Raw genomic sequence first — 57,671 nt, forward strand, 5'->3', positions numbered from 1 at the left:
CTACGCAGCTCATTGTGTGCCAAGAACTCGGGGGACAGCCCGGTACCTTCCACGTGCACGGTACCGCCGTGGAGAATGTCGAGGGAGCCGCTGGTCACGCGTAGGGTCGGCAGGGACGCATCCTGCGTATCACCCTGCACGGGCGCGTTCTGTACGGGTGCGTTCTGCGCGGGGGCGTTCTGCGCGGGGGCGTTCTGCGCGGGGGAGGCGGGCGCCGGCTGGGCCGCCACCGGCGTCAAAGCCAGCAGCGGAGACAAACCCAAAACCAGGGAAGCACCCGCAACTTTTCGGCGCGTGCCACGAGCAGGCTTAAAGAAGGAGGACATCATTATCCAATCTGAATTTTCTGCATGAAAGAGGGCGAATGAGAAAAGAAGTTGAGAGGATAAATGAGTGACAGTCCACCGCACCAAACCCGCACGAATTCACATCGTAGAGGACCCGTAGCAGCGGCATGCTGAAGTGCAATCTCAGCCTACCAACCCGCGTCTTAAACATTCAATGAAAACACGAGAAAAACATGCCGATGAGAGTTATAAGACAAAAAATTCAAAAATTACGCCCATGTTTTATACAAAGCCCAAACCCCAAAAAGACCACACAATGGAGAGACAAAAATGGAAGCATCACCAGCGCTAAAAACGGCACCCAGCAGCGCCAGTACCAGAAAACGGGCACACAAAAAGGGGCGGCGAGAGAAAAACTCTCACCGCCCCTTCTATAGCCACTATCTTCAGATACTGTTCTCAGAGACTAACCCAAGCTAAAACGTGTAGGGTCAACCGCCTGGTTCACGGCACCTGCCGAATCCTAATCATCGATATAGGGGCTGTTGGGGATGGCGTCAAGCATGTCGAGCATTGACAGGACACGAGCCAGCTCCTCGCGGGTAGCAGTCTTGGTCGGACGGAAATCCTTGCTCTTATAGTGATAGCTCGTATCGATATTCACCGACGAGTGCAGCCACACCGACTCGGTGTAGAACGGGGCACCCGGCTTCATATCCTGCGGGGTAGTGGGACGGAACCAATAAGAACGACGACCGGGGGTAAGCATAAAGTAACGGTAGAAGAACGCAGCCATCGTAGCGCGGCTAGCCACCGCCTCCGGGTGCATCTTACCGTCAGACCAGCCGGAAGTCAGACCGTTCTGATACGCCCAAATATACGCCGGGTAACGCTCATCCTTCGGGGACAAATCCGGGAAAGGAGAACGCGCAGGAAGCTTCACCTTCGGCGAGCGGGCGCCTCGGTAGATTACATCCATCAGGTCGCCGCGGGTCACCGCACGCTTAGGGTAGAAGCAACGTTCCTTATCGAGCAGCAGAACCTTTACCTTACATGACCTGTAGATATCGGGAGCGTACTCGCCATCCATATCAATATCCACAATGAACGGTGCCCACGCGAACTCCGTGTCAATCTTGGGGCGAACTTCAAGAGTGCGCAGAATGGTGTACTGCTCACGGCGCGGACGAAGAGACAGGCGAACACCATAGTCTGCATTCGGGCCACCGGTGATCTCAGGATCAATGACGTGATGCCTAATGTAGACATCATTCTCGATGCGCTTCTTCGGCTCAAGAGAGAAGAAATAGAACTGGGTGAAGCCCTTCTTCTTGGTGTAGTAGCCGACCTCAATGTACGGGGTGTACAGGCCGCTATCAATCACGGCCTGCAGGCCGGTAATCTCGTAGCTGAGGTTGAAGCCGCTAATATCAAACGACGCCTCGGTAATCTTGAACGTCAGCGGGGTGGTCTTAACGTCCAAGGTGGCAGCCTGAGCGCCCTGCTCACCGGCGTGGTGTGCGCCCAACGCGCCGGCGACTGTTAGTGCTGCCGCACCCTTAATGAGGGCGCGACGAGAGGAAAAATTAGACATATCGTTGTCCCATCGATGTGTTTCTGAGTGGTTACTTCTACGCTAGCAAACCAATAACCGTTGGGTAAGCCTCTAGTCGTTTGCTGTACGTACGTGGCGTGACGTGTTTCCATGTGTGTTGAGTTGAAAATGTGAATGTTAGTGAGTGAAATACCCGCCACCAATGGCGAGACGTTTAACACTATAAACATTTTTACTCGCAAAAAGAAGGCGGATAGCTAGACACTAACCGCCTTCTCTGCTCATCAAAAGCTACCCCTAAAATGTGGGGAAATGTGGTTTTACAAGGGGTAATACAGATTTAAGCCACTAGAAAAAATAGTTAAAAAATTTTCAATATGATGCAAAAAATAAGCGGAAACAAATAGTTGGGCAACCTACTGCTCATGCACCAGCAGCGTCAAAACACCCGCCTTACGCGCCGTCGGCAGGGTGCACTCCACCGACCAGTCCTCGCTGACCGCCTCCAAAAATTCGGCAATACCCGCCGTGGAACCATCAATAGGACGAGCTGCCAAACCCGACTGAATCAGGTAGCGTGCAAACAGGCCGCGGTAATGCTTCGCCATGTGTGAGACGACCTTACGCGACCCATCAGCCGCCACACGCTCCACACGAACCGCCAGAGTCTGCGACGGGGGAGTCACCCACGACTTCGCGTAGGCTGCAGAACGGCAATCCAGAATCAGCTGGTCCCTCGCAGTCGCTTCCAGTGTGGTACCCAGCGCACCTTTCCAGAAGGAGGCGAGCGCACCCACCGATCCCAGCTTCACGCCCATCGAGAGGCGGTAGGCGGGGATTGCGTCTTCGGGGCGCAGAATACCCCACAGTGCCGAAGAAATCAGTAGCGACCAGTGCGCGGCATCGCGTTCGGCGGGGGAGAAGCTCGCATAATCCAGCGCCTCAAAGAGCACACCCGTGTAGGTGCGGATCGCGGGCTGTGCCGGTTCGGTGAGCAGGCGCGTATTGCGTTCCACCTCTGCTTCGAGGGAAGCACCCACCTTGAGCTCCGCCAGAGCATCGGGGCCCGAGCTAACTGCCGCCAGCTCCTCCAGGACGCTCTCACGCTCGGCGGTCAGCTCAGGGAACGAGAGGTCAGCGAAGCATACGGGCGCGTTGCCGGCGGGAGCGGGAGTTTTACCTTCGGAAGGGGGAAGAAGAATCAGCATCTCTCCAGTGTACCCGCGAGACGCAGTGTAGCTACGAGGCGCAGTGTAGTTGCGAGACGTCAGCGTGCCCGCGAGGTCGCTAGTGTACCCATGTGTACCCGCGAAGCGAACCCGGGAAATAGCCACATCCAAGGGTGTGCGTATAATGGGTTGGGTGAAACGGGCCGTCTGGGCAATCGCGAGGCACACGTGCTTCGAGGAAAGTCCGGGCTCCACAGCACAGGATGGTGGATAACATCCACTCGGGGTAACCCGCAGGCCAGTGCCACAGAAAGTAAACCGCCGCGGTTCGCCGCGGTAAGGGTGAAAGGGTGGTGTAAGAGACCACCAGCGGGCGCGGTGACGTGCCCGGCTAGGTAAACCCCATTCGGAGCAAGGTCAAACAGAATACGCCATGGTAGGGTAGTGCGCCCGATCCCCGTCAGCTTCCTTTACGGAGGTGGGGTGCGTATTCGGGTAGGCTGCTTGAGACGTGCGGCAACGTACGTTCTAGATAGATGATTGCCTCAAAATGCCCCTTCGGGTGGCGTTTTAGACAGAACCCGGCTCATAGGATGACCCGTTTCACGCTATCGTTAGCCGGTGGAAAATATCACCGGCTGATGGAAAACGAAGACCGCGAATGCGCTTTTAGAGTGCATTCGCGGTCTTCGTTTTAAACTTCTCGAAAGGTCTCTGACCTTCAGAAGAGCTCGTGATTAGTGGCCGAACGGATCCGGATCCACGCCGGGCGTCCATGAGTTACCGTCGACGGTCCAGCCTTCCTTCTTCACGACCTTCTTCATCTTGCCGGTCCACTTCTTGTTCAGACGGTTCACGTACAGCTTGCCGTCCAGGTGGTCGGTTTCGTGCTGCATGCAACGTGCAAACCAGCCGGTCGCCTCAAACTGGACGGGGTTGCCGTGCTCGTCAAGACCGTTCACGGTCACCCATTCGGCACGCTTGAGGGGGAAGCCGTAACCGGGGAAGGACAGGCAGCCCTCTTCCTCCTCGTACGGGTCCGGGTCAGCGGTAGAGATCTTGCCCAGGGTCAGTACCGGGTTGATGATGCAGCCGCGCGGGGGAACGCCGTCCTCATTCTCCATCTTGTAGGTGAAGATGCGCAGGCCCACACCAATCTGAGGTGCCGCCAGGCCCACACCGTTGGATGCGTCCATGGTTTCGTACATGTCAGCCACGAGCTCCTTGAGCTCATCATTAAACTCGGTGACGGGTGCCGCGGGGCGGTGCAGAACGGGGTTGCCGTGAATAACGATGGGGCGAATAGCCACGGAATTATCCTTTGCTTGTGTTGAACGGGAACTGTTGAACGGGAACTTGCCGGGTACACCGTGTGCGGGTGAACCGGATTGAGGGTAAGCGAAAGGGTCGTTACGGATAACCATAACGACCCTTTCCATCGGGGTGATCGACGGGGGTTGAACCCGCGACCTCCTGGACCACAACCAGGCGCTCTGCCAACTGAGCTACGACCACCATGTGCTTCGCTTGGTTTCCCTTGCGATATGCAACGGATACTACTGTACAGGAGATTCAGAAACCTGCCAAGTTGAAAAGCCGTGATGCTCGTTACATTCTGCGCTTACGCCTTGGATGCCTCAGCCGCCTCGCGTGCAGCACGCTCAGCCTCCACCTCACGCGCAATCTGCGCCGAAGCAATCGCATCCGGGCCCTGCGGCACAAAAATGGCGCGACGGTAATACTTCAACTCATCAATCGAGTCCTTGATATCACCCAGTGCGCGGTGGTTACCGGTCTTCGCCGGGGCACTATGACGAGCCGCCGGGTACCAGCGCGACGCTAGCTCCTTAATGGTCGACACATCAATCACACGGTAGTGAAGGTGCGCCATGACCTCGGGCATGTAGCGCTCCAAGAAGCGCTTATCCATGCCCACCGAGTTGCCGCCCAGCTGCGCCTTGCCCGCCACCGGAACATACTTCTTGATGTAGCGAAGCACCTGCTCCTGCGCGTAATCCATCGACACACCGTGCTCAATATCGGGCAGTAGACCCGACGCCTCATGCATCGAACGCACAAAGTCATTCATGTTCTCCAGCGCACCGGCAGGAGACTCATCACCGGGCTTAATGACGAACTCAACGCCAGAACCCAGAATGTTCAAATCGGCATCCGTGACCAGAACGCCCACCTCGACGAGAGCGTCGTTCTCCACGTCCAGGCCGGTCATCTCGCAGTCAATCCATACAATACGTTCACTAGAAATACTCACTCTCCCACTCTACCCCCAAACGCTGCCGGCCTGGCGGGTAGCACGTCACAAAAGGGGTACAAGAGGGCGCAAGAAAGGTACGAGCGGATGCGCAAACGGCGGCAGCGGGGGAGAACTGCGCCACTCTGCGTGCCCTTGAGGCGTGTCCACAAGCGTCTTCGCAACAGTGATTCTCGCAAGTGCATCCAAGGGCTCCGGTATGATAAAAACCAGAACGACGATGCAGACAGAAAGGGAGTTATGCGCGCACCAAAGGAGCTAGCACACCGGCTCACCACCCCCGGTGCACACGACGCACCTCTCTCACCCAAACTCTTGGACTACGTCAATAATCACCGTCTGCGCACGCTGATTATCGGCACCATCGGCTCCATCATGGTCACCCTCGGCTCCTACGCCGTCGGCTGGCTCGCCGACAGCTCCAGCTTCTGGCGCTACGACATTATTCGAGCCATCCGATTCGAAGCCGCATGGGTCATCACCGGCATTATCATGCTCGCCCTCGGCGCCATGATTATGTGCCGTGAATGGTTGCGCATCTACCAGAAAATGGGCGACTGGAACGAACCCAGCACCATGCGTTGGATGATTGCCGTCATCACCAGCTGGTCCCTGCCGCAGATTTTCGCGTTCACCATCTACAGCCGCGACATGTTCTCCTACTACGGTCAGGGCATGGTCATGGCGCACGGCCTCAACCCGTACAAGCATGGCGTTTCCGAAATCTCGAACTTCATGCAGAACGGTGCGGACCCCATGTGGGCGGAATCCCCGCCCCCGTACGGACCGGTCTCCCTCAAATTTGAAGAGTGGATTGTGCGCCTGGCGGGGGAGAACATCGACCTCTCCCTCTTCTACTTCCGCCTACTCTCCGTGCTCGCGGTCATCGGCATCCTCTTCTACGTGGCAAAACTCGCCAAGGCACACGGCTTCAACCAGGTCCGCGCTCTCTGGCAGATTGGCCCGAACCCGCTGTTCATCGCATCGTTCATTGCCAGCGGCCACAACGACTCGCTCATGACCATGTTCATGCTCGGAGGCCTCTACTACGCCAAGCGCTACCGCGACACCTGGTGGGGCGGCCCGCTCGGCGTGACCTTCGTAGCCCTCGGCGTTGCCGTCAAGCCGCTCGCCCTCGTGGTACTGCCCTTCGTGGGTCTGCTCTGGGCTGGTAAGAACGCCTCCTGGCCGCGCAAGTTTATCTTCTGGGCATTCTCCGGCGTGCTGCTGCTCGCCGAAATGGCGCTCATGGGCTGGGTGACCGGACTGGAATTCGGTTGGATTAAGGCACTGTCCACCACCGGCGGCCAGTACATCTGGTACACCCCCTTCGGCCTGGTCATCGGCGCCGCATCCCTGTTCATTCAGGGAGACGCCTTCGAGGTCATCCGCAAGCTCATCGAGACCGTCGGCAAGGGCATCGGCATGCTCGGCGCAGTAGCCATGGCATTCGTTGGACGCGACCGCAACATCGTGCGCCACGCCGGCCTCGCAATCCTGTTCATGCTCCTGTGCAGCCCCATGATTCAGCCCTGGTACCTGCTCTGGGCAATCCCGATGCTTGCCGCAACCGGCCTGCGCTCGCACTTCCAGCTCATGTGGTACTTCATCACCACGCTGTTCTTCATGGCGTATGGTGTGAGCGACCAGCTGAACGTCTCGCCCTACCTGCGCGATTTCAACCAGGACATGGGCCGACTCATCGCGACCGTCATCTGCTTGGGATACATCATCTACCTGGTCGCCCTCGACCTGGCAACCCGCCGCCTGGTGTACGTGAGCCTGCACCCCACGCAGATTCGCCGCACCACTATCCGCCTGTGGTGGCAGCTGTTCCCCGGCGCATCAAGCCGCCGTGCACGCCGCCGCGAGGTGAAGAAGGCAGAACGGGAAGCCGCCAAGGTAGGCTCCTAGCGCGAACTCCTAGTTCGCCAGCCTGGCTTAGCTCAGTGGAACAGCCCCCGCGTGAGAGGCGCGGTGCATGAGAAGCATAAATTCTCATGTACCCTAGAGGAAGGCCTCAGTAGCTCAGAGGATAGAGCAGGAGCCTTCTAATCTCTTGGTCGGGGGTTCGATTCCCTCCTGGGGCGCCACATGTAAAAACCGCCCCGCACCCTAAACTCAGGGTGCGGGGCGGTTTTCTTTATGCTTTTTGCGTGCGTGCCGGGAAGCTACTTCTTAGTCGGGGCTACTTCTTAGTGGGGTTCGTGTCCTTGCAAGAGTTGAGGACGCGCTCCATAACCTTCTTCTCATCCGCGGTGACCCACAGCTTGTACTTCGCCTTCACGTGCACCTGGCGTGCCACGTAGGTGCAGCGGTAGGCGGTGTTGCTTGGCAGCCAGTCGGCGGCGTCCGCATCGGACTTCTGCTGGTTTGCCGGGCCGTCTGCAGCGAGCAGGTTCTCCGGGTCGTTCGCCAGCTGGCGGCGCTGCTCTGCGGTCAAATCCTGTGCGCCGGTCTGCCATGCGTTCGAGAGAGCCACCACGTGGTCAATCTGCACCGCCGAGGAGGTCTTCTTGCCGCGCTTGAACTCGATGGTCTTGCCGGTGTACGGGTCGTTCAGAGTGCCGCTGATGACGGTGCATGCGTGGGTCCTGACCTTGAAACGAACATTGGTCAGGTCGCGGCGCAGAATGTCGTCGCGAGTGTTGCACTTGTTGCCGTCAACGTCATCCCAGGCGGGACCGAACTGATCACGAGAGTAGCCGGCCTTCGACGCGCGTTCCTTCACCTGCAGGGATGCCAGCTCGCTCTTCGCGGTTGCCAGATCCGGTGCGAGCGCAGTCGCGGGATCAACCGCCTTGTACGGGTTCTTGACCTCGGCGAGGGTTTCAGTTTGAACGTTGGTCTCTTCATCATCGGTGGCGGAGGTCGTCGTGTCCGAACCGAGTAGCCCGTCTACACCGTTCTTACTCACATAGACCAGACCAATAATCAGCACAATCACGGCAAACACAGCGAGCAGACCGTAAATGAGGCGCTTCTTCTGCGGGTCCATCGAATCGGGCAGCTTGGGCAGGTTGCGCTGCAGCTGCTGAAGTTCCTGCAGGGAGGACAGGTTGTTGTTCGCGGGCTTTTTGCTCACGGGTTCTCCAAGGCGGGTAGACGGGATGCGGCTGAGTGCACCGCATCATCAAGGATAGAGGGCGCGGGATAGAAATAGTTAACTTGAGGGTAAAAATAGCCGCCCCGACGCTGAGATACCTATCACGATGCCGGATGGGGCGTAGTCGTCATATTTCTGCAGGGAATGCGTTGCCCGCAGGCGATTTTTGAAAAAACGGGGTGAAAAGTTCAAAAACTCTATCCACAGGCGGTGCCCAAAACCGCAAAACGCGAGGTTATCCACAGAAGCGGTAACCACCGGGTGCAGGAGCGGGTCAGCCCTGGCAAGGTGAAGGAACCCACCCACTAGTTTCTAAGGAGAAACCATGAGCGACACCATCCTGATCCGCGGATTCACCGCCTCCGACCCGGCACTGAGCACCCTGCCCAACGGGGTGCCCGTCGTGAACTTTCGCCTCGCCAGTACCCCTCGCTGGCAGGATGCTACCGGCACCTGGAAAGAAGGCACCACCAACTGGTACACCGTGAAAGCCTACCGTCGCCTCGCCCAGAACATTGCCACCTCCATTGAGAAGGGGCAGCCGCTGGTCGTGAGTGGCCGCCAGCGCATTAGCCGCTGGAACCGCGAAGACGGCACGCAGGGCACCACGGTAGAAGTGGATGCCTTCGGCATCGGTCACGACCTGAACTACGGTACGAGCACCTTCGCCCGCACCGTGGAGAAGCGCACGGTCAACGAAGGCTCCCTGCAGGGCGCACCTCAGCAGGGTATGCCGGGTGCGCCGCAGCAGTACGCGCCGCCGCAGGAAGCACCTCAGTACGCACCCCAGCAGAACCCGGAGGCGCCGGGCATGACCGCTCCGGGCGCTCCGGTACAGGACGGCGCATCCCAGAGCGGGGGAGCGCAGAGTGACGAACCCCCCTTCTAAAAGTGCTCCCCGGATGCTTGCATAAACGCGGGCGCATTGGGATAATGGAGCATTGTGTTGACATCGGGCACGCCCCTGCCGCAGGGGGAAGAGCGACCAACGATGTCAACCTTCGGGCACCAATCCTGTCCGAAGCATCAAGTTTTCTGTCCCGCAGTGGGGCAGAGCAATCTGAGTCTATTTGACCTGCGGCAGATGACTCTGGAGATCTACAACTATGCAGACTCTTGACTTCCTCGACAAGAAGTCCCTCCGTGACGACGTCCCCGCATTCGGCCCCGGTGACACCCTGAACGTTCACGTTAAGATCGTTGAAGGTAAGAACCACCGTATCCAGGTCTTCAAGGGCTTCGTCGTTGGCCGCCAGGGTGCAGGCGTTCGCGAGACCTTCACCGTCCGCAAGGTTTCCTTCGGCGTTGGTGTTGAGCGTACCTTCCCCGTTCACTCTCCCTCCATCGAGAAGATCGAGGTTGTGACCCGCGGTGACGTCCGTCGTGCAAAGCTGTACTACATGCGCGACCGCCACGGTAAGGCTGCTCGTATCCGCGAGAAGCGCGAGTTCTAATCTTTATAGATACAGAATTCTGTTGCAAACCGCTCCCCAACCGCATTCCGCGGGAGAGGAGCGGTTTTTGCATATTCTGAGACCCCGCTTTGACCCCGCTTTCTGAGAACCTTGCCGCTCTCAGAAAATAAAAGCCCAAGAGCGCAAACACTCTCGATACAATAGCTAGGTACCGTTTCACTCGAGCTAGGTATCTCTCAAACGAAAGGCTCACTCCAGCATGGCAGACGACAAGAACACTGCGAACACCAGCCCCTTCCCTGAGGGATACCAGCCTCAAAGCCGCCGCGAGCGCCGGGAAATGGAAGAATACTTCGCGCGCCTCGCCGCCGAAAAGGCAGCAGCTGAGAAGGCTGCTGCCGAGCAGAGTGCCGCAGAGAATGCGGGCACAGAGAAGGCGGCCCCCTGGGTGGCATCCGCGGGCGCTACTGAGGCGACCGAAAGCGATACCAAGGGTGCATCTGAGCGTGATCACGAGGTGGTAGCTAGTGCCGAGGCGAGCACCGCCTCCGCAGATGCCGCCGTTGCGACTTCTTCCGCTGCGAAGAACACTAAGCGCGAAGAAACCACCGACGAGGAGAGTGCCGCAGACGTGGAAACCACCAAGGACTTCTCCGAAATGACCCCCAAGGAACGCCGCAAGGCAAAGCGCGCCGAACAGGCAGAGCTGACCTACTCCCAGGCGCAGGAAGAAGGCCGCCTCGGCGAATGGCTCTGGGTGCAGGCACGTGAGGGCGGTACCGTCATCCTCTACGCGCTGGTCATCGCATTCCTGGTCAAGACTTTCCTGCTGCGCGGCTTCTACATTCCTTCCGGCTCCATGGAGCAGACCCTGCAGGTCAACGACCGTGTGTTCATTAACGTGGCGGGCTCCTACTTTAGCGAGCCTAAGCGCGGCGACGTCATCGTCTTCAAGGACTCTCAGGGCTGGATTCCCTCCACCCAGAAGACCAGTAGCCCGCTCAAGGACGCCCTGTCCTTCGCGGGTATTCTGCCGGATACCTCCTCGAACTTCCTGGTCAAGCGCGTTATCGGTACTCCCGGTGACGTGGTCGAGAGCGACGGCAACGGCAAAATCAAGGTCAACGGTGTAGAAATTACCGAACCGTACCTGTACCCGGGCAACCCGCCCTCGGAGATGCCCTTCAAGGTGACCGTGCCCGCCGGCAAGTACTTCGTCATGGGTGACCACCGCAGCAACTCCGCCGACTCCCGCTACCACATTAGCGACGGCACCGCGTTCATCTCCAAGGATGACGTGCAGGGTAACGTTTTCGTTGTGGCGTGGCCGCTGAACCACTTCGGTCTGCTGCAGGATCAGAGCTCGGTGTTCTCCTCGATTCCCGCACCGACCTCCACCCCGAGCGAATAAGCGAGCGTGGCAATGATGGTGAGCGCCCAGAAGAGCGCAACGAAACCCGCTCAAGCTAAGCCCGCGAAAGCAACCCCGCCCGCCGCTGACCTCGAGTATGAGCAGCAGCTCTTCGCCTCCGGTGTCCGCACGGTTGCCGGAATCGATGAGGTAGGCCGCGGCTCCATGGCGGGCCCGGTCACCGTGGGCGTCGCAATCCTCACCCCGGACGCCACCCTCGAGGTGGGCGGGCTGATCGACTCCAAGGCGCTCTCACCGGCACGCCGCGAATCCATGGTTCCCGAAATCCGCCAGTGGTGCGCCGTGGCGGTCGGGCACGTGGAACCGGCTGATATTGATCGGCTCGGCATGACCCTCTCGCTGAGGCTTGCCGCCCAGCGTGCGCTCGCCGAGCTGGCGCGCCGCGGATACCGTGCCGACGCCGCCCTGCTGGACGGTAAGCACGACTGGTTCACCCCTCCGCAGGAGGACCTGTTCAGTGCGCTGGCACCGGACCCGGCGCAGGCACACTACAACGAACTGCTCGCCCAAGCGTGGGAAGGCGCAGGCGGTGCAGATGAGCCCGCGCAGATGCCGGTGACCATGGTCATTAAGGGTGACTACAAGTGTGCCTCCATCGCCGCCGCATCGGTGGTTGCGAAGGTGGAACGTGACGAGCTGATGGTTCAGCTGGATACCCGCTACCCGGGGTACGGCTGGGCAAAGAACAAGGGCTACGGATCTGCCGCTCACCGCGAGGCGATTAGCGTGCAGGGCCCCAGCCCGCAGCATCGACTGTCATGGTCGCTTCCGGCGACCGCCGAGCAGATTGAGGCCGCTGCGGCACAGCGCGGCTAGGGCGTGTGGTATTCCTGAAAACCGCGCCTCGGAAGCCTGCGAAAGCCTAACGTGCCACCGCTGAATCAGTACTAAAAAAGTCCAGGAAAGGAAGAGTAGTGAGCGCAGAAGACCTCGAAAACTACGAGACCGACGCCCAAATGGCACTCTACCGCGAATACAAAGACGTCATGTCGCTCTTTAGCTACGCGGTAGAAACCGACCGACGCTTCTACCTGGCGAACCAGGTGGACGTCACCCCGCACGTGCAGGACGGCACCCTCTACTTTGAGGTGAGCATGAGCGACGTGTGGGTGTGGGATGTATTCCGCTCCAACCGCTTTGTGAAGAAGGTGCACGCCTACTCGGTGCGTGACGTGAACGTGGAGGAGCGCCTGCCCAACCAGGAGTTCACCGTGCCGGAAATGCCGGACTTTAACGCCTAGCGCACGCCCGATTTACCGCCTTGCCGGGGGGTAACCGCGGGTAGGCGCGCCGGTGCCGGGCGGCAGAGCTGGGTGTTGAAACCGCGTGATAAACCCGCGCGAATATGACGCGTCGAATCGGCACCCGAGCGGCATTTTTGAAAAAAATACCCCAAAATTTCAAATAACCGACTGTGGATAACCTCTAATTCCTTCTGGAAGCCGAGGTTATCCACAGTTTTTCGTTAACCGCCTTCGGGCACGCGCGCGGCGGGCACAGTAGAAGCACTACCGCTATCTACCGGGGGAGAGACCCATGACAACAGCCCGAATAACAGCCCGCGCCGCAACCCGAAGCGCACCCAACAGACCTCTGCTCCAGAGCACCCAGCCTCCGCGAACCCAGCTCCAGCGAACCCCGCCCCGCGCCCACAGCGTCGGCAGGTGGGGCGAGGAGCTGACCGCCCGCATCCTGGAAGCGAACGGCTACCGCATCCTGGAGAGGAATTGGCGACCGCCCGCCGGACTGGAACACGAACAGATCCGCGGTGAGCTCGACCTGATCGCCATTGACCCCGAGGACGAACTGGTTTTCGTTGAGGTCAAGACCCGCAGCAGCGAAGACTTCGGGCACCCGTTCGCGTCCATTGACCGCGATAAGGCGCGCCGCACGCGCTCGCTGGCGATTCTCTGGTGCAGGCTACGCGAGAACCTGGATTTTCCACGCTTTCGCATTGACGCAATTGCGGTGACCGGAACCTGCGAAACCTTCACCTTCGAGCATCTGAAGGCGGTGGCGTAATGGGATTCGCACGCACCTATTCCGTGGCGCTGGTTGGCTTGCGCGGGCATATTGTTGACGTCGAGGCTGACATCTCGCAGGGCCTGCCCGGCTTCGTTCTGCTGGGTCTGCCCGATACCGCCCTCAACGAGTCTAAAGAGCGTGTGCGCTCCGCGGCGAAGAACACCGGCATCACCCTCACTCAGCACCGGCTCACCGTGAACCTGACCCCCGCGACCCTGCCCAAACGCGGCTCGGCGTTCGACCTAGCCATTGTGGTTGCGGCGCTGCAGGCGGAGAAGAAACTGCACCCCAGCGGTGATAGCGTCTTCCTGGGCGAGCTGGGACTGGACGGAACGCTACGCCCCGTGCCGGGCATCCTGCCTGCGGTCAAAGCCGCCGTGGACGCCGGACACCACCGCGTGATTGTGCCCGCCGAAAATGCTGAGGAGGCGGCACTGATTCCCGGTGCGCAGGTGAGCGGTTTCCGCTGCCTGGCGGAGGTTTTTGCCGCTCTCGGTGCCGAGAGTCAGAAGCTGACATACCCGCCCGCCCCGCAGACGGAGGCGAGCGCGCCGGCGGCGAAACCGGCTGAAATCCCTTCGGATATGAGCGATGTTGCCGGTCAGTCGCAGGGGCGTTTCGCCCTGGAAATTGCCGCCGCGGGCGGCCACCACATGCTGTTGACCGGCCCGCCCGGTTCGGGCAAAACCATGCTGGCGGAGCGCCTGCCGAGCATCCTGCCGACCCTCGACAATGACGCCGCGATGGAGGTGACCGCGATTCGTTCCCTCTGCTCGGCGGGGGAGCACCTGAGCGAGCTGGTGCGTCAGCCGCCGTTTGAGGCGCCGCATCATAGCGCCTCCGCGCCGGCGATTCTGGGTGGCGGCAGCGGCATTCCCCGCCCCGGCTGTGTGTCTAAAGCGCACCGCGGCGTGCTCTTTCTGGACGAGGCACCCGAGTTCAAACGCACTGTGCTGGATTCGCTGCGCCAGCCCCTGGAGTCGGGGACCGTGACCCTGGATCGTTCAAGTGCGTCGGCGACCTATCCGGCGCGTTTTCAGCTGATTCTGGCGGCGAACCCGTGCCCCTGCGGCATGAATGTGGGCACCGGTACGGAGTGCACGTGTGCCCCGCGGGAGCGTCGCGCCTATTTTGGGCGGCTGTCCGGCCCGCTGGTGGACCGTATTGATGTGAATGTGACGGTTCCGAAGGTGTCGTCCACGGAGCTTGCGGGCGGTCAGGTGAACGAGAGCTCCGCGCAGATTCGCGAGCGCGTCATGGCGGCGCGGCAGGCTCAGCGGGTGCGCCTGGAGCCGTACGGGTTGAAGACGAATGCGGAGATGAACGGCAAGATTCTGCGCGGCCCGCTACGTTTGGATGCGAAGCTCACCGGCGAGCTGAACGCCGCCGTGGACCGCGGAACGCTGACGGCGCGCGGCTACGACCGAGTGTTGCGTATCGCCTGGACCCTCGCCGATTTGGAGGGCGCCGCCTACCCGAGCCGGGAGCACCTGGATGTGGCGCTTTTTCTGCGGCAGCAGGGGCAGCTGACATAGCGTGCCGGTTTATAGAAGGAATCACTCACGAGAGGAGAAGAACATCATGGGTGAGAAGAAGCTCAGAAAACGAGCTGAAGAGGCCGAATTGAAAGAAAATGGGCTGAGAGAAACAGCGCCGGAAGAGCATGTGCCGGAAGAGCGCGCGGCGGAGGATTTTGTTCAGGAGGAACTGCAGATTCGCCTGCCAGGCCGCACCCTGGATGCGCACGCCCTGGTGCGTGAGAGGGTGGCGCATATTCTGTCGCTGGGGCAGGAACCCTCGCCGAGCCCCTATAATGCGGCGCGGTTGCCGGGGTTCCTCGCTTCCTACCTGAACCCGGTGTACTTAGAAGAGATGAGCCGGGAAGAACAGCCGAGGGAGGAACAGCCGGGGGAGGAGCTACAGGGTGAGCACCCCGACCCCGCGGCGGGCACATCCTCCAGCAGTTCTGACCCCGCACCCCTGTTCAATCCCGCCCTCAGCGCGGAGCAGCTTGAGGCGGCGTGCCGCGAGTACATCCGCTGCTGCACCGCCCAGCTGATGCGCTACGCCGAACCCGCAGATGAGCTCGTGGTCGAATCCCTCACCACCCTGGGAGCGCCGCTGACCCTGCACTACCTGCTGACCGGGCACATCCCGGATGAGCACACCTGGGAGCACGGCGAACCGGATACGCAGCTCAGCGATTTTCTGCACTCGGTGGGTGCGCCCGCGGCGGGGGAGTCCGCCCTGTTTTCCAGTGCGAATGGCTACTACACGCCGGGTGAGCATCAGATGAGCCGCGATAAGTTCAGCAAGGGGCTCGCAACCCGCCGCCTGCGCTGGAACCGCCGCATGGAACGCACCCTGAACGCGGAGGCGCACATGGCGGCAACCTGCGGGGCGTGGCTGGTCACTCCCGCCGATCCGCTGTGGCCGCCGCAGCTGAACGATTTGGGGCCTGCTCGACCGTACGGGCTGTGGTGCCGAGGCGATTCGCGGCACCTGCTGGATGTGGCGTCTGCCCCGAGCGTGGCGCTGGTTGGTTCGCGTGACCCGAGCATCTACGGTACAGAGGCGACGACCCACCTTGCCGCCGAGCTGGCGCGCCGCGGGTACACTGTGATTTCTGGCGGTGCGATGGGTATTGATATTGCGGCGCATCGGGCGGCGCTGACCCAGCAGGGTAGTGACCTGCCGACCATCGCCTTCATGGCGGGTGGGCTGGACCGGCTGTACCCGGCGCAGAACTCGGATGCGCTGAACATGATTGTTGACCGCGGGCTCATCATGAGCGAGGTGAGCGTGGGCAACACCCCGACGCGTTGGCGTTTTCTGGAGCGTAACCGCCTGATTGCGGCGTTGGCGCGGCACACCATTGTGGTGGAGGCGCGCTGGCGTTCCGGTGCCCTGAATACGGCTCGTCACGCGATGGAGATTGGGCGTACCCTCTGGGCGGTTCCAGGGCAGATTAATTCGCCGAACTCGGTGGGCACGAACCGTCTGCTACGCGATGGACTAGCGCAAACACTCACCGAGGCTGCCGACATCCTCGAGTACGATGCCGCCGCGGGTTTCGAGCTGGGCACCGAGCACGAGAGCGAATGGGATCAGGTTGCTTCCTCCAGCGCGCTGGATGAGCTGACCGAACGACAGGGTAGGGTGTGGGACGATTTGAGCCCGCGCTCCTACCGCGGCGTGGATGAGATTGCCGCAGCTCTCGGGTTGAGCGCTCGCGACGTGATGGCTGACCTGTTCCACCTGGGTCGCTGCGGTCTGGCGGAGAGCAGTGGAACGAGCTGGAGGAAGGTCCGCCCGGCTGTCGCGGCGTAGAAGAGCCCCCGCTGAGCACCTCGCTGAAAACCCCGGCTGAACGCCTGTAGTGAACGCCCCTGCTGAACGCCCGTAGTGAACATCCCGGCAGTAGCGGGTTGCGGCGGCCGGTCATAACAAGGCAGCACGTGGAGAGCGTGGAACCTCTCTACAATTGGGGTAGGCTTGCGCGTACTGGCGCGGAGCCTACCCCCGCCGCGCTATCAGCAGATACGCCGGGGGCAGAAATACAACGTCGAGAAGCATCAACGCCGCCAGAGCCAGGAGCCAGAAACCCGAAAGGAGGGACGCATGACCCCCGCCCGCCAGCACGAAAACCGAGCTGAAAGCCGGGAAGAATACCGGGACGAGGCTCCCTCCACGACCCTGCCGGTGACCTACACCCGTAGCCTTGCGGACAATCATCCCGAAACCCAAGCTGAGGGTTCAGGCTCCGCCCTACCCGGCTCTGTTCTACCCGATTCTGCACTGGGTGTTTCCGGCGAGGTGTTCCGCCCCGTCCTGGACCGTTTTGAGCGTTTTCTGCGCTATGAGAAGCACCGTTCCGAAGAGACGATCCGCTCGTATATCTCCGATTTGGAGGGCTTCTTTGGCTACATGGCTCGCCGCGGCGTGCGGCATCTGGACAGCATTGATGCGTCCCTGATTCGTGAGTGGTTGGGTTCACTACATCTGCGGCAGGCGGCTCGTTCTACGGTGGCGCGCCGCGGTTCGACCCTGCGAACGTTCTTCACCTGGGCTCAGGAAGAGGAGCTGGTGCACGCCAACCCCACCCGCGGTATGCGCACCCCCAAGCGGGAGAATCACCTGCCGCCGGTGCTGAGCCGTGAGCAGATGAACCAGCTGCTGACTACCCTGCAGGAGCGTCGGGCGCAGGATCCTCGGGATGCGCGCCTGCTGCGCCTGGAAGCCGTGGTTGAGGTTCTGTACGCCTCGGGCATGCGTATTTCTGAGCTGACCGGCCTGGATTTGCAGAGCGTGGACCGGGCGAATAAGACGGTGCGCGTGCTGGGTAAGGGCAATAAGGAGCGCGTGGTGCCGCTGGGTACCCCGGCGCTTAAGGCGTTGAATCGTTGGGTGTCCTATGGTCGTCCGCAGTGGATTCCGGAGGGTGCGCAGGGCGTGACGGCGCTGTTTATTGGCCCTCGGGGCGGGCGTGCGAATACCCGCCAGATTCGTGAGGACCTGACCCGCCTGCTGCGCACGGTGGAGAACACTCAGGCGTCGGGCGCGCACGTTTTGCGTCATTCGGCGGCAACTCACCTGGTCGATGGTGGCGCCGATATTCGTTCGGTGCAGGAGCTGCTGGGTCATTCGTCGTTGGCGACCACGCAGATTTACACGCACGTGTCGATGAAGCGTCTGGCGGAGACGTACGCGCGGGCGCATCCGCGAGCATAGGGACGGCAACCCGAAAATTAGCTGTCTCTCTATTTGAACCTTGCCCGTTCGGGTTGTACGAATGGACGAGTTCAATCTAAGCTATACACTGTTCAATGTCTGCCTAAGCTCCCGGTGTACCCCAAAAATCTTGCACCGCGATGTTTAGATAAAGCGGCTGAACAAGGTAGCATAGGTAACAGACTAACCGTGGTCTCCGTCTCTATAACGGCACCGCGTACGAGTACTAAAAACCAGAAAGGTCGCACCGCATGCGCGCACTCGTTTGCCCCGGACAGGGCTCCCAGAAGAAGGGCTTCCTGAGCCCCTGGCTCGAGATTGAAGGTGTGCGTGAGCACCTGGAACGACTCTCCGAAGCGGCAGGCATCGACCTGATTCACTACGGCACCGAAGCCGAAGAAGAAACCATCAAGGACACCGCAATCGCCCAGCCCCTCATCGTGGCTGCAGGCATCGTCACCGGTCACCTCGCACTGCGCGAACTCGACGGTGAAGAGCTCATCTTCGCGGGCCACTCCGTCGGCGAAATCACCGCAGCAGCCCTCGCGGGCGTACTCAGCGACGAAGACGCAATGCGTTTCGTGCGCGTGCGCGCCAACGGCATGGCGGAGGCGGCAGCCGCCTCCCCGACCGGCATGGCTGCAGTACTCGGCGGCGTTGAAGAAAACGTCCGCGAAGCCATCGACGCAGCAGGTCTCGTCGCAGCAAACTCCAACGGCGGCGGCCAGATTGTAGCCGCAGGCCCCATCCCCGCCATCGAAGCATTCGCCGCGAACCCGCCCGCACGCGCTCGCGTCATCCCCCTGAAGGTCGCTGGCGCATTCCACACCGAGGCAATGGCACCCGCCGTGCCCGCACTGGAAGAGTTCGCCGCGTCCCTGCAGGTCTCCGACCCGACCTCCGCACTGCTGACCAACCGCGACGGTTCCGCCGTGGCATCCGGTGAAGAGTTCGTCGAGACCCTCGTCTCCCAGGTCACCAGCCCCGTCCGCTGGGACCTGTGCATGGCAACCCTGCTCGAGCGTGAGGTCGCCGGCATTATCGAGGTCGCCCCCGCAGGCACTCTGGTCGGCCTGGCAAAGCGCGCGATGCGCGGCGTGCCCGGCACCTCCATCAACACTCCCGAGGACCTCGCCTCGCTGAAGGGCTAAACACCGGGGGAGAGCACCCCGCCCTCCCCGCACTGGGAACCCTTCACACTAGACATGCACTTTAGACCTGCGAGGCACACAGTGTCTTGCGAGCATCAGCACTAAGGATTGAATACGTGACTACCCTCAAGCAGTACGAAATCAACCGCTACTCCCGCATCCTCGGTTACGGCGCAGCCCGCGGCGAGGTCATCGTCCCCAACGACGACATCGTTGAGGCAATCGACTCCTCCGACGAGTGGATCAAGCAGCGCACCGGTATCGCAACCCGCCACCGCGCCAGCGAAAACCAGTCGGTAGCAGACCTTGCCATCGGTGCCGCCAAGGATGCTCTCGAAGCATCCGGTGTAGCCGGTGAGGACATTGAGGCGGTCATCATTTCGACCATTTCGCACCCCTACGCAACCCCCTCCCTGGCAACCCTGGTCGCCGACGCAATCGGCTCCAAGTGCCCCGCATACGACATCTCCGCAGCGTGTGCAGGTTTCTGCTACGGTATCGCCCAGGCAGACGCCCTCGTCCGCGCGGGTACCGCAAAGCACGTGCTGGTCATCGGCGTTGAGAAGCTCTCCGACTTCATCGACAACACCGAACGCACCATCTCCTTCCTGCTCGGCGACGGCGCAGGCGCAGCAGTCGTAGGCGTCTCCGACGAACCCGGCATTGCCCCGACCGTATGGGGTTCGGACGGTTCCCGCTGGGGCACCGTCGGCATGACCCACTCCCTGCTGGACATCCGCAACCGCGACTTCGTCGCAAACCCCGTCGAAGAAGGCGAAAAGATTTGGCCCACCCTGCGTCAGGACGGCCCCTCCGTCTTCCGCTGGGCAGTATGGGAAATGGCGAAGGTCGCCAAGCAGGCACTCGAAACCGCCGGCATTACCCCCGACGAGCTCGGCGCGCTCATTCCGCACCAGGCAAACGCCCGCATCATTGACCAGATGGTCAAGACCCTCAAACTTCCCGACACGGTGGCAGTGGCACGCGACATCGTCGATGCCGGTAACACCTCCGCCGCATCGGTCCCCCTCGCCGCGCACCGCCTGCTCAAGGAGAACCCGGAACTCTCCGGCAAGCTCGCCCTGCAGATTGGTTTCGGTGCCGGCCTGGCATTCGCAGCTCAGGTAGTCGTCCTTCCCTAAGGAAAACCACCAGAGCCCGATGCTCCCCGCCCCTCACGACCGGCACAGCGCCGGTGCGCGAGAAAGAAAAGAAAGCGGGAAAGCATCCCCACAAACTCCGAGTTGACGCATGCGTACACCACGCAGACACGATAAACTCGGTAATGCACGCGTACCCCCACCCGGCGGGTGCGATGACCATCGAAAAAACAAAGGAGCCCCTGAATGGCTAACAAGGAAGAGATCCTCGCAGGTCTGGCAGAAATCGTTAACGAAGAGACCGGCGTTGAGGTTGAGGACGTTCAGCTGGACAAGTCCTTCACCGAGGACCTGGACATCGACTCCATCTCGATGATGACCATCGTCGTGAACGCTGAGGAGAAGTTCGAGGTGACCATCCCGGACGAAGAGGTCAAGAACCTCAAGACCGTTGGCGACGCAGTCGAGTTCATCGCGAACGCTGCCTAAGCTATAACCAATAACGAGGCGGCGCGGGCTCTCACCGGCCCGCGCCGCATCGCTATTCACTCAGCTTTCAATCCAACACACCCCGGGAACACACAGCGGAATCCACAGTGCGGACCCCGCACGGAACACGCAGTGCGGAATACGCAGCGCGCAACGACAGCGCCTCTACCGCCTGAAAACGTGCACCGCTTACCCCCGGGCCCTACAGGTTTTTATCCACACACCACCGGATAAACCACCAAATCGACCACCGAAGAGAAAGTGCCACAATGTCTCGAAAAGTGCTGGTGACCGGCCTCGGCGCGACCACCCCCATTGGCGGCGACGTCCCCACCACCTGGGAAAACGCAACCAAGGGCGTATCTGGTGTATCCACCCTCGACCACCCCTGGGTCAAGGAATACGACCTGCCCGTATACATTGCAGGCCAGCTCGCTGTGCCCGCCCTCGAATCCGGCCGCCTCACCAAGGTAGAAGCAAAGCGCCTGGATCCCTCGGGCCAGCTCGCCCTCATCGCCGCACGCGAAGCATGGGAAGACGCAGGATTCTCCGGCCCCGACGCCGAATCCGCAGAAGAAGTCGACCCCGAACGCACCGGCGTAGCCTTCGGCACCGGTATCGGCGGCGTGTGGACCCTTCTCGACGCATGGGACACCCTCCGCGAAAAGGGCCCCCGCCGCGTCCTCCCTATGACCGTTCCCATGCTCATGCCCAACGGCAACGCAGCAGCCGTCTCCATGAACCTCAAGGCACGCGCCGCAGCACAGACCGTCGTCTCCGCATGCGCATCCTCCACCGAAGCCATGCAGCTCGGTGCTGAAATGATCCGCAGCGGCAAGGCAGACGTCGTTATCGTCGGCGGTGCCGAAGCAGCAATCCACCCGCTTCCCATGGCAGCATTCGCCAAGATGCAGGCACTCTCCTCCCGCAGCGACGAACCCGAAAAGGCATCCCGCCCCTACGACGTCGACCGCGACGGCTTCGTCATGGGTGAAGGCGCAGCAGCCCTCATCCTCGAATCCGAAGAGCACGCCAAGGCACGCGGCGCACGCGTCTACGCGGAACTGGCAGGCACCGGCGTATCCGCCGACTCCTACCACATCACCGCACCGGACCCCGCAGCACTCGGCGCAACCCGCGCACTGCGCGAAGCCCTCGAAGACGGCAACATCGACCCGAAGACCGTCGTGCACATCAACGCGCACGCCACCAGCACCCCCGCCGGTGACCTGCCCGAAGCAACCGCAATGCACGAAACCTTCGGTGAGCACACCAAGAACATTGCCGTCTCCGCAACCAAGTCCATGACCGGCCACCTGCTCGGCGGCGCGGGCGCACTCGAAGCCGTACTCACCGTACTGGCTCTGCACCACCGCACCGCACCCTGCACCATCAACCTGGACAACAAGGACCCCCAGATTGACCTGGACGTGGTGACCGAGGCACGCGAGCTGCCCGCCGGTGAGATTGTGGCACTGTCGAACTCCTTCGGTTTCGGCGGCCACAACGCAGTTGTAGCATTCCGCTCCGTAGAGGGCTAAAAACTCTTCGACAGCCTCATAGGAAGGGCACGTCGGACAATGCTTGCGGGGGAGTGCCCCCTCTGCGGCGCTGGGGCGCCTTGAGGACGGAGCCCCCGCCACGCATTCCCGACCGCGCCCTCACCGATTTTGATACGTACAGGGTCGCCTGTGATAGTTAGCTATCGCGGGCGACCCTGTTTCCGTGGGTTAGTTGTTTTGAGAAGACGACCAGAACACACGAAGCGGGGGAGTGCCCCCTCTTCAGCGCCTGGGGGGCGCTTCGAGGACGGAGCCCCCGCTTCGCGTGTCCGGTACGCCCTCTAGGTCGCCTACCCCTCGGTGGGGTTTATATAGGGGTTGGTCTGTGGTTGGGATTCAGAGGTAACGCGCCAATCCCTTGGGGTAGGGAATATGGGTGGCTTGGTGCGGGGTTTCCTTCTCAGGCTAGCTTGCCTCAGTCTGGGGTGCCCCTGTTTTAGATGTTAAAAACGGGTGGCGTATTCGCTCCGGCACTGCGAATACGCCACCCAAACACACCACACTCCACAAGACAATGCAGAGCGCGCGGGATCAACCATCCCGCAAGGTTCCCGTAACCTCCATCGCGCACCACGGTAGGCGACGACAGAAGAACGGGAGCTTATGACCGTTTGACACGCACAACGCCCCCTCGTACAGGTATACAAAGGCGCACGCCATGCGATCTTCCGGAAGTTTATTCGGAAGAGCTCCCACGCCGGTTCCGTTGAGAAAAACAATTCGGTGTGGTTGCCTCCCGATGGTGAAGCACATCAACATCGTGTGCCGCATAAACCGCGCAGTTTAGTGCGCGCAGATGCTGCGTCGAAAACTATCCAAAGAATGCAGTCCACGGAGTAGTCTTCCAGCTTCAAATGGCAGAAGCTTAAGGGTTTGATGTGAGTGCTCGGATGGTCCGAATCATGTCGCTCTCAACGGAACCGGTTTATCGGTGATGGGAGCTCCTGTAGATAAGAATAACCTTAAATCACCCCTGGAGTAAACCTTAAACCAATAATTTAACCTTATTGTTATAATTCCTTGTCATAAAGGTATTGACGGGTGTTCAATGTGTTCTGGGTAACCCCTCAGAAGGTCCTCATAACTCTTTGGTCTGTTTGGTGCTCTCCACCGTTATGAAACCGTGATAAATCATCCCCGAAAACTTGAAGAATCGGGTTCCAAAACGGTCCCGCAAGTGACTACCGCGAGGGCTTGTTGAGAGGGTCTTGAAGGCGCGCTGAGAGTACAGTCATAAAACGTCATCTTGTCACGGAAGTTATCCCAGAGAAAACAAATTAAACCCCCTGCGTGCGCTGTGGCATAATCAGTATCAACATCGTGCTCCGGGGTCGGTGAAATTCCGAACCGGCGGTCACAGCCCGCGAACCACTCTCGCAGGCAGGCAAAAATCGTACGAATCTTCGCATCCGCACAGGATGCAAGACTCCGCTAGAGAAGCCCGCCCGCAAGAGAGGCCGAACCGGTGAAAATCCGGTGCCGACAGTACAGTCTGGATGGAAGGTAGCACGAGCAGAAAAAGGCAGGAGCGCACTCTGTCGAGCCGCCCGAGAAACCTTGGGACAGCTTGCATCGCGCACCCAACGCAGTTGTTTCAGAGAGCATCAGCTTTCTGTGTAGCAGGGGAGAGGCACCTTTCGTAGGTGCCGGTACGTTATTCCCCTCGATCGCAGTCTCTGATTTCAGCCACGGTTTTCAGCCACGGTTGGCTGAATCGCCGCTCCCGCCTCACCACGGATACCGGCCATCCCATAAATCGGGCACCCCATAAGATGCCCGCGGTAGCCGCCCTTTTCTGTTCCTCTCCCCGGAGCCGCCGCAGATGCGCACCCAGCGCATCCGACACACGGTCCAACTCAGAGAGGAAAGAAACAATGGACATCTTGCGGTGGCTCTTCGACGCACAAATTCACGTGGGGGATCAGTCCCTCCTCGTGCGCGAAGTTCTCGGAAACGCATTCGGCCTGGCATCGGCGCTCGGCGGAATGCGACGCAAAGTATGGGCGTGGCCCGTCGGCATTCTCGGCAACCTGCTGCTCCTCACCGTCTTCCTGGGCGCCCTCGTCGGCAGCCCGCACCCCGTCACCATGCTCGGCCAGGCAGGCCGCCAGATCATGTTTATTGCCGTGTCCATCTGGGGCTGGCATCGTTGGCGTGCAACCCGCGCCGCCGGTGGTGACGCCTCCGAAGGTGCCGCGGTGATCCCCAAGTGGGCTACCAACACCGAACGCGCAGGCCTGGTTGTCGCCATGGTCGCAGGCACCCTGCTACTCACCCCCATCTTCCGCGCCCTCGGCTCCTACGAACCCGTCTGGTCCGACGCCTGGATCTTCACCGGCTCGCTGCTCGCCACCTACGGCATGGCGCGCGGCTGGGTTGAATTCTGGCTCATCTGGGTTGCCGTCGACCTGGTCGGCGTGCCGCTGCTGTGGAGTGCAGGCTACTACGCGACCTCCTTCATGTACGTGTTCTACGGGTGCTTCACCCTGGTTGGTTTCTTCGTCTGGTGGCGCACCCGCAACCTGGAGGCGCAGAAGACCCAGGTACAGACCCAGTTCCCCGACGTGACCGTTGAAGTAACCGACGTGCAGAAGGGCCGTGCATAAATGCCGCAGAACCCCTCGCAGCAGGTGCTGGCGAGCGCGCACCTGCCCGTAACCGTCACCCCGAGCGTATCTTCGCCGCGCAACGATGTGGACTATTCTGCCGCGGAGTACGGCCACCTCGCCGGGCTGCTCGCCGCACGCACCCTCCAGCTGCCCAGCCCCGAGCAGGAGCTCAGCCACGCAGAAGCCATGACCCTGGCACTGCAGGCGGCACGCCAGGGTATTCGCGGCGCGAATCCCCTCGTCGGCGCCGTCATCACTGACGCGCACGGGCACCTGCTGCACGTGGGCTACCACCGAGGCGCAGGCACCCCGCACGCCGAAGCAGACGCCCTCGCCGCCGCCCGAGCCGCGGGAACCGACCTCACCGGCGCCCGCATGTACGTGAGCCTCGAGCCCTGCAACCACACCGGACGCACCGGCCCCTGCTCCCACGCCGTCGCCGAGGCGGGCATTAGCGAACTCTACTACGCCTACAGCGACGACACCGAAAACGCAGCCGGAGGCGCCGCCTACCTGCGCTCGCAGGGCGTCACCGTGCACGCCATGGAGGAGTTCGCGAACGCATCCTACCTGCTGAACGAGCGCTGGTTCATTGCCGCCGCCGAACGCCGCCCCTTCATTACCGCAAAGAGCGCCTCCACCCTGGACGGGTTCATTGCGGCAGCTGACGGCACGAGCAAGTGGATTACCGGCCCCGCCGCGCGCATTGACGGGCACTTGATTCGTCACCGCGCCGACGCCGTCATGATCGGTACCCGCACCACCCTCATGGACGACCCGACCCTGGACGCGCGCGACGCCAACGGGGAACGCTTCGAGAAGCAGCCGCTGCGCGTGGTCATGGGCAAAACCGAGATTACCGAGAACTACCGCGTGCGCGGCCTCAACCCGCCGGAAGGTGTGGAGTCGGACCCGCAGAACTTCCTGCAGGTCTTCACCCACGACCCGCGCGAACTGCTCGATGAGCTGTACGCTCGCGGGGTGCGGCACCTCATGATTGAGGGCGGCCCCGGCATGGTCGGCCTCTTCGCCGGTGAAGACCTCATCGATGAGATGGTCTGGTACCGCGCCCCCATGATCATGGGGCAGGGCAAGAGCGCCGTGTACCGTCTGCTTGTGGACACCCTCGCGCAGGCACCGCGCCTGCAACTGGATGATTTGGGCATGTTCCCGGCGGTGCGCGTGCTCGGCAACGACACTGCAACGCACCTGGTGCCGGCACCTCGCGGAACGGCGCAGGAACCGGGTGAGCGGCGTACCCTGCCGAAGCTGGACGCCTGCCACGCGCCCGAACCGAGATTAGATTAGCCGAGGCTGGACTAGCATCCGCTTGGGCTAGTCTCCCTTGGGCTGAGCGCGGGCGGGGGAGTAGCACCTCAAGGCCCCCGCCGGCGCCCGGCTAATTCATGCCGGCTGGTTCGCATACTGGCACAAAAGCTCCCCGTCACGGGGAATATTCGAAAAATACGTATAGTTATACCGACGAACAAACCATCGCCGCCCGTCGCCCTCAACGACGACGCCCCGGCGGACACGGCGAGAAAAGGAAAGCACACATGTTTACCGGAATCATTGGCGCCCTCGGCACCGTAGAATCCATCACCCCCATCGAAGGTAGCGACGCAGCCTACCTGACCCTCAACGCCGGTGACATTGTCGCCGACCTCGAACACGGCGGATCCCTCGCCGTCAACGGTGTATGCCTCACCGCTATCGACCTCGACCAGTTGCAGCCCGGCCAGTTCCGCGCCTACGCGATGGGTGAGACTCTGCGCCGCACCAACCTCGGCAACCTGAACCCCGGCGACACCGTCAACCTGGAGCGCTGCCTGCCCGCCGGTGGCCGCCTCGACGGTCACGTCGTGCAGGGCCACGTGGATGCGGTCGGTACCCTCGCATCCGTCACCGCGCACGAGGCGTGGAGCACCCTGCGCTTCAACCTGCCCACCGAACTGGCACCCCTGCTCGCTGAGAAGGGCTCCATCGCTGTTTCTGGCGTGTCCCTGACCGTCACCGCGGTATCTGAGCCCGGCGAAAGCCCCGCATGGTTCGAGGTCGGCCTGATCCCCGAAACCCTGAAGGCAACCAACCTCGGCGCCCTCAAGGTTGGCGACAGCGTGAACCTTGAGACCGATGCGCTCGCTAAGTACGTGCAGCGTCTGACCGCGTTCGCTGGCGTGCCGCAGACTGCTCCTGCACACTCCGGTGAGCAGGTTGCGCCGCGTCGCGCCGACGCTGCAAGCGTCCTCGACAGCGTGCAGACCGCAGTGGACGCTATCGCTGCAGGTCGCGCCGTGGTCGTCGTTGACGATGAAGACCGCGAAAACGAAGGCGACATCATCTTCGCCGCCGAGCACGCAACCCCCGAGCTGATGGGCTTCATGATCCGCTACACCTCCGGCGTGGTCTGCGCACCCCTGAGCAACAAGCGTGCCGACGAGATGAACCTGCCGCCCATGGTCACCAACAACGAAGACCCCAAGGGCACCGCATACACCGTCTCCTGCGATGCGGCATCCGGCGTGAGCACCGGTATCTCCGCGGCGGACCGCGCCCGCACCGTGCAGATCCTCGCGGATGCAGCCTCGACCCCGGCGGACATTACCCGCCCCGGCCACATCTTCCCGCTGCGCGCCGTTGACGGCGGCGTGGCGGAACGCCCCGGCCACACCGAAGCCGCAGTGGAACTCTCCCTCGCGGCGGGCCTGTCCGGCGTGGGCGTTATCGCCGAGGTCGTGCACGACGACGGCTCCATGATGCGTTTCGACGCACTGCGCGCCTTCGCCACCGAGCACAACCTGCCCATGATCTCTATCGAAGACCTCATCAAGTACGTAGCTAAGGCGTAGGAGAACGCATGAGCGAAACCCCTAACACCCAGGCAACGCCGGGCACTCCCGCAGAGCTGAGCACCCCCGCGGCTGTCACCTTGGCAGAGCCGGGCACCCCCTCAGCGGACACCTTGGTCGAGTCGGTTGAGGCGCAGGCTGAAGAGCTCAGCGCCGAATCCCTGCGCATCGCCTCCCAGCTCGCTGAAGGCTACCGAGTCAGCCCCCTCGACATGGTGCCCAACCCCAGCCCGCTGCTGGTCGAAAGCACCGAAGAGGTCGCCGTACCCACCCCGCAGGGCCTGTTCGGATTGCGTGCCTGGCGATTTGCGGACGGCGCCGAGCACATCAGCGCCCGCGCCCTCGACCGTGACGGCACCCCCGTACCCGCCGAGGACGGGGGAGCGCCCGCGGTACGCATCCACTCCGAATGCGCCACCGGCGATATCTTCGGTTCCTTCCGATGCGATTGCGGCCCCCAGCTGGAGAACGGCCTGCGCATCCTCAGCCGCACCGGCGGGTACCTCATCTACGTGCGCAACCACGAAGGACGCGGCATCGGCCTGGTGAATAAGCTCCGCGCCTATGCGCTGCAGGATGCCGGTCTCGACACCCTCGATGCGAACCTGGCGCTCGGCCTGGACGGCGACATGCGTGACTACTCGCAGGCGGCACTGATCCTGCAGGAGCTCGGCGTGCATGAGCTGAGGCTCGTGACCAATAACCCCGCCAAGCAGGAGGCGCTCGAAAGCCTCGGCCTGCAGGTTACCGAGCTCATCCCGGACGAAATTCCCGCCCGCGTTGAGAACGCCCACTACCTGCAGACCAAGCGTGAGCGTATGCGCCACGTGCTCAAAAGCGCGTAGCGGAACCCCGGCAAACAATCCCGGCACACTAAACTTTTCAAAACCCAAAACCCACAAGGAGAACACTATGAGCGGCGTAGGCGCAGCAGACACCACCCTCAACCCCGAAGATTACAAGGGCTTCAAGCTCGCAATCGTAGCGGCAAGCTGGCACACCCAGGTCATGGATGGCCTCATCGATGGCGCACAGCGTGCAGCACGCGACGCAGGTATCGAGCCGACCCTCGTGCGCGTACCCGGCACCTTCGAGTTGCCCGTCGCAGCAACCCGCCTCGCAGAGAAGTTCGACGCAATCGTCGCGCTCGGTGTGGTCATCCGCGGCGGCACCCCCCACTTCGACTACGTCTGCCAGGGCGCAACCAACGGCCTGACCGACGTGTCCGTGCTGACCGGTCGCCCCATCGGCTTCGGCGTGCTCACCTGCGACAACGAGCAGCAGGCACTCGACCGTGCAGGCCTGGAAGGGTCCAACGAAGACAAGGGCTACGAGGCGACCGCGGCGGCACTGCAGACCGCAGCAACCCTCAAGCAGTTCAGCAACTAACACGGCTGAACGGTACGCGGCTCAGTTTCACGAAGAGAACTATCGGATTTTCGCCGTGGAACTGGGCCGCAGCACCGGTTAAACTGAAACAACGCGCGGCACTAGAGCTACATCGAGTCACAGTGTGCCGAGCCCCAGCGCCAGAACGCCATGAGGTGACAGCGCACTGACGCGCTAACCTCCGGCTCGGCATACCTTGCTGACTAGGCTCAACACCCGCGCCGACATGCCCTAAGCTGGCATGCCCACACTGTCATGTCACGACTGTCATGTCACGCAACGGCAGGTCCAACCCAACACCAAGGAGTACAGCAATGCAGGATTTGGGCACCATCACCCCCAGCCTCGAAGAATTCCGCGCCCGCGCAGCCGGCACCCGCGTCATTCCCGTACACATCAAAATCCTCGCCGACTCACTCACCCCCATCGGCATCTACCGATCCCTCGTACTCCAAAACGACCAGGGCGAACCCGTCGAAGCAGCCCACGGCACCTTCCTGCTCGAATCCGCCAAAATCTCCGCAGAAGGCGAATCCGCAGCCTGGGACCGCTACTCCTTCATCGGCGCATCCTCCCGCTCGACCCTCACCACCGTTGACGGCGCAGTCCACTGGCAGGGACGCACCCCCGCCGGCGCACCCGTCGACGGCGATCCCGTAGAGGCCATCGCAAAGACCCTGCAGATGCTCTACACCGAACCCGACCCGACCCTGCCGCCGCTCACCTCCGGCCTGGTCGGATACCTCGGCTGGGACGTCGTACGCCACTGGGAGCACCTGCCCTTCCCGCCCGCCGACGACGTGAACCTGCCCGAATTCGCGCTCAACATGGTCTCCGACATGGCAATCCACGACAACAAGGACGGCACCGTCCTGCTCGTCGCCAACGCCATCAACTTCAACGGCACTAGCGAAAACGTTGACGGCGCCTACGAGGACGCCGTCGCGCGTTTGCACAGCATGCTCCGCCGCCTGCAGCGCGGCGCCACCGCAACCACCTCCACTCTCTCCGGCGTGGCGGACATTGACCGTAAGGTCCGCGAAGACGTCACCCTCACCTGGAGCGAACAGGGCTTCAAGGACGCCATCGACCGTTCCAAGAAGAACATCATCGACGGCGACGTCTTCCAGATTGTGCTCTCACGCCGATTCGAAGCCGAAACCAACGCCAAGGCACTCGACGTGTACCGTGTACTGCGCCAGTCCAACCCCTCGCCGTACATGTACCTCTTCAACTTTGAAGACAGCAACGGCACCCCCTTCCACATCGTCGGCTCCTCCCCGGAGGCGCTCGTCACCCTCAAGGACGGCATCGCCAGCACCCACCCCATCGCCGGTTCCCGCCCGCGCGGCGCAACCCGCGAAGAAGACCTCGCACTCGCCGAGGAACTGCTCGCCGACGAAAAGGAACGCTCCGAACACCTCATGCTCGTCGACCTGGCACGCAACGACCTCTCACGCATCGCCAAGCCCGGCACCGTGTCTGTCGACCAGTTCATGATCATTGAGCGTTTCAGCCACATCATGCACATTTCCTCCGCCGTCAGCGCCGAACTCGACCCGCAGTTCAGCGCCTACGACGTGCTACGCGTCGCCTTCCCGGCAGGCACCCTCTCCGGCGCGCCCAAGCCGCGCGCCATGCAGCTCATCGACGAATACGAACCCACCCGCCGCGGCGTCTACGGCGGCGTATGCGGCTACTTCGACTTCGCCGGCAACATGGACATGGCAATCGCCATCCGCACCGCCGTACTCAAGGAAGGCACCGCCTACGTACAGGCAGGTGCGGGCCTCGTCATGGACTCCAACCCGGACTCCGAAACTCTCGAAACCGTCAACAAGTCCGCCGCCCCGCTGCGCGCCGTGCTGACCGCCTCCGGCCTGGCACCCCTGGACGCAGACGCAGCCGTCAACGCCACCAAGTAACCCAAGGAGACACCATGAGCACCGTTCTCGACGAGATCATTGTCGGCGTCCGCGAAGACCTCGCCGCCCGAGTACAGCAGGTTCCCCTCGAAGAAATGAAGAAGCGCGCCCTCGCAGCCGCCCCCGCCCGCGACGCGCTCGCCTCCCTACGCGGTGAAGTACCCGGCGGCGGCAACGGCTCGACCGCACGCATTATCTCCGAGGTGAAGCGCTCCTCACCCTCCAAGGGTGCGCTCGGCGAAATCCCCGACCCCGCCGCGCTCGCCGCACGCTACGAAGCAGGTGGCGCCGCTGCAATCTCGGTACTCACCGAACAGCGCCGCTTCAACGGCTCCCTCGCCGACCTGGACGCTGTGCGCGCCGCCGTGAACATCCCCGTACTCCGCAAGGACTTCACCGTTGACGAATACCAGATCTGGGAGGCACGAGCACACGGCGCCGACCTGGTTCTGCTGATTGTTGCTGCCCTCGATGAGCAGACCCTGCGCGAGTTCCTCGAACTCACCGAATCGCTCGGCATGAACGCCCTCGTCGAAACCCACACCCCCGAAGAAATCGAGGTCGCCCAGCGCATCGGCGCCAAAATCGTCGGCATCAACGTGCGCAACCTCAAGACCCTCGAAGTCAACAACGAGCACTACGCATCCCTCGCAGCGCACCTGCCCGGCTCTGTCATCAAGGTCGCCGAATCCGGTGTCGCCAGCATCGAGGACGTACGCGCCTACGCCGGTGCCGGTGCCGATGCGGTCCTCATCGGTGAAGCACTGGTACGCTCCGGCGACCCCGAAGGTACCGTGCGTGAATTCTCCAAGGTGCCTGTGACCCGATAAAGGTTTTCTCTGGTTGTGAAGCCGGTGTCTGCTCCCTCGCAGGCACCGGCTTTTCTGTGGTCTTTTAACAAGCCACCAGGTGCCCTGTGACGTAAATCTATGGGTAGATTACAGATGGAGAGTTTGTTATACGTGCCTGGTGGGTTAGTGGCTGATATTCTATGGGGGACATTTCACTAAAGTGCAGTGCATACCCCCCGGTCCGTGACCCATGACATACTCTAAAAAGTCTGGGAGTAGCGCCGAAACACACCAACTATTTCACTCATTCATACATACGGAACACCATGGCTGAACATCATGGACGGGTCGTGCCGTCCTTCAACTTACGTGACTTTTTTTATGGCTTCCTCTCCGGTCCTGTACCGACTCTAGAAGCACTCCGAACCTCCACAAAGAGTGGAAGCGGAGACTCTCCCTCCTCTGGAGCCGACGCCAACCGACCTGAGCTACTGCCCGCTCGCCGAACCTGGATTCCAGCCCTTATCATCTGGGCTGTAGCATGTATCCTCCACCTGGGTATGTTCTCTATCGCTCTTGAACAGCACAGGACCCACCCGCTCATTGACTTCGGTCAGCACAATGACCTCCTTGGGTTCCTGAACAGGTGGGACGCTCTGTTCTACGAACGCATTTATACCGAATGGTATCCTCAGAACCTGCCGCTCCGCGCTGACGGGTCTGTGGATTACAATGCTTGGGCTTTCATGCCGTTGCAATCCCTTATTGCCGGTGGAATCGCCAATACGTTCGGTATTGAGTATCGCGTCGCAACACTTGCACTGACCCTCGCAGCGGGCTTCGCTTTGGCTTACGTACTGTATCGCCTATTCATCGGCTGCCTGAACTGGCGTGACCGCGGCGTCTTCGACACTCGTGCGTTCGTAGGGGATGAATCCCGCAACCGCTTGGCGCTATGGGCTGTTGCCGTGTACGCATTCAGCATGGCCAGCCCCGTGTTCATTACCGGTTATGCTGAGGCACTGTCCATCCTGCTCATTGCTTTGAGCGTGTGGTGTGTGCTCCGGGGACGGTATGTATTGCTTCTGCCTGTGGCGCTTCTAGCGGCTCTTTCCCGCCCTGTGGGCGTGCCCCTCGGAGCCTTTGTTGGTTTGTGGTGGCTGTGGTGTACGGTGAACGACTATCGTCGCCGTCGTATCGAGGATGCATCGCACTCTGCGCTATCGGATGCGTGGGCTGCCTTCCGCGGACGCTTTGGACAGCTCCTCAGCGCTCTGCTCGTCTGTTCCTTCGCGTTCGTACACCCCCTGCATGCCGCCCTATACACGGGTCGTATAGACGCCTACTTCGCAACAGAACTGGGCTGGTCTAAGCGTAAACCCAGTGAAGGACACCAATACATTATCCAGTGGATCAACCAGCATTATCACTACTTCGGCGGAATGATTCCTAAGATTGTTGTGGCAATCTTATTTGTGGTAGCAATGATGGGCTTCTACTACTGGATTTCCCGCAAATTCAGCCGCACTCTCATCCACCCCGCCCTTTGGCTGTGGACCGCTTGCTACATGGGATACCTCTTCGTCTTCTGGCTCCCGATTTCTTCTACGAATCGTATTCTGTTGCCACTGTTCCCGCTGGCACTGCTGGTAGCGGCATATTTGCCGAAGAGCCGATGGTACCGCCCCTCGCTAGTGGCATTTGGGATTCTGATTTCTATTCCTTGGGTCCTACTACTCTGGGGAGACCCCGCGATGATGGGCAATATTGTGCTCGTCCCCTAAATATCAAATGGTAAAAAGCCGGTGCCCGGTTCCTGCCACGCAACAGGAACCGGGCACCGGCTTTTTACTTATTAGAGAGCTTTTAGCGGCCCGTATAGTCCGCGTCCGCAATATCCTTCGGCCAGCGCGCCTTACGGAACGGCGCCCACGTGAACGCCGCCGCCACCAACAACAAACCACTCATAATGAACGCCGGAACAAAGCCCCACGCATCCGCAATCATGCCAGCCACCAGCGGACCCAAAATCATACCGAAATCGCTACACATCTGATACACCGCCAACACCTGGCCACCACTGCGACGAGTACCAATCACATCAGACACCGCAGCCTGAATCGACGGACCCATAAACGCCGCACCAATACCCAGACACGCCGTCAACGACACAAACACCCACGCCACCGGCGCGAAACCCATAAACGTCACCGCAGAACCCGCCAACAGCAGACCCGAAAACGCCATCACACGGCGACCAAAACGATCCGAAAAACGACCCGAGAACGTCTGCGTCAACGCATTACCAAACGAGTTCGTCGCCATCGCCAACGAAGCCAACAGGGTACCCGCCACCGAATTCGACATATCGCCGCCAGTCGCCAAATACGCCGCCGCCAACGGAATAATCGACGACTGCACACCAAACACCGACCAGCCAATCGCCCAGTTCGAAACCAGCGCAGAACGGTAATTCGAGAACTTCAACGCGTCACGAACCGTCATCGCCGGCAGGTCGCTCTTACCCGCAGCACCGCCGGATGCAGCAGGCTTAGCCGCTTTGCCGGATGCGCCAGCCTGAGTGTCAGCAGGGGAGGGAGCCGCCGACGGCAACACCCCGGTGCCCTTACCTTCAGCCAGCGCCGCCGCCTCCATAATCGCGTCGCGCTCCGCCTCCAGCGCCGCCTGCGAAGGCATCAAGAACCACACAATCAGGCCCGCCGCCAGCAGCGAAAAACCATACACAATAAACGGCGCACGCATACCAAAGGGCGCCAGGGCGCTCGCAATCACCGGGCCCAGCAGGTTACCCAGCAGGAACGCTGTCGCATAATAGCCCGAAATACGGCCACGCATATGCGCCGGGGACAGGCGCACCAGCAGGCCCATCGCGGAGACCGTGAACATGACCGAGCCGATACCCGCCACCGCACGCGAACCCAGCAGCACCCAATAATCCCAGGCAAACGCAATCATGAACGACGTCACCGACACAATCAGCATGCCAATCGTGTACACCGGACGCTCACCCCATCGGGTAATCATCTGACCCGCCGACGGCGCGAAAATCAGGCGCGTAATCGCCAACGCAGAAACCACCATCGTCGCCATAGTGACCGTCGCGTTAAAGTTCTGCGCATAGTTCGGCAGCACCGGCGCCACCAAACCAAAACCCACCGCAATCATGAACGAGGCAGCAATCAGAACCTTCAAGCCGGTCGGCACACGGTTCGGGTCAATCGTGCGCGGGTCAAAAACAGGCGGTGTTTTGGCAGGGTTCCTCATGTTCATCCTCGAAATCGTGCGGTGCCGTGCGGCAGCCGCGGGCCCCACCCGCAACTGTCAACCATGTGTTCGGCTAAAAAACTTAACAGTGTCCAGTCTACTCCGCCGACAGCCGGGCATGCGCGTCACCTCGACCAGCCAAACCGCCCAAACCGGTAAGCTAGTAGTGTGAATGAAACGATGATGATGATTTGCGCGATTGTGCTGGGTGTACTGGTTATCGCCGGTATACTTTTCGCCGTTCTGCGCCGACCCAAGAAGACCGCGGACCTGCAGTCTTTGCGCCAGGAGGCGGCTAAGGCCTCCGGCGGTTCGGCGGAAGAACCCGAAAGCTCGGCACCTCGCGCTATTGAACTTGATATGCCCGACCCGTCCGCGGGTCGCCTGGTGCGCCTGCGCGCCCGCCTGGCACGCTCCAACAACATGCTCGGCAAGGGCCTGCTGGCTCTGCTCTCCCGCGACCGCATCGACCAGGACGTCTGGGATGAGGTTGAGGAGACCCTGCTGCTTGCCGACCTGGGTTCCGAGCCGACTACCCGCCTGGTGGAGGCGCTGCAGCAGCGCGTGCGCGTTGAAGGTACGAGCAACCCCGCCGCCGTGAAGAAGATGCTCCGTGAGGAGCTCGTGAAGATTGTTCGCCCCGACATGGACCGCGAGCTGAAGACCGCCGGCAGTGACGGCAACCCCGGCGTGGTGCTGGTCGTTGGCGTGAACGGCGTGGGTAAGACCACGACCGTCGGCAAGATTGCGCGCGTGATGGTTGCTGACGGTCAGACCCTGCTCCTGGGCGCCGCGGATACGTTCCGTGCGGCCGCCTCCGAGCAGCTGACCACCTGGGGTGACCGCGTGGGCGTGAAGACCGTGCGTTCTGAGAAGGAAGGTGCCGACCCCGCATCCGTCGCGTTTGATGCCGTGAAGGCTGGCAAGGAGCAGGGCGTCGACACCGTGCTCGTGGACACCGCGGGCCGCCTGCAGAACAAGTCCGGTCTGATGGATCAGCTCGGCAAGATCAAGCGCGTGATCGAGAAGGAAGCGCCGGTCACCGAGGTTCTGCTCGTTATCGACGCGACCACCGGCCAGAACGGTATGGTTCAGGCGAAGGTCTTCGGCGACATCGTGGACGTCACCGGTATCGTGCTGACCAAGCTCGACGGCACCGCAAAGGGCGGCATCGTGGTCGCTATTCAGGAGGAGCTCGGCGTTCCCGTCAAGCTCATCGGCCTGGGTGAAGGCCCGGACGACCTGGCACCGTTCGACCCGGAAGCATTCGTGGACGCGCTGCTGGACTAACATCCTTATACTCCGCCGAGAAGCCACATGGGTTGTGAACACATGTGGCTTCTCGGCGGAATTGGTCTGATACATTTTGAGGACGCACAGAGAAGCCTCGAGGGAGTGTAGAAATTACACCCTCTCGAGGCTTTGTCGTTTATACGCTCACTGGTAGAACAGGACGTCGCGCTGTGATGACTTCAAAATAATGTTGAGGTACGCGCGACTTCTCTCTCAATATCTCAACTGGAATGCCTGACTCCTCGATGAGACTAATCGCATGAGGAATTAGGGACGGTTCTTCGAGAGAAGAAATAAGACCTGGTTCCTTAGCGCGCCATCCGTTACGAGAAACGGTAACCATTGCGTTTCGGTAGGCATCGTCTGAAAGGCGGCCCAGTTCTTTAGCCCTATACAGAAGAGCCTGCATACTGATGCCCCAATATTCCTTAAGCTCCTTCAGCTTCATCCAGCCTTGACCGTTCATGACTGTAGGCAATTCATCCTGAATGCATGCACTTGGTGCCAAAAATTCTGCGGCAAATGCATGAGCCTGAGCCTCAAGAACCTTATGACCAGGATCAGCATCAGCATGCATTACTAGGTGGCCTAGTTCATGGGCGGCATCAAATCGTTGACGGTAGTAATCACCCTTTGTCGGGTTCAGAACTACTACTGGAGCCTCGCTACCAAAAGTGGAGTATGCATCAATTGCTGCACTATGGAATGGTGCAAAGACAACGACGATACCATGGTTCTCCATGGCGCGGACAACATGTTGGACAGGCTTATTTCCTAAACCCCAATCTTTACGAACCTGCTCAGCTGCTAGACGAGGAATCTCAGAACCGGGAAGGTCAGAATCAGTCAAGATGCTGGGAAGTACCAGGTCCGGGAAATCGACGTACTCATTCATTGTATGTACAACATCCTGGACAACCTGCGTATACGCTTGAGCCTGGTTGCGGCTAAGCTGAGTTGTCGAGCGTAAGGACCTAAAGTGAGGTGCGCCAGAAATTAATGGGGCTTCTGAGAACTGACTTTCAAGAAAAGATGGAGCAACGCCAAGAGTTAGAGCTAGTGCGTAGACATTATCTTTAGTTGGGTTTCGGTTACCCGATTCCCAATGAGTAATAGTGACAGCGCTAACTCCAAGACTCCTAGCCAAATCGCTCTTGCGGACACCTTGAAGTTCTCGAGCTAACGTGAGCCTCCTTGGGTCAAAGGAGAGTATGGGGGAAGAATCTTGTACAGACATAATGCTTTCGCGGACAAAGAGTGTGGTGTATGAGTCATAACAGCTCCTACTCGGCTGCCTTCTTCAGCTTAACATGAGCGTCAGGAACTGCCGGGGCCTCAGGATGGGTCGTAGACTGAACTTCTTCCTGCGCGGAATCGATGGCGGCAAGGAATTTCGGCGATGCTGCATGATCGAGTACATCAATGGTCCATACCCAAGGGCTCTGGTTGCGACGTTCGACCGGAGCAGGTAGACCAAGGGCAAACTCCTTGAGTTCACCTTCGGGGGAAATATTATACGCTACTACCAAAATGGGGAGACGCAACGGCAAATCTTCGACGAGATCATCCAACCCCGGAATATCGAGAGTGTCCTGAACGTAGTGATTCGTTGCTGAAATAATTCGCTTTTTCGTACTGCTCTCCCAACGAATCTTGTCAATGCCACCGAAGCGGTTAGCGCTTTGCATTACCAGGGAGCAACAGGTGCTGACCTCCCAATAGGGCATGTTCTTGTACGAATCACTGCGGTAAAGACCACGCCGACGGCTCAACGCAGTGAGAAGCGGATATGCTTCCTGCGGAAGGTCAGTTGCCAAAGCGTTGAGATTCTTAGTGATAGGTTCATTTTGAAATGAGACAAACTTATCACCGGTAAGGGTGACACGATTAAGATTTTCAGCAACAAGCTCGTAGTGGTTCATGCCCTTGCTGGCGTTCCGTGCATGTTCAGGGTAGTCCGGGTTATTCGCCGCAAGCTGGATAATCTTTGCCGCAGTGGCCAGAGTATCCAAAACCCCGAGGTCTTTAAGCCAGTCCTCCATGACCTTCTTGTTGCTATAGGGAGAGTGGGACATTATTAACTCCTTTGAAAAATATTGTTTGAAAATTAACTAAATAATACACTGCGATTCTATCATTAACAACTGATGGGTGCTTATATGTGTCTATGGCGGGTATGGTGAAGGCGATAAAAACACTCCAAAGCCCATAATGACGATGGGCAGCACACGATGCGGGGCTCTGGGATATTCTGAATTTAGAAGATGCGTAGAAAGAAGGCGCGCCGGCCCTTCAAGCGGCACCGCGCATCGCACACCATACAACCCAGCTCACCCCGAACCTCAGCGAAGGAGCCACCATGGCAGCCACCCTCCCCGGAACCCTCCCCAGCGCTAACTACCGACCCACCTACCGCTCCAACGGTGCGTGCGATGACCTCGCCGCACTCGTTGCACCCTACAGCCTTTCGCGCGCCCAGCTGGCTGAGGCTACCGGCATTGCCGACGAGGCTGCCGTGAACAGCTGGATTGAGCAGTGCCGCCCCGGCCTCGCTGCGGATGCTCCCGTGCCCCTCGAACCCGTGCTGCGGTACCTGGACGAAAGCTACCTTCCCGACCCCGCAAACTGGCCCGGCGACAACGCCTACGACGAGTTCATTCTCGAGAACATTGCCGCACGCATGCTCGCACGCGTTGTTGCTGAAACCTTCGGCGCTGACCGTTCGGGTAACTACCGTGAACTTCTCGCACTCGTTGCAACCCTTGTGCTGATTGCCCGCTGCTGGGCTGGCACCGATGAGGCTTTCCTGACCCTGCTCAACGCCGAGCCCACCGCGGAAGAGGAAGAGTACCTGCAGGAGGCTATCGCGAACGCCCCCGAGCCCTTGCACCCCCTCCTGACCGAGCTGCTGCTGCCCGCCCTGCGTGAGGCGCGCGGCACCTTCACTGCCGCTGAGGCGCAGCTGCTCACCGGCTACGCGCTTGCCGCCGGATACTACGCGGGCGAGCATCCCTACGAGACTCTGAACGGCATCCACATTGCATTTGCCGCGGATGACCGCGCACTGCCCGATGATGAGCTGATGAGCCGTGTTGAGGACGTCCTCAAGGCTAATTTCCAGGCTGCCCAATCGGAAGCCGGCGCTACCGAGAACCCGGAGGCGCACGAGTTCACCCTGCCCGGCGACCAGGAAGGCTACGAAACCGCCGCACACCTGATTGCAGCTCTGCCCCAGGCTCATGACGTTATCGCTTTCAGCGCCCACCCCGGCGAAGGAACCAGCGCGCTCGCTGACGACTGCCGCGCCGCCTTCACCCTGTACCTGTGCTATCTGCTCCTCGGCGATGACGAGTCTTCGGAGCAACGCGCCGCTGAGCTGTACCGCGCCAGCCGTGAGAACTAGGTTTTCGCGCCCTACTTTGATTCTGTAGACACCTTGCCCGCAGACGCTAAGAAGCCACATGTGTTCGGAACACATGTGGCTTCTTGCGGTTAATGGTGGTGGTGGGTGTGGTGTGGTGGGATTATTCTCAACGGTGACTGTGCACGGCGAATTTACACAGCTACGGGCTGTTCCGCGCGAATCGCGCTGTAGGTCGCGTCGCTGACGGTCACGCCGTACTGGTTGGAGGCGAGGCGCAGAATCTCCTCGACGGTGTAGATGCGGAACACGCCGCCTCCGGTTGCCTTAGCGTATTCACGTAGCAGCTGGCGGTTCGCGAGCTGGTGTACGGGTTCGCCACCCGATGCGGCGCGTACCTGCTGACCGTTGCGTAGCCAGGTGTCGCGCACACCGCCGGTGACAAAGACGCAGTCGGTGCCCTTCACGCGGGTGGTTGCTTCGGTAACGCACTGGTTCCAGAGCGCGAAGTCGGCGTCAAAGCTGGCGTTAGCGAGTAGCGGGTGGCCTTGTGCGAGGGCTTCGCGGCACTGCTGTTCATGGCGTTCGGGGCTGGGCGCGGCACCCACGTGTCCGGTGAAGATGCGGTTCAGTCGCGGCAGGATCGTGTCGTCTTCGCGGCGTGCCACGTTGATTGATCCGGTGTCGGTGGTGGGTTCGAGAATCCGCATGATCTGTGCGATGGAGTGGTCCAGCTGGTGCGTGACGGAACGCAGCGCACTCCAGGGGGAGTTGCGTTCTTCGGGCAGGGTTTCTTTGAAGGATGCGAGCGCTGAGCGGACGCGTTCTGCGGCGGCGGGCACGGGGGATGCGCCGTCGAGTGCTGCCCAGAATTCTTTGAGCGCCTGGTGAGGGAGAAAGGCGTGTCCGCGGAGCTGGGAGTAGGCGCGGAGGATTTCGTCGCTAATGTGGGTTGGGTAGTTGTAGAGGCTTGCAAGCGCGGTGGAGTCGAAGGCGACGAGAATTCCGGGGTGAATGGAAGTCAGCGGGGCGCGGTCGAGTTCCTTGTACTCGACGAAGTCTGAGTACAAGGTGCGTGCTTGACGGGTGATTGGCATGAATCCCCTCCGGGTATCGAGTATGGTCGGTCAAATGCGAGTGCCGGAGAAGTCGAGGAGAATAATCCATTCCAGTGTATCGGCCTTCTTTGGCAGGTGATGGAGTTTCGGTATAAATATTTTGTTTATTACGTTTGTATCTAACCCGATGATGCGTTAGTGCATGTCAGAGTCATTTTCGGGTCTATGTTTTAGGTGTGAATTTCGCCGCGTATGTCTATGTTGTGAGGGTTTTTCTTTGTGGTTATGAGCAGTATAGAACAAAAATATGCATTAAGGTGCAAAATTTGTGTGGTGGCGCCCAAAATAACGTCAAAAACCCTTCCCACCTGCATATAGGATGCATGTAACACGCGGGGGACAAGGCGAGAAAGTAGATGAACATTTATTCCCTCCTGTAGACTTTAAGTGATTCAAATTTGATAAAGGAGAAGAGTAATGTCAGAGCTGACCACTCAAAATCAGGCGGAGGAGCAAGGTCCCGCTCGCACCGTCGTCGTGGCAGAAGATGAGGCATTGATTCGCCTCGACATCGTCGAAATTCTGAAGGACCAGGGTTTCGATGTTGTTGCAGAAACCGATAACGGCAAGACTGCTGTCGAGCTAGCACAGAAGCACCGCCCCGACCTCGTCCTCATGGATGTGAAGATGCCGATTATGGACGGCATCACCGCAGCTGAAGAAATCGCGAAGGAGCAGATTGCTCCCGTCGTTCTGCTGACTGCATTCAGCCAGAAGGAACTCGTTGACCGTGCCGTTGAGGCAGGCGCTATGGCGTACGTCGTCAAGCCGTTCTCCCCGAACGATCTGGTTCCCGCCATTGAGGTGGCGATTAGCCGCTACGAGCAGATTCGCGCACTCGAGAAGGAAGTGGGCACCATCCGCGACCAGTTCGAGACCCGCAAGCTCGTTGACCGCGCAAAGTCGCTGCTCATCACCAAGATGAACCTGACCGAGCCAGAAGCATTCCGCTGGATTCAGAAGACCTCCATGGACCGCCGCTTGTCCATGCGCGAAGTTTCCGACACCATCATCAAGCAGCTCTCCTAAGCACAAGACGTGCAAAGTACGTGACAGTACAGGTACGAATGCACGCTACGGCGAAGACTAGGAATCGCCGCTGAACACACACGGCTGGTGCAGTGATGAACCAGCGCCTTATCCATGACACACAAACGCCCCACCCCTCACAATGAAGCTGAGGGACGGGGCGTTCGTGTTTAACGGTTCTCGTGTTTAACGGTTCGCGTGTGTGCGTTGTAAACCGGCGCTTAGCGCGGGCGGGAACCCAACGCTACACGGAACTTAACGCAGGTAGCGGTTCAAATCGTCTTCGTCATTGTTGGGGCCGCTGATGGGGCGGTCCGTGGGGGAGCCAGCCCAGAGCATGCCGCCGGTACCGAGCATCACGCCCAGCCACCAGAAGCTACCGGGGTTGTTGATAGCGGTCACTAGGCACACCAGCATCACGCCGATTGCGATAGGCAGGACAATGCGCTTGGCGCGCACAATCTTCGGGTAACGCTTGAAATAGGGGGTGAGCTCGCGGGCCATGGTGCTCCTTCTGGTCGTACCTTCTGGTGAGTGTTAGCGGGGTGCCGTGTACCCCGTGCTTCTACGATTTTAGGCTACTTGCTGAAGTCGTAGGACGTTAGGCGGTGGGGCGGGGAATCAGCATGTTGGTGATGCGCGCGGTGCAGGTGGTGCGGCCGCGCTCATCCACAATGTCGATGGAGTGGATGCACAGGGTGCGTCCGAGCTTGACGGCGGTGCAGGTTGCGGTAACCACGCCGGAGACTGCCGGGCGCACGTGGGTTGCGTTGATGTCCACACCGACTGCTACGAGGGTTTCGCCGCCGTGCACACCCGCGGAGAGCGAGCCGAGGGTCTCGGCGAGAACCACGTTGGCACCGCCGTGTAGCAGGCCGATGGGCTGGGTGTTACCGGCGACGGGCATGGTCGCGACGGTGCGTTCTGCGGTGAGTTCCTGGAACTTAATGCCCATGGCGGGGATGAGCTCGCCTAGGCCGCGGGGGAAGTAGGGGTGCAGGTGCTCGGGGATGCCGCTTTCGGTCAGCTGCGCCTTGATTTCTTCTGCGGTGAGGGTGGTGGGCGCTGCCGCGCGGACGGGTGCGTGCTGTGTGTTGTTTTCAGTCATGACTTCCAGTGTACTCCTTGGTTTTTGTTGCTTTGGGTGGGATAGCTTTTCGCGAGTGCTTCCGGGTACGAATCAGCCCCGCCTCCTACAGGGGGAAGCGGGGCTGAAAAACGCTATGTAAGCGGATGAGGATTAGGCGGAAATAGCTTCTGCCTTTTCGATGTCCTCGTCGCGGATTTCCTTATCGGGGTTCGCTCCGATTGCCTTGGAGATACGCTCGGTCAGGGCTGCGATGGTCGCGTCACCGGTCACGTTGGTTGCGGTGCCGAAGGAGTCCTGAGCCAGGTACAGGGCAATCATCAGGGCAATCATGGAGGCATCGAAACCAAGCATGGACTGCAGCAGACCGATTGCGGTCATCACGCCACCGCCGGGAACGCCGGGAGCGGCAACCATCATCACGCCGAGCACCAGAATCATGGGGATCAGGCTACCGAAGTCGGGGTGCTGACCGGTCATGAACAGCACTGCCACCGAGCAGGAGGTAATGGTAATCATGGAGCCGGAGAGGTGGATGGTCGCGCACAGCGGAATCGCGAAGTCCACCACGCGGGGGGAGATGCCAGCCTTCTTCGCCGAACGCACGGTCACCGGGATGGTCGCAGCCGAAGACTGGGTACCGATTGCGGTGAAGTATGCCGGGAGCATGGTCTTGAGCATCTGGATGGGGTTGCGGCGGGAGACCGCGCCAGCCACCGAGTACTGCAGGGCCAGGGTGACCCAGTGCAGAATAATCACCATGACGAACACAAGACCGAAGACGGAGAGGATCTTCGCCACCTGACCGGCGAGGGTCATGTTTGCGAACACGCCCACAATGTGCACCGGCAGCAGGGGGATAATCACGTAGCCGAGCATCTTCTCAACGATGACCTGGAAGTCCTCGAAGAGGTTCAGCATCGCACGGGTCTTCAGTGCGGTAATGCCCAGGCCTAGGATGAAGGAGAGAATCAGTGCGCTCAGCACGCCCATAATCGGGGTCAGCTCGAAGGAGATGTAGCCCTTGGACAGTGCGTTCTCGGGGTTATCGAAGGAGGCGAGCTGCTGACCCTTCAGGATGATGGGGTAGAGCAGCAGTGCGCAGGTCAGTGCCAGGAAGCCAGCAAGGATGCTGGAGATGTACGCCAGACCCACGGTGATGCCGAGCATCTTGCCCGCACCCTGCGCGAGGGAACCAATGCCGGGCACGATGAAACCGATAATAATCAGCGGAATCGCGAAGCTCAGGAAGGCACTGAATACGGTCGAGAAGGAGACGAAGAGCTGCACAATGAGGTCGGTGGGGATGGCTGCGCCGGTTGCGTCATTGATGCCGCTAATCATTCCGGGGGTCAGCATGCCGATGAGCACACCCGATGCGATCGCGATGATAATCCACGCGAGGAGGGGAAGTTTTTTGAGTGCCTTCATAGGTTTCCTAAATGAGGGTTCGTTGTGTGTTAAGCGCGGGAGGTGCCCTCACGGTCCGGTGGATCCTGCCGGTGAATTCTGGGTAGAGTTCTGCCTATGAATACACGGGGTGTGGGGGTTCCTACGCTGGAGGCGATAATAAGGTTATATATTATCTGGAAACCGTATTATTATCCACCTTACATAGTGGCTTGGGGCACATTTTTTGGGGGAAAACTCACCAAACGCACCCCACCGGCACCTACATATGAGGTAAAACTCTTTCCACACACCCCGTTATTCCGCTATATGGCACAGCACCGGCACCCAACACGGCGCGGGCGCCTCCCCACAGTCCTAACCGGCAGCCACCACAAAACCCGCAGCCACGAAGCCAACCACCAAGAAAACTCAGACTCGATACACTAGAGGAGTGACTACAGAGAACAAAACCCTCCTGCTCATTGACGGACACTCCCTCGCCCTACGCTCCTTCTTCGGCATCTACACCATGGCCGAAAAGACCGGACAGCACATCTTCGTGCGCAGCGACGGCCAGCACACCGAAGCCGTCCATGCCTTCCTCTCCACCCTGCTGAGCATCATCAAAGACAACCAGCCCAGCCACATCGCCGTAGCCTTCGACCTGCCCGGCGGCACCTTCCGCACCGCCGAATACGGCGAATACAAGGGTGGCCGCAACGCCATCCCCGAAGCCTTCAACGGCCAAATCGACCTCATCAAAAAGATGCTCGGCGCGCTCAACATCCCCGCGCTCACCTACGAAAACTACGAAGCCGACGACATCGTCGCAACCCTCACCCGCCGCGGCACCGAAGCTGGCTACAAGGTCCTCATCCTCTCCGGCGACCGCGACATCTTCCAGCTCGTCACCGACGACGTCACCCTGCTCTACCCGGTCACCACCGGCCCCTCCAAGGGTATTCAGCGCATGGACCCCGCCGCCGTCGAAAAGAAAACCAAAGTACCCCCGCACATGTACCCCGACCTCGCCGCCCTCACCGGCGAACAGGCGGACAACCTGCCCGGCGTACCCGGCGTGGGCCCCGGCTTCGCCGCCAAATGGCTCGGCGAATACGGCTCCCTCGACGCCGTCATCGAGAACAGCGACAAGATCGGCGGCAAGAAGGGCGAAGCACTACGCGAAAATATCGACAACGTAGTACGCAACCGTCGCCTCAACCAGCTCGTCAACGACCTCGACCTGAACGTCACCCTCGAAGACACCGCATTCACCCCCGACCTGGATGCACTCAACACCTTCTTCGACGAGGTGGAGTTCCGCACCATCCGCAAGCGTGCCGCCGACACCCTCGGCCCCATCGTGCGCGCCGCTGGATCCGCAGGCTCTGCAAGCTCCATCGCAGAAGCAGGGGAGGAGGGTGCCATCAAGAAGGCGCCCACCGGCCCCGTCTACGCACCCATTGCCACCAGCGCACCCACCAAAAACGCAGACGCAGCAGCATTCCGCGCCTTCTGTGCCGCCGCAGCCGAAGAAAACTACGGCACCGACGAACAGGGCGCGCCCATCGCCGTACCCGAACGCCTCGAAGGCGCTGTGACCCTCTACCCGGTCACCAACCTGCCCGTAGCGCGCCCCGCCATCGGCGACGCACCCGCCGTCAAGGTCACCAAAACCAAGATCCGCGCCGCCGAAGAAAACCCCGAACTGCTCGGCGTGCTCCTCACCAGCAAGAACACCAGCCTCTGGATCGACACCCGCACCATCGACCCGGAACTCGACGCCGCCCTCGCCGCCTGGCTCTCCGACGAAGCCGCCCGCAAAATCGTCATGGACCTGAAGGTTCAGCGCAAACTTCTGCGCGCCTACGGCTACGAACTCGCCGGCGCCGTCGAAGACCCCGCACTGTCCTCCTACATGTGCGGCTTCATTCCCACCGCAACCCGCAAGCTCTTCTCCGAACGCATGGAAGACCTCGCCGAACGCTACCTGTGGATCCCCAAGGACCCCTACGCGCAGCTCGTCTTCCAGCCCGAAGAAGAAGAGGCAGAACCCTCCCTCTTCAGCATGCCCGGCGAAGCCGAACCCGTCGATAACCTGCGCTACTTCACGCAAATCAGCCGCATCATCCACGAACTCGCACGCCTGCTGCACTTTGAAATGGAAGAACATGGCCAGCTGAAGGTCTACGAAGAAATCGAACTGCCGCTACTTTACGTCCTCGCAGACATGGAGCAGGCAGGCATCGCCGTGTCCGATGCGCTCCTTGCCGAACTGCACGACACCTTCTCCGCACGCGCTGCCCAGGCGCAGGACGCCGCACGCACCATCATCGGCGACACCGTCCAAACCGACGACGGCGACACCGTCCAAACCGACGACGGCGAAGAACCCCTCAACCTCGCCTCCGTCAAACAGCTGCAGACCGTGCTCTTCGACAAGCTCGCCCTGCCGCACACCCGCAAAATCAAGTCCGGCTATTCCACCGACGCCGAATCCGTCACCGAACTGCTCACCAAAATCTCCCCGGAGTCCGACGGTGCCGCATTCCTCGGTGCGCTCGCCGCCTACCGCGACAACATCAAACTCGTACAGACCGTCGAAGGCCTGCAGAAAGCAGCCGCCGACGACGGACGCGTGCACACCACCTTCCAGCAGGGTGCCGCCTCCACCGGCCGCCTCTCCTCGACCGCGCCGAACCTGCAGAACATCCCGATCCGCACCGAAGAAGGCCGCCGCATCCGTGGCGCCTTCATCGTCGCGCCCGCACCCATCGATGGTGTGGAGTACGAGGGTCTGCTCACCGCCGACTACTCGCAGATCGAAATGCGCATCATGGTGCACCTCGCCGCCGACGAGAAGCTCATCGCAGCCTACGAAGCGGGGGAGGACCTGCACCGTTACGTCGGCTCCGAAGTCTTCGGCGTAGCCCCCGAAGAAGTCACCCCCGAGCAGCGCTCCAAGGTCAAGGCAATGTCCTACGGCCTGGCATACGGCCTGTCCCGCTTCGGCCTCGCCAAGCAGCTGAACATCAGCTCCGACGAAGCAGGCGAACTGCGCACCAACTACTTCAAACGCTTCGGACGCGTGGGACGCTTCCTGCGCGGCGTGCTCAAGCAGGCACACCAGGACGGCTACACCGAAACCATTTTTGGCCGCCGCCGCGTGCTGCCCGACCTGGACTCGCCCAACCGTGTACGCCGAGAAGCCGCCGAACGCGCCGCCCTCAACGCCCCGATTCAGGGCACCGCCGCGGACATCATCAAGATCGCCATGATCAACATTCACCGCCGCCTGCGCGAAGAGGGCCTGAAGACCCGCATGCTGCTGCAGGTGCACGACGAAATCATCCTCGAAGTCGCCACCGGTGAGCGTGAAGCCGCCGAACGCGTGCTGGTCGAGGAGATGAGCGGTGCCGCCTCCCTGCGTGTTCCTCTGGATGTGCAGGTCGGCTGGGGCAAGTCTTGGCAGGAGGCGGGCCACTAGGCTCAACTCCTCAGTTTCCGCTTGGAAAAGCTGGGTCGCTTGGCTCAGCGGGGGATGCACGGTTCCGCGTGGAAAGACGGTTATCGTCCTCGTTCCTACAAGTAGGGGGTGGGTGGGTACGCTATACCCTTCCTTCGCTCCTGCAGGGGAACCCACCCTCTCGGGTGCTCCGCTCTTCCTTGCTTCGCTGCGGAGAGCACCCGAGAGGGTACCCTGATGTCGCTTCCGGAGGGTATAGCTACCCTGCGTTCCGGCTAGGCCTGGCGCGTCGCGTGGAAGGGCGGTGTCGTTCGTAGTGACATCAGGGTGCCCGAAGCGAAGCGAGGGCGGGTGCCCCTGTAGGAACGAGAACGAACGCCGTCCCTCAACTTCACAAGCAAACAAAACCGCAAATAAGTACGGGAATTCCGGGCGCGTAACCATTGACGACACGCCCGGGATTCCCGTACACTATTAATCGCGTGTACCAACGTACGGGTTTTCTATGCTCTTTTTCTCCTTAAGAAAACGGGGAGAAGACGGGCACAGACTGCTCGTGCACCCTGCTTGAAGCATCTGCTTCCGGTGGGCGGTACACATTGTAAGTATCCGTCAGCTCGACGTTTCCTCACCCCGTTCAAAGGCGTTAGCGGTCCTATACCGTGCGCGCCGGGCTGAAACAGTGAGCCGGTCGGTGCCTCCACCCGGAGGTGTTGAGCGGCGAACCGGCAGCGTCGACCTATTAGAAATCCAATTGGAGCCCTCACTACATGAGCACCAACATCCCTCAGGTCGCAATCAACGACATCGGCGACGAGCAGGCATTCCTCGAGGCAGTCGAGAAGACCATCAAGGTCTTCAACGACGGCGATCTCGTCTCCGGCCAGGTTGTTAAGATCGACCACGATGAGGTTCTGCTCGACATCGGTTACAAGACCGAAGGCGTCATCCCCTCCCGCGAGCTGTCCATCAAGCACGACATCGACCCCTCTGAGGTTGTCGAGCTCGGCTCCGAGGTTGAGGCACTCGTCCTCACCAAGGAGGACAAGGAAGGTCGCCTGATCCTCTCCAAGAAGCGCGCACAGTACGAGCGTGCATGGGGCGACATCGAGAAGGTCAAGGAAAACGACGGCGTCGTTACCGGTACCGTTATCGAGGTTGTCAAGGGTGGCCTTATCCTCGACATTGGTCTGCGTGGCTTCCTGCCCGCATCCCTCGTTGAGATGCGCCGCGTCCGCGACCTCGCTCCCTACATCGGCCAGCAGCTCGAAGCTAAGATCATCGAGCTGGACAAGAACCGCAACAACGTTGTTCTGTCTCGCCGTGCATACCTGGAAGAGACCCAGTCCGCAGTCCGCTCCTCTTTCCTCAACGAGCTGGAGAAGGGTCAGGTCCGCGAGGGCGTTGTCTCCTCCATCGTCAACTTCGGTGCATTCGTGGACCTGGGTGGCGTGGACGGTCTGGTTCACGTTTCCGAGCTGTCCTGGAAGCACATCGACCACCCGTCCGAGGTTGTCGAGGTTGGCCAGCCCGTTACCGTCGAGGTTCTCGAGGTGGACCTGGACCGCGAGCGCGTGTCCCTGTCCCTCAAGGCAACCCAGGAAGATCCGTGGCAGGCATTTGCTCGCACCCACGCTCTGGGTCAGATTGTTCCCGGCAAGGTCACCAAGCTCGTTCCCTTCGGTGCATTCGTGCGCGTTGAGGACGGCATCGAGGGCCTCGTCCACATCTCCGAGCTGGCAACCCGCCACGTTGACCTGGCTGAGCAGGTCGTCTCCGTTGGTGAAGAGGTCTTCGTTAAGATCATCGACATCGACATGGACCGCCGCCGCATCTCCCTGTCCCTCAAGCAGGCAAACGAGGGCGTTGACCCCAACGCTACCGAGTTTGACCCCGCTCTGTACGGCATGGCTGCAGAGTACGACGAGGCTGGCAACTACAAGTACCCCGAGGGCTTCGACCCCGAGGCTAACGAGTGGCTGGAAGGCTTCGACGCACAGCGCGAGGCTTGGGAAGCACAGTACGCAGAGGCACAGGCTCGCTTCGAGGCTCACAAGGTTCAGGTTGCTAAGGCTCTCGAGGCTGACGCAGAGGCTGCAGCAGCAGCTCCCGCAGCAGCTGAGCCCGCACCGACCTCCTACTCCTCCGAGGAGCCCGCTTCCGCAGGTACCCTCGCATCGGATGAGGCACTGGCTGAGCTCCGCAAGAAGCTGACCGGCAACTAATCTGCCGCTCAGATGAGCACTCATCAGGCGTTATAGCCGATAGGTAACCCCGTACGGGGTGCCTAGAGCAGAGGAACCCCCTCATCTCCCGTTTGGGAGGTGAGGGGGTTCTTTGCGTTATTGGGGGTTTAGGTGAGTCAGGGTTGGGGGCGTTGGGATCCGGGGTACGTGCCCGGTGTTGCTGTGCTCTGTATTGCTGCGCCCCGTGTTGCTGGGGAGGATTTTAGGCGGCGGTCATCTGCTCCCAGACGGCGCGCACCTGCTCGGCGGTCTCCTCCAGCGAGCCGCCATTATCAATAATCCAGGTTGCGACCGCCTCACGCTGCTCGTCGGTAGCCTGCGCGGCGATGCGGGCGCGCGCATCCTCCTCACTCATGCCACGCGAAGATACGAGGCGCTGCAGGCGAGTCGCCAGGGGAGTGCGCACCACGACCACGCCCTCGAAGGCGGACGGGTCGCCGGTCTCCACGAGCAGAGGAATATCCTCCAGTACCACGCCGCTAAACTCGGGTTCGGACTGCGCCTGCTCCACCAGTTGCGCGGCACGCTCACGAATAGCGGGATGCACGATCGCGTTCAGACGCAGGCGCGCCTGCTCATCATTGAACACGATACGCGCCAGGGCGGGGCGGTTGAGGCGGCCGTCCTCATCGAGCAGATGCTCGCCGAACTCCGCGACCGTGCGGGCGAGCACCGCCTCGCCGGGCTCCATGAGGGAGCGGGAGATAGCGTCCGCATCCACCAGGAATGCGCCCTGCTCAACGAAGAGGGATGCGATGGTGCTCTTGCCGCTGCCGATACCGCCGGTGAGGGCGTAACGGCGCAGGGCAGCGGAGGCGGGGGAAGAAGGCTGGGACATGGACGGTGCTCCTGACGGGCTGTGCCACAATAGATAGGTACTGATTAGAGGAGGACACATGCAGGAAGAAACTCGCGCCAACCGATACCTTGTGCCGCGCGGCGATGAGCCCTATGAGAGCCTCCTCGAAATTAAGCGTAGCGAATTTATTGGTCACATCAAGCGCGTGAGCACCGTTGAGGAGGCGCGCGCCTACATTGAGTCGGTGCGCAAGACCTACCACGACGCCCGCCACGTGTGTTCGGCGTTCATTATTGGTGCTGACCGCGATATTCAGCGTTCCTCCGATGATGGTGAGCCCGCCGGTACCGCCGGTGTGCCGATGATGCAGGCGCTGCTGGCACGTCAGACCCGCGAGGATGGCACCACCGACCTGTCGGATGTGGTTGCGGTGGTCGTGCGCTATTTCGGTGGCATTAAGCTTGGCGCGGGCGGTTTGGTGCGTGCCTACACTGATTCGGTGGTGCAGACCCTGGATGGTGCGCTATTCGATTCGCGTGAGCGTCTGCGTGTGGGTCAGGTGCCCAGTTCGCATGCGGATGCTGGCCGCCTGGAGAACGAGATCCGTGCCGCCGGTCTGAACGTGCTGGGTACCGAGTACGGTGCGGAGGGTGCCACGATTTCTCTGGGCGTGTTTGACCGCCCGGAGGAGCTGGCGCGTGCCGAGGAGCTGGTGGTGAGCTTGAGTTCCGGTGCGGCGAGTGTGACCTGGGGGGATACGCAGTGGGTGGATTTGCCGGTCTAGGTTGCCGGCCCCTAGATTCCCAATCCTAGATTTCTGGTCCTAGATTTCCAGTCCCATATTTCCGGGCTAAAGCACCCGTATAAAGCCCTCAAAACCCAAAAGGTAGTCCAACCTTAGTTAATAGTTACTCTAACCCTAGTAATTGCCTGCTAAAGCTGATAGCCTAAAAAGCGTTGCGGAACGCACACGCCCCTCCACGGCACGGGCAACGGGTTCATTACCAGCGGTAACCCAGCCCGACGCCTCCACGAGGGAACGCGTGCGCCCGCACTGACGGGCAGGGCTCAACGCTGACATCTCAGCGCCGAGAACTGGGTACTATCTCAGCGCTGAGGTCCTGATGCTGACGTCTTGAAGCTATAGCTTAGTTGCTCAAGGAACGAGGCACAGCTGTATGCCGGTACTATACGATCCGGCAGACGGTCGAGTGTGTGCACGAACCATCTGCCGGTAGGCGCTGAGCCCCGCCCGTCACCTTACGAAGAATCAGCTAACGAACGCTCTGAAGAGCGCAAGGTCGTGAAAACGTGACGCAGTCGGGAACCTACCGAGAACAAACAAGCGAACAAGCAGGCAAGAACTCACCGGAGTTCTCCGCGGGCAGCCGCGGCGGTACCGCAACCCTCAACCGCGGGGGAGCGCGCCTCCCCAAGAGGGGCGTAGCCGAACAGCTTGAACCCGCCACCGTCGCCCAGCTACTCAACGCCTACCGCCAGCAGAACCTCGGTACCCTGTTGAGTGTGCTCACGCAGCGTCCGGCAGAATTTGCCCGCCAGCTCGGAAGGCTATGCCGCGTCTTCCCCGAACACGTTCAGGCTATCGCCCAGGCGTTCGGCACCGTGGGCCGTGCCCTGCCCATTGACGAGCTGGTGCGCCTACACAACCGCTACTCCAACGCCGCCCGCGGAGTCGGCGAACACCTCAGCCTGGACAACTCCGGCGTGGCGCACCTGGTGCAGAGCCCCGCGCTCAGCCGCGAAGGTGCGGGCCACCTGCTCATGGCGATTGAACTCTGCCTCGCCGGCAGGATGCGCGGGCTCACCATCGCCATGCCCTCCACCGAGGCGTTCACCCCGGCTGAGCAGGCACCGAGCCTTGGCTCCTGCAACCCCGCCCTGGACGGCGCCCTCAACGCGTTCGAACCGGCAGGCTGGGAACCCTTCCACCTGGACGGCAGTGAGGTGCTACTCGCGACCGGTGTGCGCGATGTGCCCGACGGCTACGAACTGTCCCTCTGGCTACTCGACGACGACTATCGGTGCCGCGCCCGCATTGAGCGCGGCGCCCCGCAGGTGTGCGTGGCAAGCTTCTACGACGAGGAAGTCATCACCCGAACCGTGGAAGAAACCGGATCGGGTGAGGCGGGTCTGGTCGAGAACTACCGCGTGGAGGAGTACGCGGAACTGGACTTCCTCAACGCTATGGACCGGCAGGTGCGCTATGTGGCGGTTACCGCCGCCGTGGGGGAGCCGCTGCTGGCGGCGCTGAATGAGAAGGGCACGGTGCCGAATAGTATTCCCGACCCGGCGGCTTTCGCGAACGGTGCGGGCGCCTCCCGATTTGAGGGGAGTATCCGCCCGGACATCCGCACCGCCGCCGTGGTTGGTAAGGGCCTGCGCACCGTCAACCACCGCGGTATGCTGCCCGTGTTGGGTGTTCCGAACCGTACCGTGTGCGCGGTGATTGACCTGTACAAGCAGCGCATCTGCGTGCCCGGCGTGGGTATTCCGCGCGGGTTGAGTGTGGAGGATGAAGAGCGCACCATGCAGCTGATTTTGAGCGCCCTGAACGGGTACCTTCCGCTGACGAACCGGGCGCTGATGAGCCTCGCCGGAGCCACCGTGGAGGTGCGCTAAATCCTTACCCGCGAGGTGCCCCACTGGCATGTACCCACTGGCGCGTAGCCACCGGTGGGGCAGGGGGTATTGCGAGTGATTATATTGCGCCAGCAGAAAAGGGTGACCAATTCTGGGACGCATTGGGCGGCTTTCCCCTAGGATGGATACATGAGTTACGCACCCGAAATTAACCGCATCGTCGCCCCCTTTGAAGTGGTCAGCCCCTTCCAGCCTGCCGGTGATCAGCCGAAGGCTATCGCCGAGCTCACCGAGCGTGTGCAGAACGGTGAGAAGGACATTGTGCTGATGGGCGCTACCGGTACCGGTAAGTCCGCGACCGCAGCCTGGCTGATTGAGGCGGTGCAGCGTCCGACTCTGGTGCTCGTGCAGAATAAGACTCTGGCGGCGCAGCTGGCGAATGAGCTGCGCGAGCTGCTGCCGAATAATGCGGTAGAGTATTTTGTCTCCTACTACGACTACTACCAGCCTGAGGCGTACGTGCCGCAGACCGATACGTTCATTGAGAAGGACTCCTCCATCAATGAGGAGGTGGAGCGTCTGCGCCACTCGGCGACGAACTCCCTGCTGACTCGCCGTGACGTGGTGGTGGTTGCGACCGTGTCCTGCATTTACGGTCTGGGCACGCCCGAGGAGTACATTGAGCAGATGGTGACTTTGCGTCGCGGTGAGGAGATTGACCGCGACGAGCTGCTACGCCAGTTCGTGGCGATGCAGTACGCGCGTAACGATATGGACTTTCACCGTGGCACGTTCCGTGTGCGCGGCGATACCGTCGAAATCATCCCCATGTACGAGGAGAACGCGATCCGCATTGAGTTCTTCGGTGATGAGATTGAGGCGATTTACACCCTGCACCCGCTGACCGGCGAGGTGATTCGCGAGGAAGAAGAAATGTATGTCTTCCCCGCAAGCCACTACGTTGCCGGTGCTGAGCGTATGGCGAAGGCTATTACCTCCATTGAGGATGAGTTGCGCGAGCGCCTGCAGACCCTCGAGTCCCAGGGCAAGCTGCTGGAGGCGCAGCGTCTGCGCATGCGTACCACCTATGATCTGGAAATGATGGAGCAGATGGGCTTCTGCAATGGCATTGAGAACTACTCGCGCCATATTGACGGTCGTGCTGCAGGCAGCGCCCCGAACTGTCTGCTGGATTATTTCCCGGATGATTTCCTGCTGATTATTGACGAGTCGCACGTGACGGTTCCGCAGATTGGTGCCATGTACGAGGGTGATATGTCCCGTAAGCGCACCCTGGTTGAGCACGGTTTCCGTCTGCCGTCGGCGATGGATAACCGCCCGCTGAAGTGGGAGGAGTTCCTGGAGCGTATCGGTCAGACGATTTACCTTTCGGCGACCCCCGGTAAGTATGAGCTGTCGCAGGCTGATGGTTATGTGGAGCAGATCATTCGACCCACCGGCCTGATTGACCCGGAGATTGTGGTCAAGCCGACCAAGGGTCAGATTGATGACCTGCTCGAGGAGATTCGCGTGCGCGTGGAGCGCGACGAGCGCGTGCTGGTCACGACCCTCACCAAGCGCATGGCGGAGGATCTGACCGAGTACTTGTTGCAGCACGGTGTGAAGGTGCAGTACCTGCACTCTGACGTGGATACCCTGCGCCGTGTGGAGCTTCTGCGTGAGCTGCGCCTGGGCACCTTTGATGTGCTGGTTGGTATTAACCTGCTGCGTGAGGGCTTGGACCTGCCCGAGGTGTCCCTGGTTGCGATTCTGGATGCCGATAAGGAAGGCTTCCTGCGTTCGACCACTTCGCTGATTCAGACGATTGGTCGTGCGGCGCGTAACGTGTCCGGTCAGGTGCACATGTACGCCGATAAGATTACGGATTCTATGCGCGTGGCGATTGATGAGACGAACCGCCGCCGCGAGATTCAGCAGGCGTACAACCGTGAGCACGGCATTGACCCGCAGCCTCTGCGGAAGAAGATTGCCGATATTACGGATGTGCTCGCCCGCGAGGAAGAGGACACCCGCGAGCTTCTGCAGCAGCGTAAGAGCGGTAAGAAGGGTGCCCGCACGGTGAGCGCGGGTGCGAAGACCGGTTCTGCGACCTCGTCGAAGATTGCCACGAGCACCCCGGAGTCGGAGGAGCTTCTCGCCCGTGCGGAGGCGCGCGTTCGTGCCGACGGCCTGGCTGCGGCACCCGCCGAGGATCTGCTGGATTTGATTGAGCAGATGAACGAGCAGATGCGCGTGGCGGCGGAGAACCTGCAATTTGAGTTGGCGGCGCGTCTGCGTGATGAGCTTGCCGATTTGAAGAAGGAGCTACGCCTGATGAAGGAGGCGGGTCACGCCTAAACCCGGTGTTCTAAGCCCGGCGTTTAGGGGCCGACGTGGGTTTTTCGCCATGAGGTAACTCATTGTTCATGAAGTTCTACTGAGTGCAGATACATGCTGTACACTATCAAGGTGTTTTACGTGTCAAATAAAACCTTGATGCTTCCGAACGATAAAGAAAAATCTGTGACTATTTCTCATAACTCTTCAGACGCACACACCACGGGAGCTCGTTCCGTTACCCGCCGCAACCTCACCCGCGGCGCGCTCTGGGCTGTGCCCGCTATTGCCGCCTCCACGACGGTGCCCGCATTCGCTGCTTCGGCTGATGATTGCAAGACAGTACACGGCCCGGACTTCACCCAGGTCGGCGGCTGGATGATTACCAATCCCGCCAGTGGCGCCCTGCAGTCGCGCACCAAGAACAAGCCCGTGACTGCGCCGGAGACCGGTCAGGCGTGGTGGTCCATGGAGAACGCAACCTCACCGAACCCCGCAACGATTCGCCTCATGTCCGTGTACGAGGCGACTCACGGCCCCGAGGGCGACCTCAACCTGAACTGCGGTGAGTTCGTGATGTCCTACAACGTCTCCGCCCTGGAGGCGACGACCGGCACCACGCACCTGCACCCGTCCATGGACATTTACCTCTTCTCGCCCGAGGGTAAAATCATTGACCGCCAGATTTTCACGACTGACCCGACCGGCAAGGCAACCGTCATGACCCGCAACGGCAAGACTCAGACCGTTCAGGGTCAGGTCATTCCGTTTGCGTCGAGCGTGAATGATAAGGCGACCGGCATCTCCGCGCGTTTTGCGTTGCGTGGCAATACGCTCATGGAAGGCATGTACCAGTTCGAGGTGGTTATTACCGTCCCGACGATTCAGGAGAACGGCACGGTGGATACGAACAAGCAGGTCAACGCGATTGCTTTCACCCCGCCGACCTTCAACACGGTCTCCTAAATTCAACCTGGTCTCCTAACTGAATGAAATATAGAAGTAGCCCTCCCCGTAATAGTTCACGGGGAGGGCTACTTTTATGTGGGCTTGCGGCGCGTGCTGGTCTGCGCGGTGTCAATCTGCGCGTGCTGGTCTGCAATGCGCCGCGTTCTATACTGTGTCTTTTTTACGCTGTGCCTTTTATACGTCGCCGTTCTCTAGTGCGGCGGCGTCGTAGCGCTCGCGGGCTTCGAGTACCGCCTGCATATTGTCCTGCGCCCAGTGACGCAGGGCGGTCATCGGCTCAATGAGGGTCGTACCGAGCGCGGTCAGTTCGTAGTCCACACGCGGCGGAATGGACGCGGTGACCCGGCGTTCCACCAGGCCGTCGCGTTCCATAGAGCGCAGGGTCTGGGTCAGGACCTTGGGGGAGACGCCCTGAATCATCGCCTTGAGCTCACCGAAGCGGGCGACGGGCTGCTCGGAGAGCGCCGCAACAATGAGCGGGGTCCACCGGTCGGTGAGGTGGCGCATCACGGTGCGGGAGGGGCAGGCGCTGGCGAGAATATTGGCGGGCAGGTCGTCCTGCGGGGTGCGGGCGGCTTCTATGGTTTCTCGTGTGGGGGAGGTGAGCGTGGTGGTCATAGCTGCTGTCTTTTCAATCTGCTGAGGGGCTGTTTTGCGGGGGTGGTGAGGGGCGCGAAAAATATTTTTAAATATTTTCCATACAACCCCATTAGTTACCTTGAGGTACCCAGTTTCTAATAGATACTATAAAACCATCACGCGGAACACCGCAAGAAAAACTACAGAAGACCTACCCGAAAGGAACCCCTCATGAACATCGCAATCATCGGC

Annotated in this window: 46 protein-coding genes, 2 tRNA genes, 1 other RNA gene, 1 pseudogene and 1 riboswitch (1 of these 51 running past the window's edge); of the genes and pseudogenes, 34 read left to right on the forward strand and 16 right to left on the reverse strand. The window is 60.7% G+C overall.

What is annotated here, in order from left to right:
• From HMPREF2884_RS09255 to HMPREF2884_RS07105, 3 genes and pseudogenes are all read right to left on the reverse strand, one after another.
• A pseudogene (locus tag HMPREF2884_RS09255) lies at positions 1 to 329 on the reverse strand (siroheme synthase); the annotation flags it as partial.
• Between the two features lie 481 nt (positions 330 to 810).
• On the reverse strand, positions 811 to 1,881 hold the full coding sequence (locus HMPREF2884_RS07100; protein ID WP_070616412.1) for an S-layer homology domain-containing protein: 1,071 nt from the start codon (positions 1,879 to 1,881) through the stop codon (positions 811 to 813).
• Positions 1,882 to 2,258: 377 nt separating this feature from the next.
• Positions 2,259 to 3,050 (reverse strand): YaaA family protein, encoded by a 792-nt coding sequence (locus tag HMPREF2884_RS07105; RefSeq protein ID WP_070616414.1) that lies wholly within the window; start codon positions 3,048 to 3,050, stop codon positions 2,259 to 2,261.
• A 160-nt stretch (positions 3,051 to 3,210) separates the two neighbouring features.
• Here HMPREF2884_RS07105 and rnpB point away from each other — a divergent pair.
• An RNA gene (gene rnpB / locus HMPREF2884_RS07110) (RNase P RNA component class A) lies at positions 3,211 to 3,616 on the forward strand.
• Positions 3,617 to 3,748: 132 nt separating this feature from the next.
• On the opposite strand, the gene def is transcribed toward rnpB, so the two are convergent.
• From def to orn, 3 genes are all read right to left on the reverse strand, one after another.
• On the reverse strand, positions 3,749 to 4,321 hold the full coding sequence (gene def, locus HMPREF2884_RS07115; RefSeq protein WP_070616474.1) for a peptide deformylase: 573 nt from the start codon (positions 4,319 to 4,321) through the stop codon (positions 3,749 to 3,751).
• A gap of 132 nt (positions 4,322 to 4,453) precedes the next feature.
• Positions 4,454 to 4,526 (reverse strand) — tRNA-His (locus HMPREF2884_RS07120).
• Positions 4,527 to 4,632: 106 nt separating this feature from the next.
• A complete protein-coding gene (gene orn / locus HMPREF2884_RS07125; RefSeq protein ID WP_005506271.1) occupies positions 4,633 to 5,283 on the reverse strand; it encodes an oligoribonuclease in 651 nt (216 codons plus the stop codon).
• A 240-nt stretch (positions 5,284 to 5,523) separates the two neighbouring features.
• Here orn and mptB point away from each other — a divergent pair, with 240 nt between their 5' ends.
• Positions 5,524 to 7,197 carry a polyprenol phosphomannose-dependent alpha 1,6 mannosyltransferase MptB gene (gene mptB / locus HMPREF2884_RS07130; RefSeq protein WP_070616416.1) on the forward strand — a complete coding sequence of 558 codons (1,674 nt, stop codon included), beginning with the start codon at positions 5,524 to 5,526 and terminating at the stop codon, positions 7,195 to 7,197.
• Positions 7,198 to 7,300: 103 nt separating this feature from the next.
• Positions 7,301 to 7,376, forward strand: a tRNA-Arg gene (locus HMPREF2884_RS07135).
• A 95-nt stretch (positions 7,377 to 7,471) separates the two neighbouring features.
• Here the strand turns inward: HMPREF2884_RS07135 and HMPREF2884_RS07140 are convergent.
• Entirely contained in the window at positions 7,472 to 8,368 is an 897-nt protein-coding gene (locus HMPREF2884_RS07140) for an HNH endonuclease family protein (protein WP_070616418.1), read from the reverse strand.
• 346 nt (positions 8,369 to 8,714) lie between these two features.
• Between HMPREF2884_RS07140 and HMPREF2884_RS07145 the strand changes: the two genes are divergently transcribed.
• The 21 genes from HMPREF2884_RS07145 to HMPREF2884_RS07245 all read left to right on the forward strand — a co-directional run bounded on the left by HMPREF2884_RS07145 (position 8,715) and on the right by HMPREF2884_RS07245 (position 33,641).
• On the forward strand, positions 8,715 to 9,278 hold the full coding sequence (locus HMPREF2884_RS07145) for a single-stranded DNA-binding protein (RefSeq protein WP_005506266.1): 564 nt from the start codon (positions 8,715 to 8,717) through the stop codon (positions 9,276 to 9,278).
• 217 nt (positions 9,279 to 9,495) lie between these two features.
• Positions 9,496 to 9,843 carry a 50S ribosomal protein L19 gene (gene rplS, locus HMPREF2884_RS07150; protein WP_005507488.1) on the forward strand — a complete coding sequence of 116 codons (348 nt, stop codon included), beginning with the start codon at positions 9,496 to 9,498 and terminating at the stop codon, positions 9,841 to 9,843.
• A gap of 220 nt (positions 9,844 to 10,063) precedes the next feature.
• The gene (gene lepB / locus HMPREF2884_RS07155) at positions 10,064 to 11,215 is read left to right on the forward strand and encodes a signal peptidase I (RefSeq protein ID WP_141753516.1); all 1,152 of its coding nucleotides are present in this window, start codon (positions 10,064 to 10,066) and stop codon (positions 11,213 to 11,215) included.
• A 6-nt stretch (positions 11,216 to 11,221) separates the two neighbouring features.
• On the forward strand, positions 11,222 to 12,052 hold the full coding sequence (locus HMPREF2884_RS07160; RefSeq protein WP_070616420.1) for a ribonuclease HII: 831 nt from the start codon (positions 11,222 to 11,224) through the stop codon (positions 12,050 to 12,052).
• Positions 12,053 to 12,150: 98 nt separating this feature from the next.
• Positions 12,151 to 12,477: a DUF2469 domain-containing protein gene (locus HMPREF2884_RS07165; RefSeq protein ID WP_005506259.1), complete on the forward strand. Its 327-nt coding sequence runs from the start codon at positions 12,151 to 12,153 to the stop codon at positions 12,475 to 12,477.
• Positions 12,478 to 12,772: 295 nt separating this feature from the next.
• Positions 12,773 to 13,258 carry a YraN family protein gene (locus tag HMPREF2884_RS07170; protein ID WP_005506258.1) on the forward strand — a complete coding sequence of 162 codons (486 nt, stop codon included), beginning with the start codon at positions 12,773 to 12,775 and terminating at the stop codon, positions 13,256 to 13,258.
• Entirely contained in the window at positions 13,258 to 14,796 is a 1,539-nt protein-coding gene (locus tag HMPREF2884_RS07175) for a YifB family Mg chelatase-like AAA ATPase (protein ID WP_070616422.1), read from the forward strand. The genes HMPREF2884_RS07170 and HMPREF2884_RS07175 overlap by 1 nt, the downstream gene beginning before the upstream one ends.
• 130 nt (positions 14,797 to 14,926) lie before the next feature.
• On the forward strand, positions 14,927 to 16,591 hold the full coding sequence (gene dprA / locus HMPREF2884_RS07180; protein ID WP_246827944.1) for a DNA-processing protein DprA: 1,665 nt from the start codon (positions 14,927 to 14,929) through the stop codon (positions 16,589 to 16,591).
• 291 nt (positions 16,592 to 16,882) lie between these two features.
• Positions 16,883 to 17,992, forward strand: coding sequence for a tyrosine recombinase XerC (locus tag HMPREF2884_RS07185; protein ID WP_070616426.1), 1,110 nt, complete (start codon positions 16,883 to 16,885; stop codon positions 17,990 to 17,992).
• Positions 17,993 to 18,243: 251 nt separating this feature from the next.
• Positions 18,244 to 19,143, forward strand: a complete 900-nt coding sequence (locus HMPREF2884_RS07190) for an ACP S-malonyltransferase (RefSeq protein WP_070616428.1) — start codon at positions 18,244 to 18,246, stop codon at positions 19,141 to 19,143.
• Positions 19,144 to 19,259: 116 nt separating this feature from the next.
• Complete coding sequence (locus HMPREF2884_RS07195) at positions 19,260 to 20,285, forward strand: beta-ketoacyl-ACP synthase III (protein ID WP_070616430.1); 1,026 nt, start codon at positions 19,260 to 19,262, stop codon at positions 20,283 to 20,285.
• Between the two features lie 204 nt (positions 20,286 to 20,489).
• Positions 20,490 to 20,732, forward strand: a complete 243-nt coding sequence (locus tag HMPREF2884_RS07200) for an acyl carrier protein (RefSeq protein WP_005507475.1) — start codon at positions 20,490 to 20,492, stop codon at positions 20,730 to 20,732.
• Positions 20,733 to 21,001: 269 nt separating this feature from the next.
• Positions 21,002 to 22,273, forward strand: a complete 1,272-nt coding sequence (fabF, locus tag HMPREF2884_RS07205) for a beta-ketoacyl-ACP synthase II (RefSeq protein ID WP_070616432.1) — start codon at positions 21,002 to 21,004, stop codon at positions 22,271 to 22,273.
• A gap of 1,337 nt (positions 22,274 to 23,610) precedes the next feature.
• Positions 23,611 to 23,808, forward strand: a riboswitch (FMN riboswitch).
• A gap of 360 nt (positions 23,809 to 24,168) precedes the next feature.
• Complete coding sequence (pnuC, locus tag HMPREF2884_RS07210; RefSeq protein ID WP_049337701.1) at positions 24,169 to 24,900, forward strand: nicotinamide riboside transporter PnuC; 732 nt, start codon at positions 24,169 to 24,171, stop codon at positions 24,898 to 24,900.
• Entirely contained in the window at positions 24,901 to 26,211 is a 1,311-nt protein-coding gene (ribD, locus tag HMPREF2884_RS07215; protein ID WP_070616434.1) for a bifunctional diaminohydroxyphosphoribosylaminopyrimidine deaminase/5-amino-6-(5-phosphoribosylamino)uracil reductase RibD, read from the forward strand. It begins immediately after the preceding gene.
• Between the two features lie 248 nt (positions 26,212 to 26,459).
• Positions 26,460 to 27,752 carry a 3,4-dihydroxy-2-butanone-4-phosphate synthase gene (gene ribB, locus HMPREF2884_RS07220; protein WP_070616436.1) on the forward strand — a complete coding sequence of 431 codons (1,293 nt, stop codon included), beginning with the start codon at positions 26,460 to 26,462 and terminating at the stop codon, positions 27,750 to 27,752.
• 8 nt (positions 27,753 to 27,760) lie between these two features.
• Entirely contained in the window at positions 27,761 to 28,597 is an 837-nt protein-coding gene (locus tag HMPREF2884_RS07225; RefSeq protein ID WP_141753517.1) for a GTP cyclohydrolase II, read from the forward strand.
• 67 nt (positions 28,598 to 28,664) lie between these two features.
• Positions 28,665 to 29,141, forward strand: a complete 477-nt coding sequence (ribH, locus tag HMPREF2884_RS07230) for a 6,7-dimethyl-8-ribityllumazine synthase (RefSeq protein WP_005506244.1) — start codon at positions 28,665 to 28,667, stop codon at positions 29,139 to 29,141.
• Positions 29,142 to 29,455: 314 nt separating this feature from the next.
• Positions 29,456 to 31,066 carry an anthranilate synthase component I gene (locus HMPREF2884_RS07235; RefSeq protein WP_070616439.1) on the forward strand — a complete coding sequence of 537 codons (1,611 nt, stop codon included), beginning with the start codon at positions 29,456 to 29,458 and terminating at the stop codon, positions 31,064 to 31,066.
• Between the two features lie 14 nt (positions 31,067 to 31,080).
• Entirely contained in the window at positions 31,081 to 31,896 is an 816-nt protein-coding gene (trpC, locus tag HMPREF2884_RS07240; RefSeq protein WP_005506242.1) for an indole-3-glycerol phosphate synthase TrpC, read from the forward strand.
• 521 nt (positions 31,897 to 32,417) lie between these two features.
• A complete protein-coding gene (locus tag HMPREF2884_RS07245) occupies positions 32,418 to 33,641 on the forward strand; it encodes a hypothetical protein (protein ID WP_141752107.1) in 1,224 nt (407 codons plus the stop codon).
• A gap of 82 nt (positions 33,642 to 33,723) precedes the next feature.
• Here HMPREF2884_RS07245 and HMPREF2884_RS07250 read toward each other — a convergent pair whose 3' ends face one another.
• A complete protein-coding gene (locus HMPREF2884_RS07250; RefSeq protein ID WP_070616443.1) occupies positions 33,724 to 35,142 on the reverse strand; it encodes an MFS transporter in 1,419 nt (472 codons plus the stop codon).
• Between the two features lie 180 nt (positions 35,143 to 35,322).
• On the opposite strand from HMPREF2884_RS07250, the gene ftsY reads away from it, so the two are divergent.
• Complete coding sequence (gene ftsY / locus HMPREF2884_RS07255; RefSeq protein WP_070506468.1) at positions 35,323 to 36,432, forward strand: signal recognition particle-docking protein FtsY; 1,110 nt, start codon at positions 35,323 to 35,325, stop codon at positions 36,430 to 36,432.
• A gap of 139 nt (positions 36,433 to 36,571) precedes the next feature.
• Here ftsY and HMPREF2884_RS07260 read toward each other — a convergent pair whose 3' ends face one another.
• Both HMPREF2884_RS07260 and HMPREF2884_RS07265 read right to left on the reverse strand, forming a co-directional pair.
• Entirely contained in the window at positions 36,572 to 37,672 is a 1,101-nt protein-coding gene (locus tag HMPREF2884_RS07260; protein WP_070616444.1) for an XRE family transcriptional regulator, read from the reverse strand.
• A 46-nt stretch (positions 37,673 to 37,718) separates the two neighbouring features.
• Positions 37,719 to 38,510, reverse strand: a complete 792-nt coding sequence (locus tag HMPREF2884_RS07265; RefSeq protein ID WP_049342755.1) for a hypothetical protein — start codon at positions 38,508 to 38,510, stop codon at positions 37,719 to 37,721.
• A gap of 284 nt (positions 38,511 to 38,794) precedes the next feature.
• Here HMPREF2884_RS07265 and HMPREF2884_RS07270 point away from each other — a divergent pair, with 284 nt between their 5' ends.
• The gene (locus tag HMPREF2884_RS07270) at positions 38,795 to 39,838 is read left to right on the forward strand and encodes a glycosyltransferase (protein WP_070616447.1); all 1,044 of its coding nucleotides are present in this window, start codon (positions 38,795 to 38,797) and stop codon (positions 39,836 to 39,838) included.
• A 152-nt stretch (positions 39,839 to 39,990) separates the two neighbouring features.
• On the opposite strand, the gene HMPREF2884_RS07275 is transcribed toward HMPREF2884_RS07270, so the two are convergent.
• Complete coding sequence (locus tag HMPREF2884_RS07275) at positions 39,991 to 40,893, reverse strand: PIN-like domain-containing protein (protein ID WP_070616449.1); 903 nt, start codon at positions 40,891 to 40,893, stop codon at positions 39,991 to 39,993.
• Between the two features lie 438 nt (positions 40,894 to 41,331).
• On the opposite strand from HMPREF2884_RS07275, the gene HMPREF2884_RS07280 reads away from it, so the two are divergent.
• A complete protein-coding gene (locus HMPREF2884_RS07280; protein ID WP_005509159.1) occupies positions 41,332 to 41,943 on the forward strand; it encodes an ANTAR domain-containing response regulator in 612 nt (203 codons plus the stop codon).
• A 255-nt stretch (positions 41,944 to 42,198) separates the two neighbouring features.
• On the opposite strand, the gene HMPREF2884_RS07285 is transcribed toward HMPREF2884_RS07280, so the two are convergent.
• The 3 genes from HMPREF2884_RS07285 to HMPREF2884_RS07295 form a co-directional block, all read right to left on the reverse strand.
• Positions 42,199 to 42,447 carry a hypothetical protein gene (locus HMPREF2884_RS07285; protein ID WP_070616452.1) on the reverse strand — a complete coding sequence of 83 codons (249 nt, stop codon included), beginning with the start codon at positions 42,445 to 42,447 and terminating at the stop codon, positions 42,199 to 42,201.
• Positions 42,448 to 42,544: 97 nt separating this feature from the next.
• Entirely contained in the window at positions 42,545 to 43,051 is a 507-nt protein-coding gene (locus HMPREF2884_RS07290; protein WP_070616454.1) for a PaaI family thioesterase, read from the reverse strand.
• A gap of 132 nt (positions 43,052 to 43,183) precedes the next feature.
• Positions 43,184 to 44,461 (reverse strand): dicarboxylate/amino acid:cation symporter, encoded by a 1,278-nt coding sequence (locus HMPREF2884_RS07295; protein ID WP_070616456.1) that lies wholly within the window; start codon positions 44,459 to 44,461, stop codon positions 43,184 to 43,186.
• A 412-nt stretch (positions 44,462 to 44,873) separates the two neighbouring features.
• On the opposite strand from HMPREF2884_RS07295, the gene polA reads away from it, so the two are divergent.
• A complete protein-coding gene (gene polA, locus HMPREF2884_RS07300; protein WP_070616459.1) occupies positions 44,874 to 47,909 on the forward strand; it encodes a DNA polymerase I in 3,036 nt (1,011 codons plus the stop codon).
• A 749-nt stretch (positions 47,910 to 48,658) separates the two neighbouring features.
• Positions 48,659 to 50,113: a 30S ribosomal protein S1 gene (rpsA, locus tag HMPREF2884_RS07305; protein WP_070616461.1), complete on the forward strand. Its 1,455-nt coding sequence runs from the start codon at positions 48,659 to 48,661 to the stop codon at positions 50,111 to 50,113.
• Positions 50,114 to 50,336: 223 nt separating this feature from the next.
• On the opposite strand, the gene coaE is transcribed toward rpsA, so the two are convergent.
• A complete protein-coding gene (coaE, locus tag HMPREF2884_RS07310) occupies positions 50,337 to 50,972 on the reverse strand; it encodes a dephospho-CoA kinase (RefSeq protein WP_070616462.1) in 636 nt (211 codons plus the stop codon).
• 58 nt (positions 50,973 to 51,030) lie between these two features.
• Between coaE and HMPREF2884_RS07315 the strand changes: the two genes are divergently transcribed.
• The 4 genes from HMPREF2884_RS07315 (at position 51,031) to HMPREF2884_RS07330 (ending at position 56,837) form a co-directional block, all read left to right on the forward strand.
• Entirely contained in the window at positions 51,031 to 51,717 is a 687-nt protein-coding gene (locus HMPREF2884_RS07315) for an IMPACT family protein (RefSeq protein WP_005506219.1), read from the forward strand.
• A gap of 527 nt (positions 51,718 to 52,244) precedes the next feature.
• Positions 52,245 to 53,573, forward strand: coding sequence for a 2-oxoglutarate dehydrogenase (locus HMPREF2884_RS07320; RefSeq protein WP_070616464.1), 1,329 nt, complete (start codon positions 52,245 to 52,247; stop codon positions 53,571 to 53,573).
• 150 nt (positions 53,574 to 53,723) lie between these two features.
• Complete coding sequence (uvrB, locus tag HMPREF2884_RS07325; RefSeq protein ID WP_070616466.1) at positions 53,724 to 55,892, forward strand: excinuclease ABC subunit UvrB; 2,169 nt, start codon at positions 53,724 to 53,726, stop codon at positions 55,890 to 55,892.
• Positions 55,893 to 56,057: 165 nt separating this feature from the next.
• Positions 56,058 to 56,837, forward strand: a complete 780-nt coding sequence (locus tag HMPREF2884_RS07330; RefSeq protein WP_246827945.1) for an ornithinee aminotransferase — start codon at positions 56,058 to 56,060, stop codon at positions 56,835 to 56,837.
• A 177-nt stretch (positions 56,838 to 57,014) separates the two neighbouring features.
• Here the strand turns inward: HMPREF2884_RS07330 and HMPREF2884_RS07335 are convergent, their stop codons facing one another.
• Positions 57,015 to 57,458, reverse strand: coding sequence for a winged helix-turn-helix transcriptional regulator (locus tag HMPREF2884_RS07335; protein ID WP_070616470.1), 444 nt, complete (start codon positions 57,456 to 57,458; stop codon positions 57,015 to 57,017).
• A 192-nt stretch (positions 57,459 to 57,650) separates the two neighbouring features.
• Here HMPREF2884_RS07335 and HMPREF2884_RS07340 point away from each other — a divergent pair, with 192 nt between their 5' ends.
• Positions 57,651 to 57,671 carry the beginning of an NAD(P)-dependent oxidoreductase gene (locus HMPREF2884_RS07340; protein ID WP_070616472.1) on the forward strand. Its footprint extends 582 nt past the window's final position, so the window shows 21 of its 603 coding nt (coding positions 1-21); the start codon lies at positions 57,651 to 57,653; its stop codon lies beyond the right edge, outside the window.

The sequence above is a fragment of the Rothia sp. HMSC073B08 genome, from assembly GCF_001812975.1.
Taxonomy (GTDB): Bacteria; Actinomycetota; Actinomycetes; order Actinomycetales; family Micrococcaceae; genus Rothia; species Rothia mucilaginosa.

Bases quoted from the DNA above. Each gene is read 5' to 3' on its own strand.
- HMPREF2884_RS07100 (WP_070616412.1), bottom strand. From the start codon at position 1,881: ATGTCTAATTTTTCCTCTCGTCGCGCCCTCATTAAGGGTGCGGCAGCA.
- HMPREF2884_RS07105 (WP_070616414.1), bottom strand. From the start codon at position 3,050: ATGCTGATTCTTCTTCCCCCTTCCGAAGGTAAAACTCCCGCTCCCGCC.
- mptB (WP_070616416.1), top strand. From the start codon at position 5,524: ATGCGCGCACCAAAGGAGCTAGCACACCGGCTCACCACCCCCGGTGCA.
- HMPREF2884_RS07145 (WP_005506266.1), top strand. From the start codon at position 8,715: ATGAGCGACACCATCCTGATCCGCGGATTCACCGCCTCCGACCCGGCA.
- rplS (WP_005507488.1), top strand. From the start codon at position 9,496: ATGCAGACTCTTGACTTCCTCGACAAGAAGTCCCTCCGTGACGACGTC.
- lepB (WP_141753516.1), top strand. From the start codon at position 10,064: ATGGCAGACGACAAGAACACTGCGAACACCAGCCCCTTCCCTGAGGGA.
- HMPREF2884_RS07170 (WP_005506258.1), top strand. From the start codon at position 12,773: ATGACAACAGCCCGAATAACAGCCCGCGCCGCAACCCGAAGCGCACCC.
- HMPREF2884_RS07175 (WP_070616422.1), top strand. From the start codon at position 13,258: ATGGGATTCGCACGCACCTATTCCGTGGCGCTGGTTGGCTTGCGCGGG.
- HMPREF2884_RS07185 (WP_070616426.1), top strand. From the start codon at position 16,883: ATGACCCCCGCCCGCCAGCACGAAAACCGAGCTGAAAGCCGGGAAGAA.
- HMPREF2884_RS07190 (WP_070616428.1), top strand. From the start codon at position 18,244: ATGCGCGCACTCGTTTGCCCCGGACAGGGCTCCCAGAAGAAGGGCTTC.
- HMPREF2884_RS07200 (WP_005507475.1), top strand. From the start codon at position 20,490: ATGGCTAACAAGGAAGAGATCCTCGCAGGTCTGGCAGAAATCGTTAAC.
- fabF (WP_070616432.1), top strand. From the start codon at position 21,002: ATGTCTCGAAAAGTGCTGGTGACCGGCCTCGGCGCGACCACCCCCATT.
- pnuC (WP_049337701.1), top strand. From the start codon at position 24,169: ATGGACATCTTGCGGTGGCTCTTCGACGCACAAATTCACGTGGGGGAT.
- ribD (WP_070616434.1), top strand. From the start codon at position 24,901: ATGCCGCAGAACCCCTCGCAGCAGGTGCTGGCGAGCGCGCACCTGCCC.
- ribB (WP_070616436.1), top strand. From the start codon at position 26,460: ATGTTTACCGGAATCATTGGCGCCCTCGGCACCGTAGAATCCATCACC.
- HMPREF2884_RS07225 (WP_141753517.1), top strand. From the start codon at position 27,761: ATGAGCGAAACCCCTAACACCCAGGCAACGCCGGGCACTCCCGCAGAG.
- ribH (WP_005506244.1), top strand. From the start codon at position 28,665: ATGAGCGGCGTAGGCGCAGCAGACACCACCCTCAACCCCGAAGATTAC.
- HMPREF2884_RS07235 (WP_070616439.1), top strand. From the start codon at position 29,456: ATGCAGGATTTGGGCACCATCACCCCCAGCCTCGAAGAATTCCGCGCC.
- trpC (WP_005506242.1), top strand. From the start codon at position 31,081: ATGAGCACCGTTCTCGACGAGATCATTGTCGGCGTCCGCGAAGACCTC.
- HMPREF2884_RS07245 (WP_141752107.1), top strand. From the start codon at position 32,418: ATGTTCTCTATCGCTCTTGAACAGCACAGGACCCACCCGCTCATTGAC.
- HMPREF2884_RS07250 (WP_070616443.1), bottom strand. From the start codon at position 35,142: ATGAGGAACCCTGCCAAAACACCGCCTGTTTTTGACCCGCGCACGATT.
- ftsY (WP_070506468.1), top strand. From the start codon at position 35,323: ATGATGATGATTTGCGCGATTGTGCTGGGTGTACTGGTTATCGCCGGT.
- HMPREF2884_RS07260 (WP_070616444.1), bottom strand. From the start codon at position 37,672: ATGTCTGTACAAGATTCTTCCCCCATACTCTCCTTTGACCCAAGGAGG.
- HMPREF2884_RS07265 (WP_049342755.1), bottom strand. From the start codon at position 38,510: ATGTCCCACTCTCCCTATAGCAACAAGAAGGTCATGGAGGACTGGCTT.
- HMPREF2884_RS07270 (WP_070616447.1), top strand. From the start codon at position 38,795: ATGGCAGCCACCCTCCCCGGAACCCTCCCCAGCGCTAACTACCGACCC.
- HMPREF2884_RS07275 (WP_070616449.1), bottom strand. From the start codon at position 40,893: ATGCCAATCACCCGTCAAGCACGCACCTTGTACTCAGACTTCGTCGAG.
- HMPREF2884_RS07280 (WP_005509159.1), top strand. From the start codon at position 41,332: ATGTCAGAGCTGACCACTCAAAATCAGGCGGAGGAGCAAGGTCCCGCT.
- HMPREF2884_RS07285 (WP_070616452.1), bottom strand. From the start codon at position 42,447: ATGGCCCGCGAGCTCACCCCCTATTTCAAGCGTTACCCGAAGATTGTG.
- HMPREF2884_RS07290 (WP_070616454.1), bottom strand. From the start codon at position 43,051: ATGACTGAAAACAACACACAGCACGCACCCGTCCGCGCGGCAGCGCCC.
- HMPREF2884_RS07295 (WP_070616456.1), bottom strand. From the start codon at position 44,461: ATGAAGGCACTCAAAAAACTTCCCCTCCTCGCGTGGATTATCATCGCG.
- rpsA (WP_070616461.1), top strand. From the start codon at position 48,659: ATGAGCACCAACATCCCTCAGGTCGCAATCAACGACATCGGCGACGAG.
- coaE (WP_070616462.1), bottom strand. From the start codon at position 50,972: ATGTCCCAGCCTTCTTCCCCCGCCTCCGCTGCCCTGCGCCGTTACGCC.
- HMPREF2884_RS07315 (WP_005506219.1), top strand. From the start codon at position 51,031: ATGCAGGAAGAAACTCGCGCCAACCGATACCTTGTGCCGCGCGGCGAT.
- uvrB (WP_070616466.1), top strand. From the start codon at position 53,724: ATGAGTTACGCACCCGAAATTAACCGCATCGTCGCCCCCTTTGAAGTG.
- HMPREF2884_RS07335 (WP_070616470.1), bottom strand. From the start codon at position 57,458: ATGACCACCACGCTCACCTCCCCCACACGAGAAACCATAGAAGCCGCC.